The 57671-nt window shown below is 35.1% G+C and carries 44 protein-coding genes and 3 pseudogenes (1 of these 47 only partly in view); 9 read left to right on the top strand and 38 right to left on the bottom strand.

Annotated features, from left to right (window positions below; translation table 11 throughout):
- Positions 1-489: 489 nt before the first annotated feature.
- The 8 genes and pseudogenes from KI343_RS10165 to KI343_RS10130 form a co-directional block, all read right to left on the bottom strand.
- Positions 490-1953, bottom strand: a complete 1464-nt coding sequence (locus KI343_RS10165) for a glycoside hydrolase family 32 protein (protein WP_212926308.1) — start codon at positions 1951-1953, stop codon at positions 490-492.
- Between the two features lie 12 nt (positions 1954-1965).
- The gene (locus KI343_RS10160) at positions 1966-3366 is read right to left on the bottom strand and encodes a sucrose-specific PTS transporter subunit IIBC (protein ID WP_212926307.1); all 1401 of its coding nucleotides are present in this window, start codon (positions 3364-3366) and stop codon (positions 1966-1968) included.
- Between the two features lie 125 nt (positions 3367-3491).
- Complete coding sequence (locus tag KI343_RS10155; protein ID WP_212926306.1) at positions 3492-4481, bottom strand: LacI family DNA-binding transcriptional regulator; 990 nt, start codon at positions 4479-4481, stop codon at positions 3492-3494.
- Between the two features lie 717 nt (positions 4482-5198).
- Complete coding sequence (locus KI343_RS10150; RefSeq protein WP_244856881.1) at positions 5199-6281, bottom strand: RelA/SpoT domain-containing protein; 1083 nt, start codon at positions 6279-6281, stop codon at positions 5199-5201.
- 211 nt (positions 6282-6492) lie between these two features.
- A complete protein-coding gene (locus KI343_RS10145) occupies positions 6493-7068 on the bottom strand; it encodes a hypothetical protein (RefSeq protein WP_212926305.1) in 576 nt (191 codons plus the stop codon).
- 567 nt (positions 7069-7635) lie between these two features.
- A complete protein-coding gene (locus tag KI343_RS10140) occupies positions 7636-8331 on the bottom strand; it encodes a hypothetical protein (protein ID WP_212926304.1) in 696 nt (231 codons plus the stop codon).
- A complete protein-coding gene (locus tag KI343_RS10135; RefSeq protein ID WP_212926303.1) occupies positions 8331-9803 on the bottom strand; it encodes an AAA family ATPase in 1473 nt (490 codons plus the stop codon). Before KI343_RS10135 ends, KI343_RS10140 begins: the two co-directional genes overlap by 1 nt.
- A gap of 1088 nt (positions 9804-10891) precedes the next feature.
- Positions 10892-11766, bottom strand: a pseudogene (locus KI343_RS10130) (BglG family transcription antiterminator).
- 263 nt (positions 11767-12029) lie between these two features.
- Here KI343_RS10130 and KI343_RS10125 point away from each other — a divergent pair.
- The 4 genes from KI343_RS10125 (at position 12030) to KI343_RS10110 (ending at position 15421) form a co-directional block, all read left to right on the top strand.
- Positions 12030-12686: a class I SAM-dependent DNA methyltransferase gene (locus KI343_RS10125; protein ID WP_212926302.1), complete on the top strand. Its 657-nt coding sequence runs from the start codon at positions 12030-12032 to the stop codon at positions 12684-12686.
- 46 nt (positions 12687-12732) lie between these two features.
- Positions 12733-13656 (top strand): PLP-dependent cysteine synthase family protein, encoded by a 924-nt coding sequence (locus KI343_RS10120; RefSeq protein WP_212926301.1) that lies wholly within the window; start codon positions 12733-12735, stop codon positions 13654-13656.
- 1 nt (position 13657) lies between these two features.
- Entirely contained in the window at positions 13658-14788 is a 1131-nt protein-coding gene (locus KI343_RS10115) for a bifunctional cystathionine gamma-lyase/homocysteine desulfhydrase (RefSeq protein WP_212926300.1), read from the top strand.
- Between the two features lie 411 nt (positions 14789-15199).
- Positions 15200-15421, top strand: coding sequence for a helix-turn-helix domain-containing protein (locus KI343_RS10110; protein ID WP_244856880.1), 222 nt, complete (start codon positions 15200-15202; stop codon positions 15419-15421).
- Between the two features lie 729 nt (positions 15422-16150).
- On the opposite strand, the gene KI343_RS10105 is transcribed toward KI343_RS10110, so the two are convergent.
- Together KI343_RS10105 and KI343_RS10100 are read right to left on the bottom strand one after the other, a co-directional pair.
- Complete coding sequence (locus KI343_RS10105) at positions 16151-18709, bottom strand: DEAD/DEAH box helicase (protein ID WP_212926299.1); 2559 nt, start codon at positions 18707-18709, stop codon at positions 16151-16153.
- Positions 18709-19617 carry a HamA C-terminal domain-containing protein gene (locus KI343_RS10100; RefSeq protein ID WP_212926298.1) on the bottom strand — a complete coding sequence of 303 codons (909 nt, stop codon included), beginning with the start codon at positions 19615-19617 and terminating at the stop codon, positions 18709-18711. The genes KI343_RS10105 and KI343_RS10100 overlap by 1 nt, the downstream gene beginning before the upstream one ends.
- Before the next feature lie 614 nt (positions 19618-20231).
- Here KI343_RS10100 and KI343_RS10095 point away from each other — a divergent pair.
- The gene (locus tag KI343_RS10095) at positions 20232-20444 is read left to right on the top strand and encodes a hypothetical protein (protein ID WP_212926297.1); all 213 of its coding nucleotides are present in this window, start codon (positions 20232-20234) and stop codon (positions 20442-20444) included.
- Positions 20445-20840: 396 nt separating this feature from the next.
- Here KI343_RS10095 and KI343_RS10090 read toward each other — a convergent pair whose 3' ends face one another.
- The 14 genes from KI343_RS10090 to KI343_RS10025 all read right to left on the bottom strand — a co-directional run bounded on the left by KI343_RS10090 (position 20841) and on the right by KI343_RS10025 (position 35698).
- Positions 20841-22634 (bottom strand): ATP-dependent helicase, encoded by a 1794-nt coding sequence (locus tag KI343_RS10090; protein WP_212926296.1) that lies wholly within the window; start codon positions 22632-22634, stop codon positions 20841-20843.
- Positions 22631-24658, bottom strand: coding sequence for an ATP-dependent nuclease (locus KI343_RS10085; protein ID WP_212926295.1), 2028 nt, complete (start codon positions 24656-24658; stop codon positions 22631-22633). Before KI343_RS10085 ends, KI343_RS10090 begins: the two co-directional genes overlap by 4 nt.
- A 273-nt stretch (positions 24659-24931) precedes the next feature.
- Positions 24932-25285, bottom strand: a complete 354-nt coding sequence (locus KI343_RS20120) for a class II aldolase/adducin family protein (RefSeq protein WP_280530130.1) — start codon at positions 25283-25285, stop codon at positions 24932-24934.
- The gene (locus KI343_RS20360; protein ID WP_212926293.1) at positions 25249-25485 is read right to left on the bottom strand and encodes a class II aldolase/adducin family protein; all 237 of its coding nucleotides are present in this window, start codon (positions 25483-25485) and stop codon (positions 25249-25251) included. The genes KI343_RS20120 and KI343_RS20360 overlap by 37 nt, the downstream gene beginning before the upstream one ends.
- Before the next feature lie 405 nt (positions 25486-25890).
- On the bottom strand, positions 25891-26784 hold the full coding sequence (locus tag KI343_RS10070; protein ID WP_212926292.1) for a fumarylacetoacetate hydrolase family protein: 894 nt from the start codon (positions 26782-26784) through the stop codon (positions 25891-25893).
- A gap of 42 nt (positions 26785-26826) precedes the next feature.
- Entirely contained in the window at positions 26827-27738 is a 912-nt protein-coding gene (locus KI343_RS10065; protein WP_212926291.1) for a fumarylacetoacetate hydrolase family protein, read from the bottom strand.
- 42 nt (positions 27739-27780) lie between these two features.
- Positions 27781-28938, bottom strand: a complete 1158-nt coding sequence (locus KI343_RS10060; protein WP_212926290.1) for a UxaA family hydrolase — start codon at positions 28936-28938, stop codon at positions 27781-27783.
- Positions 28925-29245 carry a UxaA family hydrolase gene (locus tag KI343_RS10055; protein WP_212926289.1) on the bottom strand — a complete coding sequence of 107 codons (321 nt, stop codon included), beginning with the start codon at positions 29243-29245 and terminating at the stop codon, positions 28925-28927. Before KI343_RS10055 ends, KI343_RS10060 begins: the two co-directional genes overlap by 14 nt.
- A gap of 12 nt (positions 29246-29257) precedes the next feature.
- Positions 29258-30379, bottom strand: coding sequence for a UxaA family hydrolase (locus KI343_RS10050; protein ID WP_212926288.1), 1122 nt, complete (start codon positions 30377-30379; stop codon positions 29258-29260).
- A gap of 47 nt (positions 30380-30426) precedes the next feature.
- Positions 30427-31893 carry an alpha-ketoglutaric semialdehyde dehydrogenase GucD gene (gene gucD, locus KI343_RS10045; protein ID WP_212926287.1) on the bottom strand — a complete coding sequence of 489 codons (1467 nt, stop codon included), beginning with the start codon at positions 31891-31893 and terminating at the stop codon, positions 30427-30429.
- A 58-nt stretch (positions 31894-31951) separates the two neighbouring features.
- Positions 31952-32716, bottom strand: coding sequence for an SDR family NAD(P)-dependent oxidoreductase (locus KI343_RS10040; RefSeq protein WP_212926286.1), 765 nt, complete (start codon positions 32714-32716; stop codon positions 31952-31954).
- A 73-nt stretch (positions 32717-32789) separates the two neighbouring features.
- Entirely contained in the window at positions 32790-34070 is a 1281-nt protein-coding gene (locus tag KI343_RS10035) for a TRAP transporter large permease (RefSeq protein ID WP_212926285.1), read from the bottom strand.
- The gene (locus tag KI343_RS10030) at positions 34071-34556 is read right to left on the bottom strand and encodes a TRAP transporter small permease (protein WP_212926284.1); all 486 of its coding nucleotides are present in this window, start codon (positions 34554-34556) and stop codon (positions 34071-34073) included.
- Positions 34557-34669: 113 nt separating this feature from the next.
- Positions 34670-35698, bottom strand: a complete 1029-nt coding sequence (locus tag KI343_RS10025; RefSeq protein ID WP_212926283.1) for a C4-dicarboxylate TRAP transporter substrate-binding protein — start codon at positions 35696-35698, stop codon at positions 34670-34672.
- A gap of 554 nt (positions 35699-36252) precedes the next feature.
- Here KI343_RS10025 and KI343_RS10020 point away from each other — a divergent pair.
- Positions 36253-36567: a helix-turn-helix domain-containing protein gene (locus KI343_RS10020; protein WP_212926282.1), complete on the top strand. Its 315-nt coding sequence runs from the start codon at positions 36253-36255 to the stop codon at positions 36565-36567.
- 107 nt (positions 36568-36674) lie between these two features.
- Here the strand turns inward: KI343_RS10020 and KI343_RS10015 are convergent, their stop codons facing one another.
- From KI343_RS10015 to KI343_RS20470, 12 genes and pseudogenes are all read right to left on the bottom strand, one after another.
- The gene (locus tag KI343_RS10015) at positions 36675-37235 is read right to left on the bottom strand and encodes a hypothetical protein (protein ID WP_212926281.1); all 561 of its coding nucleotides are present in this window, start codon (positions 37233-37235) and stop codon (positions 36675-36677) included.
- A gap of 232 nt (positions 37236-37467) precedes the next feature.
- On the bottom strand, positions 37468-37881 hold the full coding sequence (locus tag KI343_RS10010; protein ID WP_212926280.1) for a VanZ family protein: 414 nt from the start codon (positions 37879-37881) through the stop codon (positions 37468-37470).
- 451 nt (positions 37882-38332) lie between these two features.
- Complete coding sequence (locus tag KI343_RS10005; protein ID WP_212926279.1) at positions 38333-41077, bottom strand: M14 family zinc carboxypeptidase; 2745 nt, start codon at positions 41075-41077, stop codon at positions 38333-38335.
- A gap of 251 nt (positions 41078-41328) precedes the next feature.
- The gene (locus tag KI343_RS10000) at positions 41329-42330 is read right to left on the bottom strand and encodes an ABC transporter ATP-binding protein (RefSeq protein ID WP_212926321.1); all 1002 of its coding nucleotides are present in this window, start codon (positions 42328-42330) and stop codon (positions 41329-41331) included.
- The gene (locus tag KI343_RS09995) at positions 42302-43333 is read right to left on the bottom strand and encodes an ABC transporter ATP-binding protein (RefSeq protein ID WP_212926278.1); all 1032 of its coding nucleotides are present in this window, start codon (positions 43331-43333) and stop codon (positions 42302-42304) included. The genes KI343_RS10000 and KI343_RS09995 overlap by 29 nt, the downstream gene beginning before the upstream one ends.
- 22 nt (positions 43334-43355) lie before the next feature.
- Complete coding sequence (locus KI343_RS09990) at positions 43356-44252, bottom strand: ABC transporter permease (protein ID WP_374705429.1); 897 nt, start codon at positions 44250-44252, stop codon at positions 43356-43358.
- A gap of 2 nt (positions 44253-44254) precedes the next feature.
- A complete protein-coding gene (locus tag KI343_RS09985) occupies positions 44255-45214 on the bottom strand; it encodes an ABC transporter permease (RefSeq protein ID WP_212926277.1) in 960 nt (319 codons plus the stop codon).
- Positions 45215-45353: 139 nt separating this feature from the next.
- Positions 45354-46937 (bottom strand): ABC transporter substrate-binding protein, encoded by a 1584-nt coding sequence (locus tag KI343_RS09980; protein WP_212926276.1) that lies wholly within the window; start codon positions 46935-46937, stop codon positions 45354-45356.
- A 649-nt stretch (positions 46938-47586) separates the two neighbouring features.
- Positions 47587-47820 (bottom strand): annotated as a pseudogene (locus KI343_RS09975) (transposase); the annotation flags it as partial.
- Between the two features lie 308 nt (positions 47821-48128).
- Positions 48129-49481: a UDP-glucose dehydrogenase family protein gene (locus KI343_RS09970; protein WP_212926275.1), complete on the bottom strand. Its 1353-nt coding sequence runs from the start codon at positions 49479-49481 to the stop codon at positions 48129-48131.
- Positions 49482-50606: 1125 nt separating this feature from the next.
- The gene (locus tag KI343_RS20355) at positions 50607-50735 is read right to left on the bottom strand and encodes a hypothetical protein (protein ID WP_280530129.1); all 129 of its coding nucleotides are present in this window, start codon (positions 50733-50735) and stop codon (positions 50607-50609) included.
- Between the two features lie 546 nt (positions 50736-51281).
- The gene (locus KI343_RS20470) at positions 51282-51419 is read right to left on the bottom strand and encodes a hypothetical protein (RefSeq protein WP_306432562.1); all 138 of its coding nucleotides are present in this window, start codon (positions 51417-51419) and stop codon (positions 51282-51284) included.
- A 709-nt stretch (positions 51420-52128) separates the two neighbouring features.
- Between KI343_RS20470 and KI343_RS09960 the strand changes: the two genes are divergently transcribed.
- Together KI343_RS09960 and KI343_RS20590 are read left to right on the top strand one after the other, a co-directional pair.
- Entirely contained in the window at positions 52129-53097 is a 969-nt protein-coding gene (locus KI343_RS09960) for a DUF2817 domain-containing protein (RefSeq protein WP_212926274.1), read from the top strand.
- A gap of 213 nt (positions 53098-53310) precedes the next feature.
- Positions 53311-53508: pseudogene (locus KI343_RS20590) on the top strand (hypothetical protein); the annotation flags it as partial.
- Between the two features lie 287 nt (positions 53509-53795).
- On the opposite strand, the gene KI343_RS09950 reads toward KI343_RS20590, so the two are convergent.
- Positions 53796-54719: a YheC/YheD family protein gene (locus tag KI343_RS09950; protein WP_244856879.1), complete on the bottom strand. Its 924-nt coding sequence runs from the start codon at positions 54717-54719 to the stop codon at positions 53796-53798.
- Between the two features lie 513 nt (positions 54720-55232).
- Between KI343_RS09950 and KI343_RS09945 the strand changes: the two genes are divergently transcribed.
- Positions 55233-55952 (top strand): GntR family transcriptional regulator, encoded by a 720-nt coding sequence (locus KI343_RS09945; protein ID WP_212926272.1) that lies wholly within the window; start codon positions 55233-55235, stop codon positions 55950-55952.
- Positions 55953-56277: 325 nt separating this feature from the next.
- Here the strand turns inward: KI343_RS09945 and tagH are convergent, their stop codons facing one another.
- A protein-coding gene (gene tagH, locus KI343_RS09940; RefSeq protein ID WP_212926271.1) for a teichoic acids export ABC transporter ATP-binding subunit TagH crosses the window boundary here: on the bottom strand, positions 56278-57671 show its 3' portion. 226 nt of this gene lie beyond the right edge of the window; the window shows 1394 of its 1620 coding nt (coding positions 227-1620); the start codon falls outside the window, past its right edge; it ends in the stop codon at positions 56278-56280.

Here is a 57671-nt window from a genome sequence, read left to right as displayed (position 1 = left end):
TTTTACCTTTTCATTGCTGTTGAAATCAAAGGTACAGCCCCCCTTCTCCCTTTCTGTTACATCAGTCAACAGAAGGGCTTTTTTATTGCTGCGAAAATAACTATTCTTATTAAATATCCTTTATCTCCTCTTTTTTCACTTAAAATTTTAGTTTTACTGTCTAATGTGCAATAGAGCGTAGAATACAGAGACCTATTTCTTGTGACCTCCGAAATTACCACCTATCTTTTATCTCTCAAATATATTATACAAGTCCTCTTCACAACTGTTCAAATAATCAATTAAGTTGGATTAAAAATAAGAAAGAAAGAGCCCTCGTGTACAATGTAAGTAATTAAACAAACATTCATTTTACGAGGGATCTCCCATTAGAAAACCAGGCAAACCCCGGTCCTTTTCAATCTATCTAAATTTGAGCACATCCGATAATTACTTCCTATTTTTTCTTAAATAGTTTCCCAAACATATTCAAATCCCTTTTCGAACTTCTTAGTAGTCTATAACCCTCTTTAAATTCCACTTCCTCACATGTAGCATGACACATCCATCTTCGGAAGTGAAACGAACCTGATCTGCTTCTAGCTTATCAAAAACCCTAGAAGTAAACACTTCTTCCCCATTATTGATGAAAATTTCAACAGAAGAGGTATCTTTTAGAATCTGGATACTGTCTAGATTTTCCAATACGCAATGTCTACTTTCAATGCCTTCACTAGAGAATTTCCCTCGCTTCAACGTACACACCTTTGTATTCGCATTATAATGGAAGCTCGTTTTTCCACCAAGCTCTACCGAAAGCACTGTTGCATCGAAATCTTCAACCTCTATTACTAACTCAAACACCTGACTATTTACACGTGGCAGCATTACAGCCTTTTCTCTGACGGCGACATCGGAATATTGGATCTCATCTTCCCGCAATAATTGAAGCTCTGCTATTGGGCGCTGAAGCAGTTTACTGTCCTTCCATTCCAGCTCTCTTGGCACGGTTAAAGCATGAATCCACTCATGCTGTACCGTTGGCTGAATGGTGCCTTCTTCTTCAGCATTACCCATCCAACCAACTAAGATCCGACGCCCCGATGCACCTAATGTCGTTTGTGGCGCATAGAAGTCAAAGCCCCGGTCCAATTCAACAAACGCATCATGTTGAAATGAAACAGTTTCATAATCAACCTTCCCAGAAATATACCCCGATTGGAAAGTATTATTGAATTGGAATCCTTCCGGCGGTAAACCTTGTGGACATGCGAGCAAAATATCCTTTCCGCCTAACTCAAATAAGTCAGGGCACTCCCACATATAACCGAAGTCCACTAGACCATGACGACCACTTCCAGCTAGAGTACCTTGAAAGCTCCAATTTTCAAGATCAGTTGACATGTACAAGACTACCTCACCCTGCATTCCCTCTGTCTGTGCTCCCAGCACCATATACCACCGACCATTTTTCTCAAACACCTTCGGATCTCGAAAATGCGCTGTGTAGCCGGTTGGCACATGAATAACTGGCCCCCTTTTTTCAAAATGAATGCCATCCTTTGAAACAGCTAGACATTGATAGGATTCCCGATCCCCTTGTTCATTCTTTACATTCCCGGTATAGAATACATATAATGTTTCCCTGAAAACGACCGCGCTCCCAGAATAACAACCATTCTTGTCATACCACTGATCAGGTGCTAGTGCAATTTGTGCTTCCTTCCAATGGACCAAATCCTCTGAAATGACATGCCCCCAAAATTTTGCTCCATGTTCTGTCTGAAAAGGATTCCACTGATAAAACATATGGTACTGTCCCTTGTAGAAAACAAATCCATTTGGGTCATTTAACAAACCAACCGGTGGCATAATATGAAAGTGCAGCCGGTAAGGATCCCGAGCGACTATCTCTTTCCTATCAACTACTTTTTTTAATGCACGCTTTTTTAATTCATTTGCTGACTGTCTCATAAACATCTCCTATTACGCATGTTCTCCTTGTGTGTCTTTGTCCGAATAGCCGAACATCCACGTTAAAGCAAAAGCAACTGCAATCGCTACGAGGTTTACTAAAATGTAAAGCAAGAGTTGATTGTCCAAGTATAAAAGCGTACCTGGAATAACCGTAATCGCCATACCTGATCCTGCAAGCTTAAGAATAGCTGCAAGGAAACCACCAGCAGCTCCGCCAATTAGTCCCATTAAAAATGGCTTTCCGTAACGTAAATTGACTCCAAATATAGCTGGTTCCGTAATCCCTAAAAATGCAGATAGGGATGAAGGCATTGCTAACGCCTTTAATTTCTTACGCTTTGTTTTCAAACCAACCGCTAATGCCGCTCCGCCTTGTGCTGCCACAGCCGAAGTAATAATAGCGTTATACGGATTTTTTCCAAGGTCTCCTAGCAATTGAATTTCCAACATGTTAAAAATATGATGAACACCAGTAATTACAATAATCTGATTAAAGAATCCAAGCAGAATTCCTGCTAACCCAAACGGTAATCCCAATACAAACAGTGCAGCATCTAAAATATACGATTCAACAGTATGAAAGATTGGTCCAATGATGAATAAGGACGCAATACTCATAACTAATAAAGTAAGAAATGGCGTGACAATTAAATCAAATGTTTCTGGTACACGTTTACGTATTGCTTTTTCTAATTTTGCACCTATAATACCAGCGATAAACGCAGGAAGTACGGCACCTTGATAGCCAACAACAGGGATGAAACCAAAGAACGTTAATGGTTCCGCACCAGTCGCAACACCCCATGCATTCGGTAAAGCAGGACTAACAAGCATTAAACCCAGTACAACGCCAATAATGGGTGTCCCGCCAAATACACGGAAGGTCGACCAAGCAATTAATGCCGGCAGAAAAATAAACGCTGTATCCGTTAAAATCTCCGTATACAATAGGAAGTTAGCGGATATATCATCTACAGTCAATCCGAAAAGACCCAAAATCTCCTCCTGCATGATGAGACCGCGAAGCCCCATAAATAAACCTGTCGCGACAAGAACCGGAATGATTGGCACAAACACATCGCCAAAAGTACGAATGGCCCGCTGCAGTCTATTCCCTTTCTTAACTGCTTCCTTTGGTTGCTCCGACTTTGTAGACGTTTTCAAATCAAACTTTGATACTTCTTCGTAAATTCGATTCACGGTACCAGTTCCAAAAATAACCTGATATTGTCCAGAATTGAAAAAAGCACCCTTTACTTTGTCAATTTCCTCTACACTTTCTTTATCAACTTTTTCTTCATCTCGAATAATGAATCGCATTCGCGTTGCACAATGCGTAACCGACTCAATATTCTCCAAACCTCCTACAGACGCAATTAGCTCTTCTGCTATTTTCTTATTATCAGACACTATCTATTCACTCTCCTTTATTGATTGTGGTATCGATTCCACATTAATTATAAAATAAAACTGACATTACAAAAGTATATATGGAATCGATCTCACACTACTCGGTATGAAATCGGTTTCCATTTTTATTGTACACTCTCACGAATAATTAGTCTATAGTTCATCACTATTCTTTCCTGGAATGGTTTAGAGTTAATGCAGGCTAAAATTTGCTTTGCACCTTCCTCACCAGCTTTTTCATTCTGATAATCGACTGTCGTTAAAGGTGGTTCCAAATACTGCGACATTTCCGATGCCCCAATCCCCGCAATGGCCATATCGGTTGGAATGTCCATTCCTTGTTCCTTTAAATAACTCATCGCCCCAATTGCTAATCGATCCGTAACAGCAATGGTGGCAGTCGGCTTGTTCACTGCATGATTTAAAATTTGTTTCATCGCTTCATATCCTGATTCAATATCAAAAATTCCCTTTTGCACCCAAGCCTTATCGACAGACAATCCCTGTGCAGCCATTTCATCCAAATAACCCTGCTTCCGAAAATGCCCCACTGACCGATCAGATTCATCCACACCAATAAAGGCAATTTTTTCATGACCTTTTTGAATAAAGAGTCTCGTTAATTCTTTTGTTGCACGATAATCATTATAGGTAACATGTATGACACCCTCTGCTTCCTGCCCAATCATGACTAATGGGGTATTAATTTCTTTTATCTTTTCCATCAGCTTATCATCCGTATTTGTAGCAATTAAAACAATTCCATCTACTTGGCGCACCTTCAATAAATCTAGAAACTCAAGTTCTTTTTCTTTATCATGATCCGTGTTTGCCAAAAGAATTTGGTAGCCATGCTTAGAGAGCTCTCGTCCTAATCCAGTCACAATCCTACTTGGTGTTTCCGTTTGGATTGTCGGCAAAATAACCCCAATAACCTTCGTCTTCTTTGTTCGGAGTGATTTTGCATGTTCACTTGGAACATAGCCAGTCTCCTTAACCACCCGTTCCACACGTTTCCTTGCATCCTCACTTACATAACCAGAATCATTCAACACTCTGGAAACCGTGGATCTCGAAACATTCGCCATTTCTGCAATATCCTTAATCGTTATCACATCATATCCTCCTAAGAGAGATATAACTTAATCCCTCTGTCAATCTTTTTTCTTCCTCAGACTGCGGAGCATGCAGACAGTCCAAAGCTATTTTATTATACCATGATTAACGGGTGCGAAATAGGGATGGGGCGCTTGAATTATGGGGAAAATCATCAAAAAATTAATCGTAAAAGATAAAAATAGATGAAAGCACACCTGCCTTTTATAAGTATGAGGTGTGCTATATATAAGAATTGGTTCTCTTAGTTAATTGAAGCAATGAATACTGATTAATTTCATTATCATCTTCGACAACTAGTATGTTTATATGCTATTCCATTTATTTTCTCCCTTTCCTAAAGCAACTTGTCCAGTAAGAATTAAAAAAAACGAGCACCATGTTTCAATAGCCGCATGGTAATTGGGATAATCACTTAATTTCCTTTAAAACTCCAATTATAATTTGACTGCGATTTTTTATATTACAAAAGAATTTTGGGAAATCCCCACCCCTATAGAGTGGTAGGAATCATCCTTTTGGCATATTCCTACAACAACTATACACGTTTATTTAATAACTTATTTACGATATAGTTGCACTCTGATGTGTCCAAATCTAAGTGAATTTTGTAACATATTTTATTTAGTATTCTACCCGTTCCAACTGAAAAGCCCCATGCTTTTCCACTTTATTTTCAACTTTAATCGTTTTTAGAACCTACAGACTCAATTTTATTACTCACCTTGTTTTTCCTCTTTATAGTTACTATCTACTATATTAGCGCTATCAGCGCCTATCTTAGTAATTCCATCCGTACCAAGACTCGTTATTCTCTTATTCCAGTCATTACCCATCGTTAAAATTCGATCTGTATTAGGGCTGGTTATCCCCTTATCCCAATCACTACTTATGTTTCTCACCCTATCATTAATGGCATAAATTGTATCTCCAATATTATTGATCCAGTTAGTATCCACTTTAATTTTATCTATACCTTCAAACAATGATTCTTTCTCACTCCTCTGAATATTCAACTCATCAATTTTATTTTCTAATTTTTTGAGTTCTTCATCTTTAGCACTTAACGATTCTTGCATTTTATTCCACTCTTCTTTAATTGTCTTTACCGCGGAAGACATCTCATCAGCACTACCTGCTAATCTGTTTAACATTAACAAATTTAATGTTAATACCTCGGGGACATTATTATTAGGGTAACTTAATAAATGGTCTATCTCCCCATATCCTTCTTCAAATATCGTTCTAACTTGTATTTCTGCCGTTAATAATTCATTAGTGGGTGAAAACTCAATTAAATAATGAACGGACCTATATCCAGTTTCTCGATAGTTAATAGGTATTTTTAGGTCTTCATAGATACCACGATTATCACCTTCACGAATATTCACTTGAAATTCTTTTATTGACCAAGTCTGATTAATATAATTATGTATATCTTTCCAATCCTCTTTGAATATATGTATAACTCTAATACCTATTAAATCCGTTATCTCACTTCGATAATTATCTATTGTAAATTGAAATTCATCGCCTTTCTGTTGCTGCCTATCTGGTGTTTTTCTTATCAATTTTGCAATTAAATGTTCTGGATCCTTAATTCTTGACCTTACAGTGTGTACCCTTGATTGTTTTCTTAAAAGATCAGCTAATAAATTGGAATATACCTCTAATTGTTCTCTTCTAGCAGTAAAATCCTTATAAATCGCCTCCATTTCAGACCAATTTATTTGATACTTTTCTATTAGACCAACATCAAGATTATACTTTTTCATAAAATCATCTTTCCCGATTCGCAAATAATCACCCCTACCTAAATAATTGAAAATGCTAACTAAAATTTCATCACCCTTATACGTGCTCCTTATTTACAATTTATCAAAATTTTACATAAAAGAACAGAAAATCAATTTAATTTAATAAACTAAGCCTTTGTATCGAGCAAGACGATCAAGCTCTTATTCGATAACTGTCCCCGATTGAAGAAGACTCGCATTTGAGAGTGTTTCATTAATCTTTACTGCCATCGAAAATTATCAACTTCTCTCTAAATGTATCAATTTTGGGAATAGCAAAGGGTAAAACAAATTTAGCTTTCTTATATTTTACCAGAAGTGAAATTCTCTGCTGATAACTCTCAAAATTCCTTTCCCCCTGCCTTTTTATTAGGTCATATATATTCGTATCATCAAATATTTTTCTGTTATCGGTTGAGATGATACCCTTTACCTCCACAGCAATTTGTTCACCAGGAAGAAAAGTTCTGTTTTCACAGTATCTTTTAAAACTATCCTCGAGGTGTATATATTCTTGACGCAATTTTGCATCTGAGGGAGTTTCACCTATTTCATGAAAAGCATATTGTTCAGACCTTGTATAAATATCATAAGTCGAGCGTATTTTCACAGAAGAAACAAAAGCAGGAACCTCACCGTAGTTTTTTAAATAAATGAAACCTTCTTTCATTTGGTCTTTTCGGCTAGGGGAGTAATGAGCAAATAATTGAGGTCTAAATTTATCATTTCGATTTAAATAAACTAATATAAAAGCAAAAGTAGAAATCATAAACGAAAGAAAAGAAATCACAATTCCTATTTCCGTGAAATAATCAGTGATAATATCCATTAATAAAACCTCACTTTTCTCTGATTAATTACCCAAATCTTTCTTTTCAAGCTGAAAATTTACGTAATCAAATGTATCTTTAAAGTAAACTTTAGTAGATTCCATAGGGCTATCATTATGTCCAAGTAAATTATTTTAAACTCACACATTAAAGGTTTAGAACGTATGAATAAGTGTTTTTAGAAACTATGTAACATTCATAATGCATTATGCTCCACTAATATGTACGTTTGATTACAATTAAAGTTTCAGAAACCCCTCAATATCTTGAAACTGAGTTTTCCTAATAATTATCTTCATAATACTTTATTTCACAATCTGGACCGTTAATTAAAGATTAATAACTTAATTATTTAATTATAGAGAAAAATATTCCCATAGAAATACAAAGAAACCAATACATGCTCATGTATTCCTATTAGACACAAAAATAACCCCCCGTTTAGCTTCCTAAATTGAATCTCGACGGAGGCGCTTCTATACTAATCTCTCAATTTATTACATCCCTCATTAAAACTCGTCATATCTTCAAAAATAAAAATTTACCTTTTCTTCATAAAGTTTTTTATCTGATTGGTGCAATAGTTTTACTGACCGCATATTAATCTCAAGCGGGTCTCCATACTTCGCTTCTCCTTCTAGCAAATCTACCTTTTTTTGTTTCCATGGCTTTACTCTCTGACCTAGCCTTGACTTTTTTCCAACCGTACTCTTCTGGTTTGAGGCATTTACATCAAAGGCGTAAGCTAGTGTACAATTAATTGTTTCTATTTTGGGAATTCCCGCTATATTTGCGATTGTTATTGCTATTAATATCCCGGCCTCTAACTGTTTCTTCGCAGATCCCTTAACCTTCCCCTTCCTCCATCTTCCCTCCCAATTTGTATCTGATATAGTATCTTTTAATTCATAAACATCGATGGAAGCAGAACCGTTTTCTTTTATCCGGATAAAAATACCATCACAGCATTTTTTTGATTCCATTAGTCTCACACTATGCTCATTTTCTTTATCTTTGGCATACTGAATAATTTGCTGCACTTTACTATCTGTATTCTCGATTTTTAAAACATCTGTATGACTCGGTCTTTCACCATATTCAATATGCGGTTCTTTCTCTTCAATTTCTTCTTTAAGTTCAAAAAGGTCAAACCTAGAAGAATGTTGTTCATATAAATCTATATATTCCCCATCAATTCTAGATAGATTAAAACTCAGAACCATTACTTATCCCTCCATGAGTCTACTATCTCTTGAATGATTTCTGTTTCATCATACAAAGAATCCAGTAAATCATTGAAGGTTTTAATATCATATCCGTATTCTCCAAATTCTAAGTGACTAATACTCGTCTTATCATTTTGTCTCACGAATTGATATAGAGAGACATCTTTCATATCAATTATCTCATCTTCCTTTATTATATCTTTCTGTTCACTATTTAATTGATTAAAATTTTCTTGTGTATATTTCTGAGATAACAACAATAGATTATTAATTTGTTGAGCCACACTATCACTATGTGTGGTAATCCAAATATATTTTCCTTTATTAATTAATTTGAAAAATAACTTAACTAATTTTAGTTGTTTCGTTGGATGCAAATGTGTTTCAACTTCTTCTACAATCCATCCAGGGCGGTCATTTTTATCACTTAAAAATAAGTAAAACGGAGCAGTTTCAGCAATAAGAGATGATGTTAAATGCATCGGCAGCTGTGTTTGCTTATCAGAAGAAGGTACATACATCATTCGGTTATCATTGTTTTTTATAATCTTACCTTCAGTTAGTGAACGGGAAATATACGATAATTCATTCTTATATCTATTCTTTTCTTCAGGCATTTCCTCATAATTTAATAAAGAAAGCATAAAATCGGTAACAGCTTTCGTAATGGTTAACCCAGGTATAGTGTTTTTATCTATCATATCTTCACTAAAATCAAACGACAATTGATGATCCATTGTTATTTTTTCGCGTATATTACTACTAAGCAGTGATCGGTATACTTGCATAAAAGCAGCTCTTGATGCAGGAAAATACACGGGAGATGCGTTTTCATAAAACCCATCAAATTCCTCAAATATCGCAAAGAGTATTACATTTTCCACGATGTTTGAAACTGCATATTTTTCCGCCTTTAAGGGATAATTCCAAGTAATTATTCTATTTTCATCTACGAACAGCTCTATTCGAACTCTCTTTTCTTTATTCTTTTCAGCTTCACTTTCTGTTTTATCCTCTTGGAATTGCTCTATTAACGCATCCATATTAGAATAGCTTATTTTTATATGAGGAAAATTATCTTTAATTAACTGTAAATGGCCCACAGATATATCTCTAGAATTAAATACATTATTTAAAATAACACTTTTATTTGTATTCAATGACTCATTAAAATACTCTAAAGCTTTTTCAAAAAATTCGGGTGGTAATGTGAAATATACTTTTTCAGCATCTGTTTCCTTTAGCTTGCCTTTTTGTTCATCTAATAAAGTTTTAAATTCATTTTTTAATCCATCTATTTCTGAATGATTGATCACATATTTTTTATTATCGATAATCCCCCATATTAATTGAAGCACATAGCTCTTACCAGTATTATTCTCACCGACAAAAATCATGAATTTCGAAACATCAATTTTAGCATTCTCTACACTGCCAAACTTTTGTACTGCAAGTGAAAATAAACTCATTGATATCCTCCTCTCAATGTATCATTCAACAATTATTTTAACTCATTTTAATATATCACAGTAAGTATTTTTAAACGAACTTTACTTTCCCTCGGACATCAAATAAGTATTGCCTCCAGCCACATAAATTATTCATTATACTTTATTATATGCGTTCTTTTCACATTTTTTAACTGTTAAATAAAAACGCCCGGAATGCTTGGAGTGATTATCAGATTCTTTATCGGCACACTGTTAATGATTCTGATTACTGTCAATCACGGTTCCTGATAGTAAGTTTTTTAATTCCATAATAATAACTATATTCATTACCTAAATCAACCTTGTTAATCTGCCGATCACTCACAACCTTCCCCCGATATAAAGGATTTTAATACAAAACGAAAGGTTGGTAAGACAAAATACTGGTTCACCGTTCCTTTGTACATCTTATTTAATTCATACACATTCCTTCTCCCACATATTCTATACAAAACATATATCCCTCTTATCAATATACTGTATTCTGCATTTATGACAGGACAATGATATTTTTTAATTTTCATTAATTAAATTGTAAGCGGAAAATAATATGACGACATTAAAATAGCCCTAAAGGTGGTAAACTTTTCATAAAGAGTCTACATTAGGGCTGTTAAGCATGTTTTATACTTTTTGGAAGGCTTCACCTTAACTTGAACATAATCACTTCATGGAAAATAATCCCCCCATTATTCGGAAGCATAAAAAATATCAGGCTGAGGAAGTTTCACAAATAATCGGTTAAGTATTCCATGATTATTTAGAGTTAGAAAAATTAAGCAATATTTATAGTCCACGCTGGGCGATTGAGATATTTTAAAATGGCTGAAACAGCAAGTTAGAATCAAGCATTTTTATGCTATGACTGGAACAGATTTACAAAATTAAATATATCTTACACTCATCGCCTATTGTTTACCTAACTTGGGCTTAAAGCTCCTCGGAAGCAATTCCTCTTTGGATCACATCTACTCGCTAATCCTAAAATAATCCCTTACTATTATTATTTCTATACTCTCGCTCTTAATCTATCTATAACCTTATCAAACGAAATACGTAAGCCCGCATTACTGCAAAATCCCTACAAACTCTTTATAATTTCTAGCTTGTATCAATCTCTTAACCATCGTGCTATTATCAATTATCTCCCCCAGCATTTCATACATTTCCTGCAAATCTTCCTGGGAATCTTTTTTAACACATAAAAGAAAAATAAATTGCACTGTATTATCCTTCCATTTAATTGGCTTTTCTAAGGTACATATAGTTAGAAAAGTTTTTCCGTTTTGGGTGTTATTGGATGTGGTATCGCAACAAAATTACCATATGAAGTTGGAGCAATCTCCTCTCTTTCATAAACCGCTTCTAAAAAGGTATCGTCTACCAAGCCTTCCTTGATTAATTCATCGTTAAGAAAGCTCAAAACTTCCTCCATCGTTTGATTTTTTTTCCGAAGAAATGTTAATTTCTCATCAAAATAAGTATTTATAGAATGGCTTTTCTCTCCTACAAATTGTCCGATTTTAATTAAATCATTATCTCCTAAAATAGCATTAACCTGAATTACCGGAACCAAGACATCTGAAATTGGAATCGAACTCACAATAAAATCAATATCATTTAAATTATAATCACGTAATTTGTAATATTCCGTTGTGCCGACAACGTCGAGTTCCTTACCAAATTGATTTTTCAATTTATAATAAATTAATTGAGCGGTGCCAAATCCCGAAGCACATACAATTAAACAGCGCTTTGCTTCAGACATCAACTTTCTTCGTTCTATTGCTGCCCCTATATGAAGCGCAATATAGCCAACTTCATTTTCATCTATCTCTACTTCCATCTCTTTACCAATTGTAATACCAGCTGAAATAGCTGCTTCAAATGCCAAAGAATAATTCTTTTTTATCTCTTCCAGCATCGGATTACGAATATTCATTCCATACTTATATCGGTTTACTGCTGGCTTTAGGTGAAGGCTTAACCCAAATTTTGTTAAATTTATGTTTTATGAAACTACCTTTATAGTAACGATAAAGTGCTTACAACCAAACACATTGTTTTTCCTCTATAAAGAGGAAATGCTTTCATATTCTCTCGCTCGGTTCGAAAGTGGAGTGAATAACAAAATAAATTGTAACAATTGCTACTCTCTCCAAATATAATAAAACCAAGTAAAATCATAGAAATAAGGTGTTTAGTGTGAGTGAACAATTTAATGAATTATTCGATGCTTGGGCAGCGAGCTATGATGATACAGTTTATGGAGGAGATTTAGAATATCGGGAGGTATTTAGAAATTATGAAATGATCCTTCGTAAAATTAGTGATTGTGCACATGGCCATGTGATTGAATTTGGTGTAGGAACAGGTAATTTAACAAAAAAACTCCTTGAAAATAAATTAGAGGTTGTTGGCATTGAGCCTTCAGAAAATATGAGAAGCATTGCCCGAAAAAAACTTCCAGATGTGAAAATTATGAAGGGTAATTTTCTATCTTTCCCCAGTTTAGATAAAAAAGTAGACACCATTGTGAGCAGCTATGCTTTTCATCACTTAACCGATTGTGAAAAAGAGCAAGCAATAAAGCTCTATAGCAGCATATTAGCAACACGAGGGAAAATTATATTTGGGGACACCATTTTTGAGAATAAAGAAAAGCAAGAAGAAGCCTATCTGCAGGCAAAAAGTAAGGAATATCACCGGTTAGCAAAGGATTTGCAGACAGAATATTATACGACCATACCTCAGATGAAACGAATACTCGACAAGTATGGATTCACAACAAAATTTGAACAAATGAATGATTTTGTCTGGATTATGGAAGCGCAATATGAAGGTAAAACAAAGCTTGCATAATAGAATATCTGGATGAAGGAAGTATGAAGAAGCAGGTGGTAGAAAAATGAATATCATACAGCGACTCAGTCAATTGGTTGGGAACACACCAATGTTTGAAATCACAGCATATGATTTACCAAAAGATGTGAGGCTATTTGCAAAGTTAGAGTTTCAAAGCATTGGCGGAAGCATCAAGGATCGATTAGGATTTTATCTCATTCAAAAAGCAATAGATCAAGGGAAATTACAAGAGGGCGACACAGTGATTGAGCCAACAGCAGGTAATACAGGGATTGGCTTAGCACTTGCAGCGATTCATTATAAATTAAAGGCTGTTTTCATTACTCCCGAAAAGTTCAGCCGGGAAAAACAAATTCTCATGCGTGCGCTAGGAGCTGAGGTAATTAATACACCGACAGAGCTAGGGATGGCATATGCAATTCAAAAGGCAAAACAGCTTGGGAGTGAAAATCCAAGAGCTTATATTCCCAATCAATTTTATAATGAGGATAACCCAAATACCTACTATGACACGCTCGGGCCTGAGATCATGACCGACCTGGATGGCAAAGTTGATATTTTTATCGCAGGTGCTGGTTCCGGCGGGACGTTTACTGGTACAGCACGTTATTTAAAAGAAAAGATTCCCCATGTAAAGACGGTCATTGTAGAACCAGAAGGCTCTATATTGAATGGTGGTGATCCTGGCCCACATAAAACGGAAGGGATAGGGCTGGAATTCATCCCTGATTTCATGGATCGGAGTCTATTTGACAAGGTTTATACCATTACCGATGAACAAGCATTTACTAGATTAGTTGAACTAGCAAAATATGAAGGTCTACTTGTTGGCAGTTCTTCTGGAGTTGCATTAGAAGCTGCTTTAAGAGAAGCCGAAAACGCAAAACCAGGTACAAATATAGTAACTATTTTTCCAGATAGCAGCGAACGTTACCTAAGTACGGGAATTTACGGAGGGGCAGATTAATATGAGAAAGAAGACACAATTAATACATGGTGGAGTTGATATTGATAAAAATGTTGGTGCAATGTCGCCACCAATTTACCAAGCGAGTACATTTAGACAAAATGGTGTCGGCAATTTCACTTACGAATATGCACGGACAGGAAACCCTACACGAGAAGCTTTAGAAACACTGATTGCCGATCTTGAAAAAGGGAAGCGCGGCTTTGCTTTTGCTTCTGGAATGGCGGCGATTGCGGCCGTGATGGATTTATTTCAGGCAGGAGATCATATCCTAGTTACTGATGATGTATACGGTGGAACCTATCGCTACATGACAAAAATATTAAACAATCGGAATATCGATGTGACATTTATAGATTCAAGCGATTTAGAAAAAGTGAAAGAAAATATTCGTCAAGAAACAAAAGCTATTTTCATGGAAACCCCGACAAATCCATTACTTAAAATAACTGACATTCAGGCCTTGGCGGGTATTTCAAAAGAAAATAACTTAAAATTAATTGTGGACAATACATTTAATACACCATACTGGCAATCGCCAATTGAAAATGGAGCAAATATTGTCATCCATAGTGCCACAAAATATTTGGGAGGACATAGTGACCTTGTAGCAGGTTTAATCGTAGTGGACGATGAACAACTAGGAGAAGATATTCATTTTATTCAAAATGCAACCGGCGGAGTTCTTGCTCCCTATGATAGTTGGCTGCTAATTCGTGGAATCCGGACATTAGGTGTTAGAATGGAAGAGATTGAGAGTAACACGGATAAAATTGTTGCATTTCTTGTAAAGCATCCACAAGTAGAAAAGATATACTATCCAGGTTTACCAGCGCATCCAAATCATGATATTCATGTTAAGCAATCTGGTGGTTATGGCGGTATGGTGTCATTTACAGTAGAAAATGAAGAAAAAGCAATGGAAGTTCTAAATAAGGTAAGATACTTTACTCTGGCAGAGAGTCTGGGAGCAGTTGAAAGTCTTATTTCACTTCCGGCAAAAATGACGCATGCTTCCATCCCAAGAGAACGTAGAATAGAGCTTGGAATAGAGGATGGATTGATTCGCCTTTCTGTAGGTTTAGAAGATGTAGAAGATTTGATAGAAGATTTGAAGCAAGCACTGGCATAATTTAATAATGAGGCGACTCTCATCGTATAAGCTGTTTTTTCTGAGTATGAAGGAAAAAACAGCTTTTTTGGATTGCTGTGGCTTGTACGCATTCCATTAGAGCCTATTTCTTAAATTACTTAATTAATAAATATTAATACCCAAGATTTGTAGAGAAGCAAGAACCAAAGAAATCTACAATGCTTTCAGCAATATTCCTTAGTGTTGGTGTGGCTGGAATCTTTATTTTTGTTGTATGTATTCTATGGTGTTATCCTGGTAGAATTGGATTAGGGGTTGATTATATTGCCCCTGTGTCCACTTAACTCAGCTGACAGCAAATGAGGCAATTAAAACTCCCCGTTTCTGGATGCATTGGAGCTTCCCCTAAATATTACTATTGAAATTGCAGTCACCGCTGTGGCATTTCCTATGGTACAAGATATAGCTGGAATGAATTGCAGCAGCTATTCGCAGAGTAACCGAATCATTTCATTAAGAGAGCTTTCCCGACTAACTGACATTCAGCATGCAACATTGAGCGAGCTATCAAACCATAAAAGAGAAAATATTAATTTTTACCATATAGAAAAAATAGCGGAAGCTTTAGGTATTCACGATATTAGGGAAATTATTGATTTAATAGATAAATAGATGAAGATAACCATTTAGTTGGCAATTCGATAAGGTGTATAACTTTAATACATGAGCATATATTCATATTATACAAAAAACTCCCCTGAGGTTCCCCTAATAAAGTCTCAAGAGAGTTTCGGATTTTTTGGGCATTGGATGCTAGATATAATATAATCTGTGAAAAATTACTGTATTATACAACTTTAGTTCAAACGTTTGTTTGAAACCGGTGGCGGATTAACTACTACCTCTAGTTCCTCAAGTTCTTGATTAAAAAATGGATTTAATGAATCGACTCCTTTTGTTGTTGATAATCCCTTCCCCAGTTTACAATTCCGGCACAGTCACTCGGCATCTAAACTTCTCTCGATGCATTTTAACGTTGGGCCTAAATGCATAAACGTAATCTGTATTGCCTCTGGCATAATGCCATTTAAAATTGTTTCACACCAGCTAACAATAACCTCAACTTCAGTCGGTCATATGTTGGAAAAAATTTTTTTGGAAAGGGTAAATGGATTCGCTCGGGCATTTTCTTCTCTTTTTTTGCATTAGTTTATGTTTAGGTATAATTCGGTTTTTGTCCGGTAATGAGTCCGGCGAAAAGCCCTATATCCTTTATTATGTGTATTGTTTTTGTCGTTATTAACAATTAAAACATAATCAAAGGATATTTTTTGGACGTGCCTAATTATTCATTTTATGAACTTAATTAAAATACTAAGTTCAATATTCAGAGTTTATATATCATGTCCATTCTAGTAATTCGGATAATTCATTGAACTCATTTTTAAATCTTTTCTTGTCTATTTCACTTTTTAATTTATAAGAAGCAAATTCTATTATTTCTCCTCCATCAAAGATAAAACAATAAGGATAATTGTCTTTTAAAAATGTAGCTAAATGGCGCGGGAAACCTATATTTTGAATTTCTATTACAAACTTATCAATAGTGCCGTACTCTAAGTAATCAGACCAATTTGCCTTAACTTTAACCCCCCTTTCTTCGAGAAGAAGTATATAATTATTAACATAACTTTTTATTTTAAACCTAATAGCATTTTCAATATCGGAAATAAGATTGTTAATAAGAATATTAATATGTGTAGAGCTTTTTTTATTAAATATCTCTAATTCATTAGCCCTAATGAGAAGCATTTTATTATTTTCATCAAAATATTTTATTGTATTTGAAATAATATATTTTAATGGTTTGGAATTCACCCAGGTATTTATTAATATAGCGTAATAGTTTAATTGGGATCGATTTTTAACTAATGGGTTTGAGCCTTTACTTTCCTCTATATCCCATTCATAATAATCATATATAATATTTAACATTTTTAAGCAACTGTTATAGTCAGTTTTTTCAGGCAATTCATCAACGGATAAACTAGAATGTATCTTATTTTGGATATGAACCTTTATATTTGCGCTTTGAGCAATAATATAATCAGGAACTTTAATATTTGAAGTAACTTTCTCTAAAACAATTTTTGCATCCTTATTCTTTTCTAAAAAACGATTACGAAGAATTGAATCACTTTTTACTATATCATGATACAACAAAATATTTCCATATATATTTATATATTTTATTTTATCTACCGATAGGTTTTTGTTAGTAAATGGTTTTCCAGAAAGAGAATTACTAATATTTTTATATAAATTTCCATCATATTTTTTCATTAATGGAGATTCAACCTTAGTGATTTTTTTGTTTTTTAATATATCTATTTCCTCAGGTTTTTTCCAATATCCTTCCTTATCAAAAATTCTCACACAAAAAATGTTTCCACTTAAATCTTTAGTAAGTCGTCCAGCTCTTCCAGCTAAATTCCAAAAGCTTACCTCATCCATATTACTTTTACCAATTTTTTTACTTAAAATAAAGATATTTTTAGCTGGTAAGTTAACTCCCTCCAAGAGAGTCGAGGTACAAAACAGAAAACGAATCTCTCCGCTTCGAAATAGAGCTTCAATTCTCTCTCTAATTCGTTGTGGAATTTTCCCAAAGTGAAAAGCAACTCTTTTTTTTAAGCAATCAATTAAGAAATACTGATCATGGACAGTTTCTTTTATAAGATTAATAAGTTCTTGCATTTTTTTACTAGGGTGACTTTTTAAATTTGCTGAAAACTCTCTTGCTAAATTAATTGTGTCTTCAATTCTATTACAATAAATTATATTTTGCTTGTCTGCACCTAATTTATTAACTACTTCAGTAAGATTTTCAATTTCACTATTTGCGTAGTTAATACCGTTTAAAGGAATCTCTTGACCATATTCAGAAAACATCACTGCTTTCTCTTTTATACAATCAATAAAAAAGCGATTCTGAGTTACAGGACTTTCAGTTATTGAAGTACTTTCTTCTATACTATTCCCAAATAATTGCAAGAAAACCTCTGTATTTGGTACATTAGGTGATGCAAAATATAATTTTACACTTTTTCTTTTCGCTTGCATTAATGCATGATATAAAAGAGGTGTCCTTTGATCTTTACTACTTAATAATTTATGAGCTTCGTCAACAAATAAATAATTTATAGACGGATTATTTGAATCTGCAAAATAAGATATTAATCTTTCTGGAGTGAATACAAAAATAAATCTATTATCTTCTTTCCTGTAAAGAAGTGGTACTTTGGGATGAGATATAATCTTATATTTTTCATTCTCAATCTCGGACTTTAATTTTAAACAAACTTGATTGATTAAGGCCCTAGTCGGGACAAGAATTGCTATATTATCTGAAGCATTTCTCTCGTCAATAATATAATTCATAAAAGCTTCAAATATAAAAGACTTACCAAAAGATGTGGAGCCAGAAAAACTATAATGATTGCTATCCTTCATTTTTTCAAATAGATCATATTGAGCATCAGTAAAAATATAATCGGAATTCGGAGCTTGTTGCATTGTACTCTTAAGTATTTTATCAATCTTAATCTCTTCATCATTATTATCTTGACCATCCGAGTCAATGATACTAATAGATGGAAAGTTACCTAATTTAGTCAAAACACTTTCTGCGAAATTCTTAAAGTGATTATCATGCTTATAGTCATCAAGTTCATAAAGAAGGCTAATTATTTTTAAAGCAGTATTTCTAGCTTCAGTTTTTTTTGACCTAGATAATATATCCGCAAACCTCAGGATGTCGTAATATTCTTTCGAGGTAAAGTTTCCAATTTCGCTATTACCAAAGGTAGTTTGGCCATAGATAGTATCTGCTTTATAAATTAATAATTTAAGATAACTATCATTTAGTGCCCTTTCAGTTAATTCTTCAAAAAAATTCATTAGCTTAATAACTCCTTTAAAATTATTTTCCTTGTATCGTCTAGTTTTGAAAAAGGTAACACATAAATATAAAAAGTATGACCATGTAAATCAAATTCATCAATATAATTAGCTATATTCCCTTTTTGTTTCTCTATTGTTTCTTTTATAGATGTTTCAACATGTTCTCTAAAATCGTCATTTTTAAGGCATTTTCGTTCATTTTCAAAATCTACCTCATACCCTATAAAAATCCCAAATGCATCATCTACATTAAACGAGTTTTCGCCTCGACTAGGATATATAATACTACTTAAAAAAGCTTTCTCTTCTTCCGAAAAAGTTTCTCTATCTAAGTTACTAGACATGAGACTTCTTTCAAAAGAAATGCCGCTCTTTTCTTCTCCTTTTGAATTCACTGAGTTCTTAAACTCTGAAATAGATTTAAACGCTTCACGAAGACCTTTAGTAATCGGTTTATGCAGTTTTGATTCTCCGAAAATCAATTGATAGTTATCGTTAGGTAATTTTAAATAATGAAGACCATCAGCTCCATGAACATACATTTCACTTGATGTTTTTAACTCCAATTTAGATAGGATTTTTGGAGCACGCAGGTGTCCTTCTAAAAAGCAAAAAAGCAAAAATTCACCTAACTCTCCAGTGTTTTGTTTCCAGTCCTTAAATTTTGTCCTCGCTTCCTTAGATAATTTCATTCCACCTGTTTTCGCTAAATATTCTTTAGTTTTCCTAGATAAAGCAAAGTCAGCAACTGAATTTAATAATTCATCTACAGTGGTACTATAATCAAATTGATTTGCATTAATGGGAAAAATGAATACTTGCATTGTATTATCAACAGGAAACTCTAATGTTAATAATTGCCTCATTACTTTAGTAATAATCAAAGAGTTATCGTTAATATCCATTACTATCCTCCTAAAATCCCTCATTATTACCTTTCATATTACTATATTATCACTATATTAGACAATCATAATTTTGGGATTTTTTAGAAAGAAATATTCCTTATTCTGAAACCCACAGTGATATTTATGAAAGTTTTTTAGTTATCCAACTGTCATTATCGGAAATACATTGAGATGTATTTTGGCATGGAAAATCTATAAAGCTGATAATGTGAGATTCCCTTCTGGTTTTATAACTATTTCTGAAAAACAACTAATTGATAAAAAGAAAGTCCTACAGTATTAAATGGTAATCTGTAGGGCTTTTCATTGCCTGGTAAACGAAATTGACGAAGGATGGTAAATTCCTTAGCGTTTATTGGTAAATAACACGGCAAGGTGGTAATTTCCAGTGGCCGTAATCAACTACTCTGGAATAAGCACCTATCAGCCACAGTGATAACTTCTTTCCCACCGTGCCAACTCTTAGTGAGTGCTGGGAGGGGACAGCCTCGCCAGCAGAGACGGATGGCGTTCTTGGCTGGATTATTATCCATTTCAATTCGCCCATCATTCAGGAATGCTTTGAGTCCATTGCTCTGTCCAGTGTGTATCATACCAGGAGGCGCAACTTGTTGATATACGCTATTTGGTCGAGAACTTACAGTATTTACCATACTAGAACTTCCTCTACTGCCTTTATCGCACTAGGATGGTGTGAATCTTATGGACAATTTGTTAATACCTTTGTAAGGAACATCCCGCATGAAAAAAGAGTAGAAGTTTATGCAACACAATATGAAAGTTTTAAAAAATTACACCCTGCTCTGCAGTCAGTGTATATGTAGTGTACTTAGCTTGATATTTTTCAACACCTAGAGCAATGGGGAAACTATTTTCTAAGGAGTAATTATATTCAGACAAAGGTGAAGTCACTATCAAAACGTATAAAATGAGCATAATAGCCCTAATAGTGTTTCTTTACGAAAAGTTTACTCTTTTTAGGGCTATTTGCCATTGCGTCAAATTTATTTCTCGCTTACGATATATAAAGCTGATAAATGAAACTGTGTTTTTTTGTTTGTATATAGCTGAAACGCCTAATTGAAAAGAAAAGCCGTACAGTATTAAATCTGTAAGGCTTTTTCATTGTCTAGTAAACAGATTTGGCGAATGGTGGTAAATTTCGCGGCGTTCACTGGTAAATCACCCATGGCCAGGGTAGTACATTTTAGTGGGCGTAATCATTTATTCTTCCGTTGTAATTCTACTGCTTCCATTAACTCATTCCAAAACATTGATGGCTCCTTAATACGCGTTCCCGTCCTATATGTTATTCTTTCAGATCGTAATAAATAACAAACACGTTTTGCCCTAGTAAGAGACACATAAAAAACACGACGTTCTTCATTTAGTTTATATTCATCATCTACATTTCCGAAAAAAGGAAAATTACCTTCTTCTAGACCTAAAAGTACAATCACTTCAAATTCCAGACCTTTTGAACTATGCCTTGTCGTCAATGTAACTTGATTGTTAGGCTTACCCAACTCTGAAAATCGTTTTACACTGTAATCCTTTAATTCACCAGTCAAAGTTAGATCATAAAAATCTTCCAAAACGGCAATATTCTTATCATCATATTGTTCATTCTGAATGATATTATCTTTTATAGAGAGTTCTTCAAACATATAATGAACCCAATCACTTAGTTGGTTTTGATGTTGTTTACTGCTATTAAGAACAGAATGCAGATTTCTTACTTTTAATAGTTTATCTTTTTCATCTATATAAGAAATTATTTTCAACCAATATTCGAATATATCAGTAAAACTAACTGCTGAACTACCTGTTACCCATGAAGCACAATCTTTTAGCCAGATTATAACCTGATTTTTCAAAAAGCCCTGTTTTGCAAAGTAATTAGGAATATTTGCATTATCCATTGCCCTACTAAGGTCTTCCAATTCACCCCATGTTTTGCTCAGTATACATATTTCTTCAAACGGAATATTTTTACCTATACACTCTGGAATGATATTGTTAATTATATATTTATATTGATCAGACATTTCATTTTTACATGTGATAAATCGAATGTCTGCTTTTTCACCTTGCCTAGTTCCAGCTCTATATTCCCTGTCGTCAAGGTTAAGCGCTATAGAAGACAAATCTATAATTTCTTGATTACTTCGATAATTGGTTTTAAGTTCAATTGATCTTATATTTTCTTTTTCAAAAAGCTCTTTTAAATAAGCTGGATTCCCACCTTGGAAACTATAGATTGATTGATCAGGATCACCAACAATAAAAAATTTTATATTAGTTTTTGCTAGTAATGTTAGAACCATTTCATGCAATGGTTTACCTAAATCCTGGTATTCATCAATTAATATCCATGGATACTTTGCTTCTAAACATCTTCTAACATAATCTTGTTCTTCTATGAGTTCTGTTGCAACTTTGACAATTTCAATAAAGTCAACTTTCCCTAATTCTTTCAATCTTTGTTCATATTCTAGCGCAACTTTCTTTGCTTGCTCATTGGAGTCTATAGCAACTTTACTTTGATTTCCAATCAACATGTTTCTTTCATTATCCATATCTTCCAATTTTACTTGGCTTCGATCGATAGAATAGTTTCCTAATATACTTTGAAAAAGCTCTCCCTTTTCCGAAATAATACTTAATGGTAATGAAATATTTTTATTATATAGCTTAGCAAATGGGATTATTATTTCTGATATACAAAACGAGTGCACCGTACTAAGCATAATATTCTTCCTCTTTTGATATCCCATTTTGTTTAATCTACTCGTAAATTCACTTACAGCTTCATTACTAAAAGTAATGCACGCTAGACCTCTTGGTTCTTTTATCTTTTCTTTTAGTAAATTCATTATTTTTACTGTTAAAACTGTTGTTTTTCCGCTCCCGGGACCCGCTTTTACAACTGTACTCTTATTAGATAGGAAAGCATCATATTGTTCTTTGTCAATCTTTATTTGATTTAATTTTTTTGTGTATAAATCTGTCATTGTTCATCATCAACTTTAAAATATATTCTTTTAATAGCAGCTTCTATATATTCTGGGATATTATTTTTATTGCATTCAGCAGATAATGCTTGAGCAAATCTACCTTTTCCAATCTTAGAATAGTTACTTTCAATTTTTTTTAAACAGGCTGCAAAATCACCTTTTTGCAAAGAATCTTTAAATTTCTTCTTTTGACCATCCCCACCAGCTGTTAAATCATCAAAAATTTGTGTCCATACATCTATAGACTTTTTTTCAACTGAAACTTCCATCATATCAACTTCTAATGTATGCATTCCAATAAAGACATCTGATTCTCTGTAAAACTTACCTTCCTCATTTATATCATCTGGTATATTATCATTACAAATTTCTCCTAAGTTTATCATTAAATCCTTTGTTCTTTCTAATCCCTCATATCCATATCCTAATTCATTGTGTTTTTCATTAAACATTTCATGGAAAATCTTTTTTTGGCTTAGTTTTCCATTTTTATTTTTTACCATTTTATTATAATAGTAATCGCCGTCAGTAATTACCACATGCGGGATCCCTAAGGTTTTTAAATATTTAACATAAGGGTAGAAATTAGTAGAATTAATATTACAACAAATTATACCTTTATTATCTAATTGATATCCTAATGAATCCGCAAACTTAGGTATTAAATACTCCTCCGCTACACCTTCAACTAAAATTACACCTTTTCCAAAATAAATTTCTCCTTTTTTTACATCAATATACCTTTCCAAATCTTTTTGATCCCTGTCATCTAATTCTAAAGATGCCGTGGCCTTTATTGAGGTACTTCCTTCAGTCAATCGAAGATGTACTATTGAATTCAAAGGAGCTACGGATGTTATGTAGGGAGAATGAGTTGTCATCAAAACTGAAGTATTACTTCTCATTACATCTTTATAAATTATTCTCTGAAGTGCTGGGTGCAAGTGAGATTCTGGTTCTTCTATAGCTAAAATCGTTAAACCTTTATTTGAAGAGAGTTGATCTTCCATAAAGCTATATAATCTTTCGTAGTCTTCTACAGATATATCATTATTTAAATGGTATTTACTGCTTTCATTCTGAGTATAACAAGTTTTTAGTACGTCACTGTTCCCCTCATGCAGTAATCTATCATACGTATCCTCCTGTAAAATAGGCGGAATTGTTTTGTCTTCTAATGACAACAATACTAATGATATGTAAAGAATATTTGTTAATCCTAAAGATGTATCACTAGTTGGACGCTTATTATTACCCAGCATTATTTTTAAAGAGTTTAAAATACGGTTGGGGTCTAGATCCATCGTTTCTAAAGATAACTTTGTATCAGGTACTTGTTGACCAATAATGTTGGAATATCTATTATTAATACTTTCAGTTAGATGTTTTAATTCATCTATAGTCAGAACTTCCTCACTTGTTTTCTTTAACCCCTTCGAGATTTGCTCTAATTCTTCTTGTTTTATATCATATTCCTTAATTAACTGATTAATTGGTGACTTTCTTTTATTTCTCAGCTCCGCTTCAACATCTCGTATCGGAGGAATAACTTTTATATTCAAAAAACGTCGGTGGTAATGGGTAAATTGTATTTCCTCGCTATTACCTTGAAGGATTTTATACTGGTAAGTGTAAGTACCATCATTATTTAAAGTAGCGTAATATCTATATGTCAAACGTATTGTACAGGGATTATCCTCTATAGTACCATCACTTAAAATAGATAATAAATTTTTATTATGATCAAATCCCCTAATATCAATTGAAATCTCAATTTCCTCCCCATTTTCCATAGGAGAGTCTAACCCCTCATAAAAATCTGTTTCTATCAAATTTCTATCATCATCAGATAGTTTGGGATCAAGTATAAGCTGTATTGCCCTTAAAAAGTTTGTTTTGCCAATATTATTCTCTCCTATAATTACTTGTTTATGACTTAAATTTACTTCCTCTTCGTTGAAATTCCTAAAGTTTTTAATCCTAACTTTAGATATATAAGGTCCATTTACGTTAATTCCCATAGTATCATCCCTTCTTAAATTTATTTCAATAAAGTATACATTTCGACAAAAAGCAGAAATTCCTTCTATTTGAGTTGTCAATTGTTAGATTTTCTAGTGATTTAGCACCAAAAGGAACGCTTGTTCCTTTTACTTTATCATATCTGCTTGAACTAATTCAATTAATTTTTTAATGGTTTATCTCTGCTTATTGCATACCGTCCTGTAACAACAAAAAAAGCTACCCACCCTAGCTAAAAACACCCTAGAATGAATAGCTCCCACCAAACCAACCTACTTCGCCCTCTTCTTATCCCCCGAATTCTCCAAAAAGTCCCGCGCCATTCCATCCGACAACACACTTAACGCTATACCCGAACCCTTTGCCATAACCATCATCCTACAAGTAAACTCTAACGTCTCCAATCGCATCACAGCTTCTTCAACACTATCATCAAAAACGATAACCCCATGATTTTTCAAAAACAAAACATTCGCTTCCTTCGCTGCTTCCTCAACTCCTCCCCCTAAAGCTGTACTGCTCGGATGGAAATATGCTACTTCCTCTGTTTTCTTCAAATAATACTTCGATTCAATAAATAATTTTAATTCTATCGTTTGTTCCGAACAAGCAATGAAGGTGACCAAAAAGAAGATGCATGAATAATGACATTTGCATCGGACCGGTTCCTATATATTGCACGATGCATCGGTATTTCCTTAGAAGGTTTATTTGTCCCTTCCCATTCTTGCGTTTCTATATCCACAAGAACAAAGTCACCTTCTGACAGTTCTCCCATATTCGTACCTGAACCCGTTATAATCATTTGATCTTCGGTTATTTTCAAAAACTTTTATTACTAAGCCATAAATAAAGCATTAGAACAAGCAAGATTTATAAAGAAAGAAGCAGAGCTGATTATTTTGTCCAAGGATAATGAGCTCTGCTCCAAATGATTATACGGATAGTACATGGGGATGGATTAACTATTTAGTACGGCTAACAATCTACAAAGAGAACAGCTAAGATCAGCCTGGCAAAATTAAACGACCTTTTATTGATTTAACAAGTGAGGAAACTCAAACAGATTTTCTATTATATTAATAAAATCCATTGCCCACAAAAAGAGGGAGCCCCCCCTCTTTGCAAGCAAATTCACCTTTAAATAGTAGGCAAACGATATTATGCTTTACAAATAAGGGAGCTCTCAAGCTCCCTTAAATGGTTTTTATAGATTGATTTAAACACTTACCTATTCTTTAATAAATCTATTCGTTAATGCACCCAATTTCTCTATTTCAACAGTCACTTGATCACCAGGCTTTAAAAAATTCTGATTTTCTTTTGGCAAGCCAAGGACAACCCCTTCAGGAGTACCTGTTAAAATTAAATCACCGGGTTCTAGTGTCATATGCTGTGAAATATAGCTAACAATTTCATCACATTGAAATATCATATCTGATGTATTTGATTTTTGTCGAACCTCCCCGTTTACGGTTGTAGTTAAATCCAGATCATGTGGGTTTCCCACCTCATCAGAAGTTACCAAATAAGGTCCTACTGGACAGAAATCGTCACATGATTTTCCAAGTAACCATTGGTTTGTTGTAAACTGCAAATCTCGAGCAGAAAGATCGTTTGCTGTACAGTAGCCAAAAACGTGATCATATGCCTCATCTTTGGATATATACTTTGCCCTCTTTCCAATTACAATTCCCAATTCCACTTCATAATCTAATTGTTCTGTCATCTTCGGAACTTTTATATCACATAAATGTCCTGTTAATGTATTATTGTATTTATTAAATAAAATAGGAGTTTCAGGATATGCTGCATTGGTTTCGTCAGCATGCTTTCGGTAATTTAAACCAATACAAATTATTTTACTTGGATCAGTAACACAAGGACCCCATTTCAACTCTTTATCATGAAGCATATAAGAAAGGTTAGAACTAGTGTCAAGGGTGTTGATATAATCCTTTAAAATAGATATTGTTTCATCTCCCCCATAAATAACATCCATTACATCTGTTGGAACGTTTGGCATAGAATTAGTAGCCAGTGCCGAAGCTATATCTATTATTCCATCTTCCACTTTAACACCCAGTGATAGATTTTTATCTTTTATAAATGTAACTAATTTCATAGTATTTTCCTCCAAAAAGGTTTATTATTACGGCGATGGCGATTAATTAATTACATGACTTTCCTTTGAGATTATTTTTTTAATAGGGTTAGTTAATACACCAATTTCCGGAACCTCAATTTCGATGCGATCACCATCTTTAAGCGTAAATTCATTAGGCGGCACTATAGATGTACCTGTTAATAAAACTGTCCCATCAAAAATTAGATTATCTCTTATTAAGAAAGAAATAAGTTCTTCATACGTGCGTTTCAATTGATTCGTATTTGCACTGTCCTCTACGATCTTCATTCCGTTACGATAGATACGCAATCTGATTTCTAAATTATAAGGATTCTGTAACGATTCTGCCAATACGATTGCTGGTCCAAATGAGCACGAGTTTTTCCAAATCTTTGCCTGAGGCAGATATAACGGATTTTCTCCTTCAATATCCCTCGAACTCATGTCGTTTCCTATCGTATAACCTAAAATTTTACCTTCTTTATTTATTACAACGGCAACTTCCGGTTCTGGAATTTGCCATTCCGAATCACTTCTAATATTCAAATGTTTATTAGGGTCAATTGTTCTTGCCTCTGTTGACTTCATAAAAAGTTCAGGACGTTCGGCATCATAAACTTTATCATAAAATGTTTGCGGACTATCAATAATTCCATTAGACGCTTCATAATTTCTTGCTTGACGACTTTTGAAATAGGTCACTCCGGAAGCCCATACTTCAGGAGCAGCAACAGGGGTTAATAGGTTCAATTCATCATATATAAATACTTCTGTTGTTCCAGTTTCCTTAATTAATTGTTCAACGAGCTTCAAAGGAGTACATTTCTTGTTTTCCGCATCGTTTACTAACTCCATAAAATCAGAATAAGGTAAAGGTATCACCTGCTCTTGACTAGTTAATGCCCCTAAAGTTGGCTTTTCATTATTTTTTAAGAAACGAATAATTTTCAATTAGAAACCTCCCTATATTTTCATTCCATTTTATAATTCAACTTACTGCGTTTCCGCTAATCTCCATATACTGAATTCTTGGTTATTATACTTTTCAGAAGCCGTAACTTCACCATTCGCTACCTGCATAACTTTCGAATAAATTTCTTCTCCAATTTGGTCAATCGTATAATTTTGATCTATTATCTTACCAGCATTGACATCTATATGTTCAGGCATATTTTTATATAATTTAGGATTCGTTCCAATTTTAATTACTGGGGCGATTGGGGAACCGGTGGGAGAACCCTTTCCAGTGGAAAATAAAACAATTTGTGCTCCTCCCGCCACTAGCCCTACAACAGATTCAACATCATAACCCGGCGTATCCATAAATACAAATCCTTTTTTTGTTGGCGAATAGGCGTAATCAATTACCTCCATTAACGTAGAATTGCCTCCCTTTTTAATACACCCAAGGGACTTTTCTTCTAATGTTGTTAGCCCGCCTGTTTTGTTACCAGGTGAAGGATTTGCAGCTTTAATATTCTCTCCTACAGCTTTTGCTCTTTGTTCATACCTTCTCACTATTTCCAAAAACCTGTCAGCCACTTCTGAATTAACCGCCCGATTTGCCAAAATATGTTCTGCACCAACCGCTTCCGTTGTCTCAGCTAAAATACTAGTTCCACCATCTGCAACGATTGAATCCGAAAAGACTCCAATTGAAGGGTTAGCAGTTATCCCCGACCACGCATCTGATCCACCACACTCCAGTCCAATTATTAATTCGGAAACATCAGCTTTTTCCGTTTTTTGTTTCTTACTTTGCTCCAATGCATTTTCCAGCCAAGTTCTACCTTCGTCCAAGCATTCAATAATCGATTTATCCTTATCAAATAGAATAGAGTGAACATGATGACCATCTTTTTTTAACGTTTCGACAATTTCATCAGCAGGATCATTTGACCCCATTCCTAAAAATAATGCGGCACTAACATTTGCATGTCCTGCTGTTCCTGCTAACGTTTTGATTGTTTGGGCACTGTCCTCGGGATATTGCGATTGACCTGCTTGATGAACAACTGGAATGACACCTGGAACGAGATTAGCTAATTTTTTAGTAAGTCCCGCTAACTCACCTACTGTATTGATAACAATAATATGATTTCGAACACCGATGCTCCCATTGGCTCTACGATAACCTTTAAATGTTTTCAAAGTTGATCTCCTCCTTCCGAAAACGCTTATCCTTTTCAGTTAACCCCCGTACATTGGACACATGAACGTGATCACCTATTGCTATATCCGCTGTTGCAATTCCCATACATTCTCCATATTTAATAACCTCTTCACCTTTAGGAATGAAGACTAGTGCTACTTTATGTCCGTAGGGTATCGTTGTCGACGCATTCACGTTTTTCATCTCATCTTGAACAGATATAAGTTGTCCAAATCTTACGGTTTCAAGTACTACCGCAACATTATCCCTCTTATCTAACTGAAGGGCATTGAATTTTTTATTCATCGGTTCCCCTCCCTAATAGGTAGTTCCTAAGTGTGGTATGGAAAACTCACCTAACTCTAGCATCTCAAGCTGTGTTTGTTTTCCTGAACATACCTTCAATAGTTCTTCTATAATCCTTTCACTCTCTTCTTGGATATTACTTCCTTTAAGTGTATAATCAATGAGTTCATTGTATGAGCTCATCTCATTTTTAGGTGTTATCGTTAAACAAGGCAAAGCAATTGAACCTGTTAACACGCCTCTATTGCTTACAATTAATACAATATTACAACCACTTGATGCCATTTTTGATAGAGATTCTACAACATTACTAGAAACGTTTATCATATGAAGGCCATTTTCCTTTGGAATCTCTCCATAATCTAGGACACTATTTATCGTACTTGTTCCTGTCATTTTCAATTCAAGCATAGCTAGTTTTGTTTCTTCTTCAGTAAATTCAGTATCCTCATCTACTAGAGCAGGATTCCCCCAACGCATCCGCTGTAACCCCATGCTAAATCTTATAGCTTTTTCCTTCTCGGTTGCATCAATCATCCGTTCGGATAATAAATGTCCAGCAGGTTCTAGTGTTTTAGAAAGTCCCATAATTACTTTTGCATTATTTTCAATTAGTCTATCAATCACGCTTCCTATTATTGGACCAATTTTCTCCAAGGAATCCTCATCTGCATCAACGTTTAAAATTCCTACCGTTAGCGATGATAAGGAGAGTATTGTTCTTTCCTGTTCTGTTGCTTCTTTAGCCCACGTTTCAGCAATCGAAATCCCTTTTTGAATTGTATTTGTACCCCCGGCAAGTTGCTGAATACCAATACCTTTTATTGGTTTTGTTTTAGGGGCATGCTTTAATAGCCCACTTACTTGATTTGTTTCACAACCTAATCCAACAAGCAATGCAGAATGAATATTTGGGTTTGAAGACACACCAACAAGCATATTTCTTGTTAGCGTGAAATCATTACCAAGTTGGGCACAACCATTAGCATGAACAATCGGAATAGCCCCACTTACCTTTTCAGAAATTTCACGTACAACGGCACTAGAACATATCACGGAAGAAACAATAGCAACGTAGTTTCTTGTTCCTGCTGTTCCATCCTCCCGCTTAAACCCCTCAAAAGAATAATTCATTTATAAACACCTCCAATTTAAATTAACTTGATTACATCTAAACGTGTCTATCCTTTTACAAATACTGTTTTTATATTTGTGTAAAATTCAATCGCTGCTCTTCCTTGTTCTCTGGAATGGGAACTAGACTGTTTCATCCCTCCAAATGGAGCTTGCAATTCAACTCCTGCGCTTTCTGCATTTACTCTTACCAATCCTGCATCCATATCATCAATAAAGGAAAGCATATTGCTAATATTTGTTGTGAATATAGATGCACTTAATCCATATTCTGAATCATTGGCTAGCTCCAATGCTTCTTCAACAGAGTTCACTTTCATCAAAGCCAACACCGGTCCAAATATTTCCTCTTTCGCTATCGTCATATCAGAGGTAACACCTTCAAATACGGTAGGCTCGATAAAGTACCCTTTTAACGCTTTACTTCTAACTTTATCGCCCCCATATAAAAGTTTAGCTCCTTCCTCTTTTCCTTTTTCAATATAAGAAACTACTGTATCTAGCTGTGATTGACTCACGGAAGGACCCATCCAAGTAGACGACTCAACACCATCCCCTACAGTAATTTCAGCTACCTTAGCAAGTAATCTTTCTTTGAACTTCTGATAAATATCCTTTTGAACAATCACCCTACTTGTTGCTGTACACTTTTGCCCAGTTGATTTTAGACCTCCACTAATGGTTGCTTCTACTGCTAAATCTAAGTCAGCATCATTTGCAACGATTACTGGATTTTTGCCACCCATTTCTAGTTGATATTTTATTCCTCTAGTCACTGCTATTTGTGCCAATTGCTTGCCGACTTGATTCGATCCTGTAAAAGTAATTCCGTTTACCTCAGGGTGATTTGCTATTTCTAGACCTATCACCGAGCCTGAACCAGTCACCATGTTAACAACACCTTCTGGAATCCCTGCTTCATGGAGGCATTCAATAACTTTTGCACAAGTAATGGCAGCTTCACTAGCTGGTTTAATAACAACCGTATTTCCATAAATAAGAGCTGGAGCCATTTTCCACAATGGAATGGCAACCGGGAAATTCCATGGTGTAATAACACCTACTACTCCCAGCGGGGCTCTAGTTGTAAACATAAGTGCATCTTTATCCGTAGACGGAATTACGTCTCCTTCAGATCGAAGTCCTTCTCCAGCATAGTAGCGCAATATCGCTACTCCTCGAGCTGTTTCACCTTTAGCTTCAGGAAGTGTTTTCCCCATCTCTTTCGTCATTGTCAAAGCAACCTCATCAAGACGCTCCTCTAAAATTGATGCAGCCTTTTGCAAATAATTGCCCCGTTCATCACCTGATAATTTTCTCCATGCTTTTTTTGCATCACTTGCAGAGTTTACTGCTTTGTTAAGGTCATTTTCAGAAGACATTTGGTAAAGTCCAACTACTTCTTCTGTGTTTGCTGGATTTTTACTTTTACCGGTTTCCTCTATTTCAGAAGCAACCCAATCTCCGTTAATATAATTTAAGTATGTTTTTAATTTCACATCAATTTTAGTCATGTATATTCCTCCTATTTTTTAGTAGAATCATAAATCTAGTATTCCATTTATCAATACATTACTTTCCATTAACTACCCCTCCGTCAACATACATAGAGGATCCCATCATGAATTTTGATTCATCTGACGCCAAATAGAGTGCTGCATAAGCAACATCTATTGGTTTTCCAAGATCACCACCTAACTGACGTTTTTTAATAGAAGCTATGGTTTCCTCTGGACTTGTGGACTTCGATATATAATCTTCCACAAAAGGAGTGTAAATTGTTCCCGGCATTAAAGCATTTACGCGCATATTATATTTGGCATAATCAACTTGCATAGACTTTGTTAATGACAAAATTGCACCTTTAGATGCAGCATAGGAAGCACGATTAGCTAATCCTATCTCAGCAATACAAGAAGACATATTAATAATAGAGCCCGATTGTTGTTCCATCATATAAGGAATCACATATTTTGAAACTAAAAATACCCCATATACATTTACATTTAATACCCGCTCCCATTCCTCTGATTCTATTTCGTGAAGTTGTCCAATCCCACTAATTCCAGCGTTATTGAAAAGAATATCAATCCTTCCGAATCTTTTAGTAACTTCATAAACGAGGTACTTTACATCTTCCGTTTTCGTTATATTTCCTTGGATAAAAATTGCTTTTCCATTATTTAAATGAATCTCATCTATTGTTTGCTGACCAGACTTTTCATCCAAATCGTTTATAACAACTGTCGCACCTTCTTTCGCAAACAATACAGCTGTTTCTTTTCCAATGCCTGATCCCGCCCCAGTAATAATGGCAACTTTATCTTTTAATCTCATTACCTCTCCCCCCTCCATTATTTTTACTTAATTACGTAAATTCAGTAATTTGACTATAGGAAAACATGTATGATTAAAAATTAATAGGTAAAAACATAGATAAGCCTGGGATAAATGCTACTAACAACGCGACGACTATTAGTAAAATTAAAAATGGTAGACTAGCAACAACAAAATCCTCGATCTTTGTTTTGGTTATTGAACATGTTGTATACATAACAGTTCCTAGTGGTGGTGTTAATGTTCCAATACTTATACAAACGATAAAGAATATCCCAAAATGGACTGGGTCTATCCCATATTGGTTAAGCATCGGCATAAATAATGGGGTTAATATTATAATGGAAACATTCCCCTCAATAAACATTCCAATAATTAATAGGAATATGAGAACAACAAGAAAAAAAGTTATTGGTGAAGATACGTACTCAGCCATAACAGTAGCCATTCTCTGTGGTACTTGCTCCAGCGTTAACACCCAAGCAAATGCCGACCCTGCTGCAATAATGATTAATACCGAAGCAGCTGTATGTGTCGTTTCAACAAGAGCACTAATCAGCTGTGATAATTTCATTTCCCGATAAACAATTAAACCCAAAAACAAGGCATAGAAAATCGCTATAGCACCAGCCTCTGTTGCACTAAAAATCCCGAAGCGAATACCACCTATAATAATTACCGGCAATAACAGAGCAAGAAGTGCATCTTTTAATGTTAAAAGAAACTCTCTCAGTGATGTTTTCTCTGTATTTTCTGTTTCTAATTTATGTTTCTTTGCATAAAAGTGAACGTAAATCATGAAGCTAATACAGAGTACAAATCCAGGTATAATTCCTGCTAAGAACATACTTCCAATAGAGACATTTCCAATAAAGCCATATAGGATTAACGCAATACCCGGTGGGATAATCGGTGTAATTAAAGCTGTACCTGCCGTTAAAGCTGTAGAAAAAGCACGGGTATAGCCTCTTTTCTCCATTTCTGGTACTAAAATTTTTGATTGCATCGCTGCATCTGCAATATTTGAACCAGAAAGTCCACCCATTAATGTACTAAGAACCACATTAACTTGTGCTAGTGACCCAGGAAGACGTTTTGTAATCAGTTGCGCAAATCTAAGCATTCTACTAGTTATCCCCGTGTAGTTCATTAAAATGCCTGCTGTAATAAAGAAGATAATGGCAAGCAACGGAACTGACTCCAGCCCACCAATCATTCTTTGGACTAAAATTTCAGCTGAATAACTATCAATAAACAGAACATAAACAACCGAACTTATAATTAAAGCGAAGGCAATTGGAACATTCAGTAAAAATAATCCGAGTAGGATTACCAATGCGATAGTTAAGGCCATCTAATCCTCCTCTCTTCCACTTCCAAATTCAGCACGTAAAGATAAAACTATTTGTTTTGTAAAGTGAATAGCCGTAATTGCACCGCCAATTGGAACAGCTATGTTAATCAGTTGATAACTTATACCTAGAATTGGCGTTAATTTACCTGTTGTCATTATAGTTAATTGGAATCCAAGATAAATAAAAACATATAAGAGCACAAAATAAACAGCGGTACCTCGGATGATTTCACTTAAAATCCGGAAAGGCCTAGGCAACTTTTTTACAAAAAAATCCACACCCACATGCCCATCACGCTTCATTGCTGAACTTATACCTATAAATACAAACCATATGAATAATCCAAGTGCCACTTCCGTAGTCCATGCAATCGGAGCATTAAATACATATCGCAACAGTACATTTATTCCAGTGAGTAGGATTACTCCGACAAGAGCAACTGTCGACATTACGTCATCGATTGCATTAAGTCCACTTTTGATCATCCCCTTCACTCCTCACAATAAAATTTTTCTAGTTTTACATGAAACTTTTAGGGCAAGTAAATGTATCATTTTCTATATAAATCACCTGTCCCAAAACTCTATTTACTAAATAACTAATGGTTTTTTAATAATTCTTGAATTTCATCATATAGGCCTGGTGTCCACTCAGAGAATTCGTCATATACACTTTCTGCTTTTTCCTTAAATGGTTCTGTATCAACCTCGTGTATTTGTACTCCTGCTGATTCAAATTCTTTTAATATCTCCTCATTTTCTTTCTCTAAGACATCTCTTGCATATTCGGATGCATCTTCACCTGTATCTCTTAAAATTTGAACTAATTCATCAGGCAACGTTTCAATATAATCAGTCCCTGCAATCCAGGAAGTAACAAACTTTTGATGGCCTGTTAAAGAGAGATGTTTAGAAACTTCATGCGCTTTAGTCCCTTCAAGAACTGCAAGTGGGTTTTCAGCTCCATCCACAAGACCTTGTTGAAGAGCAGTATATAATTCTCCAAGTGGATATGAAGTTGCAGAAGCTCCCATAGAATTAAATGTTTTAACTGACACTTGATTATCAGGAACACGAATAGCCATTCCTTTTAGATCCTCCAGAGACGTTACTTTTTTATTTGTAAGAAGGTGACGTTCTCCGTAAACTGTCGTAGCATTAATAATTTCAATATTCTCCTCACGCAAATCTTCTCTAATTCCTTCAAACCATTCAGTTTCTGTTAAATATAATAGCTCATCAAAATCTTCAGCTAGGTAAGGAGCCGTTAAAATGCCTGCATCCGGTACGTAATCCATTAAAAAATCATAGCCAGTCATAACAATAACGTTATTACCCATCATCGCTTGTTCAACAACATCTTTTTCCGCACCTAACTGAGAGTTAGGATAAAGTATTAACTCTAATTTTCCATCACTTTTTTCTTCAGCAAGTTCTTTCCATTTAGATGCTAATTTACCAATAGGTTCATCATCCTGATTCCCGAAAGCAATATTAATTTTATATGTTCCGTCTGTTTCATCATCCCCAACAGATGTCGAAGAAGCTGTATGATTTTCTGAAGAACATGCAACTATTAAAAATAATAAAGGTATTCCAATAATGGAAAATACTAAGCTTCTCTTCATTTTTTAATCTCCCTTGTTTTTGATTTGGTTGGTTATTAGAATTAATTTTGGTATCGATGTATTAACACTTATTAGTTAACGTTTAATCACCAAATACTGATATCCACCCAATAAAATCCTTAACAAAATACATTTAAGCCGCAACAACAGAAAGGGCTTACATTTTCAAACTCTTATATCAACACCTCCTTTATCTTTAACATGCAATTCCATTAACTGTTTCTTACACATACCGAAATTTCCATTTTCACAATCCTCACAATGAGGACAAATAATTTGAGGTATAACTGGAACCAAATCATTTTTAGATACAGAAGTATTTCTCTCATACTATTAAGTAGTAGTTTGTTATCTATCTTGAATATAAATTTTATTCACCTCTTCCACCCTTAACATTTTATGATTTAGAAAAATCCTATTAATCTGCATTTTATGACATATAGGTCTAAAAGTCAACTAATTTTATACCTATTTGTTCTAAAAGGTGTTTATTTCTCCACTTTTCAATAAATCAAGCTAAACTAGAATTAGTAATCTACGTAAAGGAGTCAATTATGATAGATAGTAATAAAATTGGCAATCAACTAAGGGCGCTTAGAAAAGCTAAAGATTTCACAACCCAAGATCTAGCTGATAAAGTAAACGTTTCGCAATCGTATATTAGTCGATTTGAAAATGGTCACTCGATTCCTGATATAGACCTGTTGGAGAAAATGTTGACGGCTCTAGGCACTGATCTTTCATCCTTTTTTTCCGCGGAACTTGAAGATATGCCAAAAGATTTAATTCAATTAATAGATACTGTTAAAACATTGAGCCCAAAAGCGCGAGTAAAGCTGAACGAGTTTTTACAATTAATGAAGGAATAAAAAAACGAAAAGACCGCCCTAAATTTTAGAGCGGTCCTCTTTTGATTGTAATGTTATATCATCTAAAATTGGATTATTTTGTATTAATAGACATAATTTAAGCAGCACTAGTGAAAATGCATATATAACGTCCCTTCAATATCGGATACATAAGCGACCTTTGTAGCAACTACCTCTGACATATTTAAGAAATAAGCATACACTTCATCAAAATATAATTGATCCCTACCAGTTGAATTTGTCTTTAATATTAATAATGCATTGCCACTATTATTTTTTGCTTTTGCTATATCAACTAACTCTTCTACTCTGAGCCGGTTGCGGACATTCATGATTCCTATAACGTTTACTGGCTTATCTTCACGTTCATTAAAGAGTTTTTCTAAGGTTTCCTCATCTTTTTTGTAAAGATTCTCTCTTTCCAAATGCAAAATAAGACCATACCAGTATCCGTCCTCATAATAGCCCCACCATGATAAATCCATTGGTCTCCTGGTGCTACTGCTCGTATCTTCAGTAAATGGATGATAGCCTAACATGGAGCCTAATCTGGAGAAATATTCTATCTCCGTCATTGTAAATGAATGTTTCCCGTGTTCTACCGTAAGATTAAACGTATGATAATTTCTTACATAGCCATCAAATAATTTCATAAGGTTTAATTGCATGTTCTACCACGTCCTTTCCTAGCAACTCCTCTTTCACTAGATTTTTTCGTCTCTACAACTGGAGCATAGCTTGATGGTAGTTCTCCAGAGAAATACCGAGTTTCAAAATGCATCCATAAACCACAACAAACGTGCGTACTAGACCCTTCGTATTATATTTGTGACATAACAAAAGACACCTATTGAGATGTCTTTTCCTTCTTTCTTTTAACTATTTCTATCTTTAACTAGCTCACTCTTTAATTCGCATTTTCACCGCCATGAACAAGGATGCCCCAATTAGCGTACCTATGGTATTTAAAATCACATCGTCAATATCTGTCCATCTATACGGATAGATTATTTGTGCACATTCGATAAATATTGAACAGATCGTACCAATTACTGTTGCTTTTAGGACTGTGCCTACCCTTGGATATTTCATAAGCAGCATAAACCCAAATGGGACAAACAGAATGATGTTCCCAATAATATTTTTTAAACTATCAAATAAGGATTGGTGTAGTATTATATCGGTAAGTTTATAGAATGGAATAATATTATAGTTATGTCCTACACCTATTTCCATTGAATATGGAACCAAGGTAAAGCATATTATCCATAGAATAGATAACAAAAATAAAACATTTACTATGCGTTTTGACATCGTTTAATCTCCCTAAATAAATCATTGTAGATTAATATTATCATAAGGAATACATCCATAATAATATTTTCAACTATTATCACTAAAGACGTGCGTTAGTTGAACATTAATTATTGTTATCATACCAAATAGGGAGTATCGAGCACTTCTCAGAAAACATCATATCACCACAAACATGAGTCGGAAAGGTAACTGTTATGAATGTTCTATACAAATACACGGGGATATCGATTTACCATTTTCACTTGACGGTTCCATCGTAAGCGTAAAATAGTCTACACCTATCAAAAGGTATGGACTATTGTTATGATTTATTTAGATTTATTGGTCACCGACATTCCTTGGGAAGTGTCGGTGACCAAGGTAAGAGGTGAGCTAATTTTTCTTTATCTGACGTATCCATTTTTGACCGTATAGTTGGATTCACCTAGACTTACAGCATTAATTTCATCTACGAGGGTTTAAAGATATCCTCAGGTGCGCGCGGTGCCGGCTCTCCACCAACCCCTACGCCAAAGTAGGCCCAATCATTTACTCGGGTATCGCTAACATGAGAAAATCCGACATAGCCACGGTCATGGGATTCGTCAACGACCTCTACCTGCCATTCTTCTGGCTCTGCTTCCCCAAATGGCCATACTTTACCACGTAACATATTTCCTTCACGCTGTAATACTGCCTGATACCACGTATCTTCCTCAACTGTAAATGGCACCTTTTTATTTTTTAGGGTTGTAAACCCACTGTTTAGATTGCGGTTTATCCTTACTGTACCAGCAGTTCTTAAATCCAAATAATAACTATTCTCACTTCCAGAATTTCCTGAGATATGAAGTGGAAGCTGAAACAGTGTTGTTCCATTACCAAAAGCCTTTACCAATCCGGCAACTTCTACATCTCCTCGAATTTCACCAACTAAGTCCCAAGCCAACGCTGAACGACCACCCGCTTCAACATCATGCTCTAATCTTATCGGGTTTTCCCGAACTGTCCAATTGCTGTCATTCCAAAAGCGAGTCCAATCACTTGGTGTTTCTCCAACATTATTCTTTGAAAAATCAGTCTCAAATTGGGCTGGTGCACTTTTCAAGCCAGCATAGGCTTGGTTTAAGGCGCTAAGTACTTGATCTACTTCTTCTTGCGTTGCTTCCGAATTAGCTAAAATCTCCTCTGCTTCACTAAGAGACTTCACCAGTAATCCCCAGCTTTCCACTGTGAAATTCGACTCACTCAACCCTTCAGCATTAATTTCATTGACACGATATTGAGGTAATGATTTATCAATCTCGGGTAGTATATTCTCTGGAACACGTGGTGCTGATGCTCCCGCAGTCCCCACACTAAAATAGGCCCAGTCGTTTACCATCCCCGTTGTAACGTGTCCTACACCAATTTTACCGATATTTATGAAACGATCTTCTGCAGTAATTTGCCAATTCTCCGGTTCGTCCTCACCGTAAGGCCATACCTTTCCGCGCAACAAATCCCCTTCTCGCTGAAAGACGACCTGATACCAGTTGTTCTCTTTGACCTCAAATGGTAATTCTACTGTTTCAAGTACTAGAAATCTACTATCAAAATTCCTGTTAATCCGAATGTGATTTGGAATAGATGCTGATCCTTGTCCGAGGATATCTAGATAATAGCTCGTTTCATGCCCTTTTTCTTCAGATGCAAGTAGCTGCACTTGAAACATTGCGCTATTGCCACCATTTGCTCGTACTAAAGCAGATACTTCAACATCCCCACGTATATCTCCAACTTTGTCCCAAGCCAATACCCGACGTCCACCATTTTCTGTTACAGCGTGCTGCAATCGTGAAGGGTTATCCATGACAGTCCAACCGCTTTCACGCCATAACGGAGACCAGTCATCTGGTGGACTACCCACTTCATCCTCACTAAAGTCTGTACTAAATTGGAGCGGTTCAGGTAATGCAGGGGGGGCGATACTACCCGGATCAATGGCAGGATCATATAAAGCTATTCCTTCTACTAATCGATAGTCTGAACGCTCATCCATAATGAAAGGAATTACCGTCATCATTGGTTGAGCCATGGAAATGAATACACCGTTTTCACTCACCTGTTCCGTATCTAATGAAAATAATTCAATTTGAGTACGAATCTCTTCTGCTTGCTCATTATTCAATAGATACCCATATGGGGGTGGATCTAAAATATCTGATTTAGAAGGATCATCACCCGCACTCCCATTAAGGTAATATGGCTCTGATTGATTTCTACCAGCCTCTTCTTTTTGAACCCGAGCTTCTTCAACCACTTCTCCAATTTCAACAAATCGTTCTTGGTAAAAGCGGAAGACCGATTCTACAGCAGCCATTTGCCCTTCTACTCGAGTTGCAAAATCATCTACCCAAGTTGTTTCTACTAATATTCCTAGACCATGTCTTAAACCGATTATATTTCTTACTGTACGTGGTGCTCCAGTACCTGGATATGGACCAGTTGTTAATCCAGCTTCTTCAATATCTGGTACCATAAAATCTGTAATTAATTCGTCATTCAACGCTAGAATCCCATCATAGACGTTCAAGCTTGTCGGTCCTAGCAACGAAACATTCGGCCCTTCAATTCGTTCATGTGCATCAAGCGTTAAATCTGGTTGATATTGGTTAAGTACGCTGGCAATAATTTGTCCTTCTGGAGTCTTCAATTCAAGCTGATCTCGGTTGAGGTCGACTCCCTCTGAACTTATCCGGCGATCAGCTTCTCTCCCATCTGGATTGACGGTCGGTATAATCAGCACCGTTGACTTACTTAACATCTCTAATATTTCTGGGTCCTCAGTAAATGCTAAATCCCGCATTACTTTCAATGCCATCTCACGACCTGATGGTTCATTTCCATGCTGTGTTCCCATAATTAATATACTACGCCCTGTTTCTATGCTCTCATCTGAAGGTGGGCTGGGATAGGCGATTTTTGCCAAATGCAATGGTCTACCCTCGACAGATTCACCAATTTGTTTGTACGTTATCCTCTCCGATAATTTGTCAAGCTCCTGTAGAAACAGCTGTTCCTCTTCAAATGTTGTCCATCTTTCTCCATTGGTTTCTTCAAATCCTGTTGTAGGTAAATCCCCCTCTGCGGACCCCTGCATAGGAAGAAGATGATAAATTAGAGGTAATACAAATACGAACACCAATAACTTTTTCCGATGTAGGTTTTTCATAACAACCTCCTCAACAAAATTCCTTTTTTATACTTACTATTAGTATGCATTCAAAAAGGAGGATAAGGATCGGGAAGTTCGAGGCGGTGTAGCTTTGAGTAACGAACTTGTACAGGATGTACCGACTTCTATGTCGTCCACAAGATACGGACAGTCTTAGTAGAAGTTCCGCTTTCCCGATGTGCCGCTTCACCGGACTTTTTGAACAACCTAGATTAATCTTATTAATCTATAATTCTATAATTTCCGCCTTAATTATCTACCACCTTCGCATAATCATTTTCTTCTGTATAAAGATGACAGGATACAAGATGCCCTTGCCCAACTTCCCTAGTTTCAGGAACACTTTTTTTACATACATCCATTACAAAGGGGCATCGTGTATGGAACGGACAACCAGCTGGCGGATTAAGAGGGGATGGAATTTCTCCTCTCAGTTGGATTTTCTCCCTCTCAATTTGCGGATCCGGTATAGGAATAGCTGATAATAATGCTTTCGTGTATGGATGCTTTGGTGTTTCAAATAATGCATCGGTCGGGGCACTTTCTACGATTTTCCCTAGGTACATAACTCCGATTCTATCTCCGATGTGTCGAACAACGCTTAGATCATGTGAGATAAATAAATAGGTTAGTTGAAGATCTTGTTGTATTTCTAGTAATAAATTCAGAATCTGTGATTGAGTGGAGACGTCTAATGCTGATACAGGCTCATCACAAATGATCAATTCTGGATTCATTGACAAAGCTCGCGCCAAGCCAATACGCTGCCTCTGTCCTCCTGAAAATTCATATGGAAATCGATAATATTGATCACGCTGGAGTCCTACTCTTTCTAACAGATTCATCACTTTCTCTGTCCGTTCCTTGCTAGTACCGATTTTATGAATTTTTAAAGGTTCTTCTAAAATAGACCCAATTCTTTTTCTTGGATTTAAAGAAGAAAACGGATCCTGAAAAACCATTTGCATATCCTTACGAACGGTATGAAGTTCCTTTTTGTCATACTGAAAAATATCTTCACCTTGAAACCTAACTTCTCCGTCTGTTGGTTCGGTTAATCGAAGTATGGTTCTTCCAACTGTGCTTTTTCCACATCCGGATTCACCGACAAGGCAGAATGTCTCTCCTTCATTTAATGTAAATGTTACATCATCAACTGCTTTAACGGTCACTTGAGAAATGCCTATGGAATTTCGAACAGGAAAGTATTTTTTTAAATGCTTAACTTCCAAAAAAGCTTTCTTTTCCATCTTCAAAATGGATCTCCTCCTTTTCCATTATTTTTTTGTAGTGCCAACATTTCACTTTATGACCGTTTTCAAGTTCATAAACAGGAGGCTCCTCTGTTTGACAGTTTTCTTCGGCAAATGGGCATCTGGAAGCAAATCGGCAGCCTTTTGGGACATTTTGAAGAGAAGGAACTTTTCCTTTAATGACATACAATTCTTTCTTCCTTTCTCCATCAATATGAGGGATAGACTGAATTAATCCTCTTGTATATGGGTGTAAAGGTCTTTGAAACAAGTCCTTAACATTTGCTTCCTCAACAATTTGACCAAGGTACATCACAACAACACGCGTACAAATTTCTGCCACCACACCTAAATCATGGGTTATAAACATAACCCCCATGTTATATTGCTCTTTTAGTTCTTGTATAAGATCTAAAATTTGTGCTTGAATAGTTACATCCAATGCCGTAGTTGGCTCATCTGCAATCAGCAAATTTGGTCTACAAGCCAGTGCTTGCGCAATCATGACTCTCTGTCTCATCCCTCCTGATAATTCATGGGGATATTCATCCACTCTTTCTTCAGGTGAAGGAATACCTGTTAATCGCAACATTTCAATTGCTTTTTCTCTTGCTTGTCTTTTCGTAAGTTCTTGGTGTAACATAAGAGTTTCCGTTATTTGACTTCCAACGGTATACACTGGATTTAGTGAACTCATCGCATCTTGGAAAATCATTGAAATCTCATTTCCTCTTATTTTTCGCATCTCCTTTTTGGAAAGAGAAAGTAAGTTTCTATCATTATAATGAACCTCTCCTTCATACCTAACGCTATTTTTTTCATCATGAAGCCTTAGAATAGACTCAGATGTTACACTTTTTCCACACCCAGATTCTCCTACAACTCCCAAAGTTTCTCCCTTATCAATATGAAATGAGATATTATCAACAGCAGTTACTTCCCCTGTTTCGGTTCTAAAATAGATTTTTAAATTATTTATTTCTAGTAATCGCTCTGCCATTCCAATTATTCCTCCTCTCTTATTACTTGCCCTTCTTCGAATGAGGATCCAATATATCCCTTAACCCATCACCAAACATATTTAATCCTAATGTAATTAAAATAATTGCTATCCCTGGAAATACGGTCATCCACCATGCAGTTGTAATGACGTTTTTGCCATCATATAAAATATTTCCTAGACTTGGATTTGGAGCTGGTATCCCTGCCCCCAAGAAACTCAACATCGCCTCGTTGATAATAGCCATTGCAAAAATGAATGTTGCTTGAACGATTAAGGGGGAAATCATGTTTGGCGCAATATGTCCCCAAATGATCCTCATGGATCTTGCACCGATTGACCTTAAGGCTTCAATATATGTCTGTTCTTTTATCGTTAGTGTGGAAGATCTTACAACCCGTGCAACCAGTGGCGTATAGACAATGCTTAACGCAATTACAACGTTTTCTGTTCTCGGCCCCAATACAGCCATAATAGCAATGGCTAACAAAATACTTGGAAATGCCATCAACCCGTCATTGATACGCATCAGTACGTGATCTAATCCAGAGTAATATGCCGAATACAAACCGATGATGATACCTAATAAAGCAGTGACAAATGTAACGGAAAAACCTACAATCATAGATTCCTGAATTCCATATATAACTCTGCTAAATAAATCTCTTCCTAAATTATCGGTACCAAATAAATGCTCAGCACTTGGCGCTTGCAGCCGCTCTAAAGGTTCGGCCTGTAATGGATCATGGGCTGTTATAAAAGGAGCAGTAACTGTGATTATCATTGCAATCAACAGAATTAAAAAACCAGTCATCGCCAATTTATTTCTCAGCATACGTCGAATCGCTAATTTCCGTTGTGCCGCCTTCATTTCCTTTTGTAAACTTTGAAAATTTGTCTCTTTTACTATTTGTTCCAAGGTTACCCCTCCTTTTTCCGGCCAAGTCTAACCCTAGGATCCACTACACCGTAGAGCAAGTCGATTATTAGATTAATAAATACATAAGCTACTGCAATTAATAATACGGTTCCTTGAATGACAGGAAAATCTCTTCTTTCAACCGAGTTTACAATTAATTGACCTAATCCAGGAATATTAAAAACAAATTCAATGACGACAGCGCCGGCAATCAAACTAGAGAATGTTTGGCCAATAATCTCAAGGATAACAACAAAGGCATTTCTTAAAGCATGTTTATAAATAACGGTCTGTTCCTTGAGTCCTTTAGAACGTGCAGTTTTAATATAAGAATTAGGCAAGACTTCAAGCATGGACGAGCGTGTCATCCGAACAAGTAATGCAGCTTGTGCAAGGCTTAACGCAATTGCTGGAAGGATTAGCGATTTGATGTGCGTCCAAAGGCCACTATTTAGCGGTTCAAAACCTGCTACAGGGAACCATTGAAGCTGAACGGAAAAAATAAGGATAAAAAATAAGCCTAGTAGAAAACTTGGTACCGATATCCCAAGCAAAGAAAAGCCCATAAGTGATTGATCGATAAGAGATCCTCTACGAACAGCTGCGAATATTCCAATTGGGATAGCTATCAGAACTGCTATAATTTGCGCTAGGATGGTTAAGGAAAGAGTAGGGATAAAGTATGTTGAAAACACACTTAGAACGGAATCGTGAGCATAGATTGATTCCCCTAAATCTCCAGTAATTGTATTACCAATCCACGTAAAAAACTGTTCATGAATCGGTCGATCATGCCCTAATTCCGTTTTTAATGCTTCAATATCTCCTTGACTCGCATTCGGCCCCAAAATAACTGAGGCTGGTTCACCAGGTGATAGATGAACAATAAAAAAAACAGCTACTGCCACAACTAAAATAACCGGAACAACAGAAAGTAAGCGCTCTATAATATAACTTGTCACTACATGTCCTCCCTTTTATTAGTAATCGAACAATATAGGAATTATTAGGTAGAATACTGTAAAAAGACTCTTCTATTCTACAAGTAAATCTAAGAGCCTTTTTACACAACATAATGCGTAATTTATATATCAGCTAACTTTACTGCTTTTCAATATTCCAAAGAACCATACTATAATCGACTTCGAACCCCTCAATATTGCTCTGCATTGCAATTAATGGTTTGTGATGCCCGAACAAAATAAACGGTAAATAATCCCACACTTCCGCTTGTAATTCACTAAATAACTGGCTTGCTTCTTCTTGTGATTCACTTTGTTGAATTTCTTCTACTAAGCGATCAATTTCAGCACTTTCAGACCATCCAGCATACTCATTCTTAGAATGCAGATAAACAGCATCAGTCGGAAGCGGTTCAAAGTTAAATCCTGAAATAAATATATCCCACGCACCCGGGTCTTCACGATGTTCAAGCAATGTTGCCCAATCATAGACTTCTAAATTGATATTCATCCCAATATCTTCAAGCTGACTTTGTATCACTAAAGCAGCCTGGTAGTGAGCAGGGTATTCTCTAGATGCTAAAATAGTAACTTCCTCGCCATTATAGCCAAATTCCTCCAAAAGTTTTTTCGCTTTTTCAGGATCTTTTTGGTTATATTGATCACTTCCTGCATCGGAATACCATAATTCTTGATCAGGAGTTACAATGGAGTGATTTGCAACATAATACTCTTCACTTACATATGCTGCTGTTAATATTTCCTCCATGTTTAATGTTGCATTTACCGCTTTACGGGCTGTATTATCCGCAAAAATTCCTTCTCGTTTATTAAAGAACAAACCTTGAAATCCAAATGGTTCCACAAAAGTTTTTATTGATGAATCAGACTTCATTTGTTCTGCATTATCATAAGATAGTCGCATTGCAATATCATATTCTCCTGTCTGAAGTCCTGAGAATCGAATTGTTTCATCGGTAACAATATCAATATAGATATCATCCACAGATGCTTTCTTAGTGCCAGACAGTCCATCAGACGGGGTGTCCAATGCAACATAATCCTCATATTTTTTTAAGTGCAATGATTGCGTATCCACCCACTCTTCAACCATATACGGACCTGTTCCAATATACTCGGTAACTCCATCGGCAGTTGCACTTTCAATTACCTCTTTCGGCATAATTGCTGCAAATTGTTGTGGATTAGATAATGTATTAATAATCAACGGATTAGGTTCAGCTAACTGTAGGATGACTTCATAATCTCCATTAGCTTCAAAGGAAGCATCTCCCAAATGCCCTCTTCCAAGAACGGAAATCTCTTGCCAACGTTTCATAGAAGCAACGACATCTTCCGCCCTCATTTCATCCCCATTATGGAAAGTAACACCCTGGCGTAGTGTGATTGTTATTGTTTTCCCATCCTCGCTAACCATGTGGGATTCGGCAAGCATGGGCTGCGGATTGTATTTGGAATCGATTGCAAATAATGGCTCAAAAATCTGTGTAGCAAAATCAAATGTACCCGTTGCAGTAGACATATGTGGATCTAGGGTAGGAGGGATAGTATCATAAGCGATTCTTATTTCTGTTTTTCCTTTACCTTCCGCTCCCTCCGTCGCTTCATTATCGTTAGTAGCATCAGTATCTGAACAAGCAACTAAACTAACTGCTGAAATTACCAATATAAAGATAATAAATAATATTTTTTTTACTTTCATTACTTTCAAATCCCCCTTATAAAATGGATTTTTAAATAAATCGTTCTGTCACATTAATATGTGCTGTACCTCCCTACATATATAAATTTTTTCCAATGTCATAGCTAAAGCTGTATGATATTGTATTTTTAAGGCCACAGTTACTATTAACTTATCGTTATACATTATGACTTCCATACCAGTTGATTTATAGTATATTATCTTTAGTATATTCTAGGTATAAGCTGATTTAGAATATATTTTTTAAATTCTGATATTTGCAAATATAATAATTGGGATATAAAAATTTTATAATACACTTCATCACAATTAAACAAATTTATTGAGGTAATGTTAAAGAGAGTTTAAAAATTGAATAGGCGTGCCATTACCGCAACGCCTCTCACATAACTAACAAGTAGGAACGTTCGCATGTTGCCTTCCATATCAATTTGCCCATGCTGACAAGAGCGCATAAAAATTTACAAAAGAAAAAACTCTCCCAAGATTCCTCACGTGAAATCTTAAGAGAATTTCTATTAAACTGTTATTTCGTTTGATAAATAATTTTCTAAACTTAACAACTGCTATTTAATTTAGAATCGATAGTCATACCATTCCCGATGATAGTCAATCGATTATCGCCAGACAAAGGTAATTTATTGGCATTGGCTTCGATTTTTCGGCCAGAGAATACCGACTGGGTATAAGCACATAAAATAATTTTCATCATCATACGTGGATGATAGGCGGGACAGCCTGTTTGGCGGATAAATCCGGTGAAAGCTTCTTCTGGAATCTGTTCAATAAATTCATGAACGGTATAAGCTATATCATTTTCTTGTAATTTCATCTCGAAATCTAATGGCAAAACAACTTGATTTACGTTATAATATTTAAACATAAGGATACCTCGATTCTGTTTTTGTAGTGGTACTTTAACTTTATCAGAAGGTATCCTTTTTTTGTACATTTATTTTATTTTTTAATCAAATTAAAAAAGTGACTTCCTACTTATCTTTGTAGAAAGTCACTTTTCTGTTTTTACTGGGTTTTGTCCCAGCCTCATTTTTAGTATCATTAACCATTCCCGACATTAATATCGGGGAAAACTTATTTATTCTGGAATTCAGCATGAATAGCTATAGGTATCAGCAAAGTATCGATTTACATACATTAAATTATATAATTGTTATTATATATACTTTAGACCTACCGTAAAACAAGCTGTTTTTTTATACTTTTTTTAGCAGGCCTACCAATAGAATGATATTCCACTCCATTATTAGCCATTTCCTGAACATCATATATATTTCTACCATCAAACACTAATGGAGTCTGCATTAATTCTTTATATTGCTTTGGAGTAACTGCTTTAATTTCTCCCCACTCAGTGAAGATGAAGCATGCATTTGCTCCTTCTAGACCATCTTCTGGACTGTGCACATAAGTGATGTTCCCCTGTCCATACCTTCCCTCTGAATAAAACTGCTTAAAGTTATCCACCCCAATTGGATCATATGCATAAATATCTGCCCCTTGTTCTAAAAGCAACGGTATATTTGCAAGTGATGGAGCTTCACGAAGGTCATCTGTGCCTGGTTTGAAAGTTAAGCCAAGTACTGCTACTTTGATGCCATCGAATTTTGTTATTCGTTGTTTCGCTTTTTCATAAAGTTTCAATTTTTGTTCAGAATTTATCTCAATTGTTGCTTGCATTGTTCGAAGGTTATACCCATACTGCCTTGCAAGAAACTCTAAAGCACTAGTATCTTTAGGGAAACAAGATCCTCCATAACCAATACCAGCATTTAAAAACTTGCTACCGATACGCTCATCATAACTCATTCCTTTAGCAACATCTTGAATATCCGCTCCAACCAGTTCACAAAGGTTTGCAATATCATTCATGTAAGAAATTTTTAAAGCAAGAAAGTCATTGGAAGCATATTTAATCATTTCCGCAGTACGACGGTTAACAGATACAATCGGAAGCTTAAATGGTGTATAAATTTCTGTTAAAAGGTTTTCCGCCCACTCACTCTCCGTACCAATAACGATACGAGATGCCTCCAACGTATCTTTTACCGCTGAGCCTTGTGCTAGGAATTCAGGGTTAGATGCTACCTCTACTCTTACATCATTAACAAGCATATCTTTAACCAGTTCCTCTATTTTATCATTAGTACCGATTGGTACTGTTGATTTGATTACCACTAAGCAATCTCTAGCAACAGACTCAGCAATTTCTCTTACAACAGTCTCTACATATTGCAAGTTAGCTGATCCATCTTCTTTCTCTGGCGTACCAACACCAATAAATACCGCATCAGCTTCTTTGTACGCAACTTGATAGTCTGTGGTAAAATGCAGTCTGCCAGCTTCAATATTTTTGCACATCAATTCTTCCAATCCAGCTTCATAGATTGGAGAAATTCCTTCTCGCATGGTTTTTACTTTTTGTTCATCTATATCAACACATGTTACGTTATGTCCGTTTTCTGCCATGCATACGCCAGTTACGAGACCGACGTAGCCTGTACCGGCTACTGCTAGTTTTTTCATACTAAAATTATTCCCTCCAAAAGAATTGTCATGTGAATCCTAACTAAATCTATTTATCCTTTTCTTCTCTAATTCTACATTAAATTGTTAAAGAATTGTGTAAGAATGATACCAAGGTAATTGAGAATTACAATTAGATACAGATTCATAAGCCAGAACCTCAATCTATCCAAAATAAAAATCAATTTGCTAAATCAAATATTAATAATAGGATTTCTATTCATACAAAAATTTTCTATAATCGTTCAGTTAATTTCTAGAAGTTAGTAGTAGGTATGTAGTAGATGCTAAATAATAGTAAGTGCAGACTTACCTATCATCCGGCAAAGCAAGAAATTTTCTAAAGGATTTCTTTTTCTATGGTTAAGTGAAAACGCAGGTAGAAATTGTGCTTCTAAATTCCAATACTAGTAAACTGGAAATATAAAATTTAAATGGGAAGTATTTCTCCTGCGGGAAAAGCTTCTTAATTCTTTAAACCGTAATTTGTAAACTTCCGTAAACCTTTCTTCATTGTTGTCTGCGGTTTAAACCTGACAATCTGCTGAAGTTGATTGGTAGACGCGCAACTAGCTACAAGACCACTTGGTTTTTATAGGTTCAAATTTTTTATTGAACGCTACTTCTCTTCTTAATAATTTACCGATGATTTTTCTAATGTTTCAATGAATGTCATTAGTTCTTCTAGGGTTTTATTTCCATTGTTGTTTTACCTCTCCGTTATCTCCTATCAGAGCATGACTAATTAAACGTTCAATACCTTCTACAATTTTATAAGTGAAATCACAATATAGATCGTTCTTAAAGTCACCATTATTGAAGATTTGAATTTGCGCATTATTAAAGAATTTGTTTGCAAATCCGAATAAGCCATGCCTGGTCTATCCATTGAACCATAAACTAAAAAAGCGTAAGCCTGTTGCAGAAATGCCTTATAAATAGCTAGATAAGCGCCATTAATTCATTTGATTTCTTGATAGATGTATAAAATCAAATAATCCACTGAATGATGTCGGCACATGCTTCTAAGATATTGAAGAAGCCGATTACTTTGCATATGTACATCTGGATATTCAACGGAATATCGTACGCCTGCTTGAGGAGCAAGGTTTATAATTGACCTTTTTAAATAAGCTCTAACGTTCGAATTCCTTGTTCTACTGCTTGGCTTGGCCATGGGAATGCTATCTTCTCAGATTTTGCCCCATCATCAATGGCCGGTAAAATATGCGTGTGAATATATCTATCATTCATAGAACCCCATCACATTATATAGAACGAGACTTCATTACTGAATATTTTTTGTCACTTAATGAGAAAAAGGTTGCCTATTCAGGTCAGAAATTTCAACGCGATAAATAACTCATTCAGAACTATTATATCCCATTCATTATTTGCTCACAACAATAGTTTTAGAAACCATGGTTTCCCTCATCAAATTGTCCTATAACAAGTGTAAAAGAATTTAATAAATAGAAACCTTATTAAAAGCTTTCTTATTTTGTTAGATGCCATAATAATAATAATTTACTTTCTTCTTATCCTCATCTATCCTTTAAGATAGCGCCGAGTACATTGGCATGCACAGATTCCAGTACTACCAATGCTTTTTTGCTGCTTCATTTTCTGTTTTCTTTACTTCGTACAACCAAAATAGCTCCATCTACACAATTAAATAAAACTTATGTTGTGCATCTGTCATAGCTAATACTGACAGCGTATTGAAAATAACCATATCATACTGCTGTTTTGCATATTCAACAAGGGTTTGCATTCTACTAACCCATAGGAAATCAAATGTTAGTTGGTAATATCGGAAGATCCCACAGCCTCTTCCAAACTCGTTTCCTCTACTAAATTACTGCTCAACTCAAGAAAGTTATCTAACTGGAAAGTATAATGAATGATTGGTTTACGTAAATCCACATCTACCAGCAATACTTTTTTCCCTTGCTATTCATAACCAACTGCTAAATTTACGGCAGTTATCGATTTCCCTTCCGCTATCCCCGCAGATGTAAGAAGAATCGTCTTATCCCTTTATCAACAAATGCAAATTACAAATTTGTTCTAAGCGTACGATATTGCTCAGAAATGGGTGAGGGCGGATTTAAATTGGTAAATGTCCGATTTTATTTTTATCCTTAAACTTTTTTCCGTGCCAGTCGAATCACTCCTTCCTGCATATTCCGTTTGGCATAGATTCGCAGAGGATTGGTTTGTACATCCTTCTCGTCAATATGGGAGATAATCAAGTACAGGCACTTCCAAGTTTTTTGTCATATCCTGCTTTATTTTAATGGTATTGGCTAAATACTATAGTGAAAATGCAAATCCTACACCAAGCATTGCCCCAGCACAAGTCCAATCACACAATATTCAACGTTGGATTCCGAGCAACTGATGATGGATTCTCTGATAATTCAGCCTTTGTGGTAATTAATCCTGGAAAAGTCCTAATGGTTTACTTTTCAAATTTTACAGAACTGTAGTCGAAGCAAGACTGGGTAGAGTACGATAAAATAGGTGAAATTGTTTTTTTCTACCCCCCTTGCAAAATTGCAGAAATGTTAAAGAAAGTTAATATTGAGGTATACCTAATGAATGATACAATAGGTATCGTAAAATAACGTTTGGAGTGACAATAGTGCATAAGAATAAATTAATAGTTGGCTTAAGTATTTTATTAGTTTTCATTCTAGTCATTTACATTAACCCTCTTGAGAATGAAAAAAACGTTGATAATGAGGTTATTCATACTATCAAAGTTCCATATGGTTTTTCTGGAGATTTAAAGTATAAGGATTACAGTGAAGTTGAAGAAGAAATTCATCAGTTTGATCATGTAACCGAAATAGGAAAGGACGAAAGTGGCAACTATGATATGCACATGATTGAATTGGGCAACAGGGAAAAACCTTCAATTCTTATCACTGCGGGAATGCATGGTTCAGAATGGCAAGGTACATTATATAGCCTACAGTTTATGGAAGATTTACGAGATGGTACGTTTCCTGATGAGGAATTTAGAGAAAGATTATTAAGCGAGTATCATATTATCTATATTCCTGTCGTTAATCCATATGGGTTTGATAGAGCAATTCCTTATCAGTTAAACTCAGGTCGCTATAATTCAAATGGGGAAGATCTAAACAGAGACTTTTACAATTTTACTCAGGCAGAATCACAAAATGTCAAAGTGGTCATGGATATTTTCAAACCTTTTGCATATTTAGATATCCATATGATGCAAAGCCAATATAGCGCAAACGGAGGAAATAATATTGTACTAGGAAATGGGCAAAAACAAACTGATAAATATTTTGATTATATAGCAGAATCTATTCGTTCTTATGCAGATCAGCCCCTTACAAAATGGGGTGCACCAGCCTATGAAAATCCGATTAATCCTGGATTATCTAGAACCTATATGAGAAATCAAACTAATCCGTATACCCCATATACACTTTCATATATTTTCGAATTAGCGAAACAAGTTGACAGGGATACGGGATTTGACGCTCCATTAAGTGATCAACAAATAATTGATTACGGAATGGCCGGATTATACTTATTTCTATATACCTCCGCCATGTACTTTGAAGATGAAAATTAAATACCTTTCTTTGTGAAATAGCCGGGATGCACGGTCTGCCTACTATAAATGGTTGAACAGAATGCCTTCTGAACGTGAACTACAAAATCAGGGAATTATAAAGAAAAAGGTAACCTTTCATGAAAAAGTGGAAGCATTTATGAATATCGCTGAATGAAAATATATAAATCGTCGATTTGAAGAAAATTTTAATTAGAAACTCAATCAGAAACGTTCGAAGAACTAAGAACAGCTATAGACGAGTACATTCAATTTTACAATCATTATAGATATCAAGAAAAACTAACCACATCCCTTTGGAATATAGGGCTGTGGTCTTTTAAATCATTTTTATTATTTACACTATCTAGCAGTTCAGTTTCCCTATTGTTGTCATTTCTTATTTATTTCACCATGTCGAAAGGAAACTAAACTAATTAATAGAGATACATGCATGATTTTAGAAAATAAAAAAGAAACGTAACACAAATTTTTTGGAAGACTGTTTTTTTCATTCCATAAAATTTTCTTTAATATAATGTAGATTCAGCAGTCATCATGGATTGATTTCAACTAAAAATGCATACTAATAAAAGCGCAAAATAATCTTAGCACTTTAGTACGGTCCGGGACAGACACCGGACTCAATAAAACACTACACTATCATTTAGGACGAGGAGCAATCTCCTTTGGCTCTCGGTGCTTCTACTACGCAAAATTTATTTTACTTTTGTTTCGATAAGATGTTGATAATATCCACATCTTAATAAGGTAACTTCGGCTTTTATTGAGTTTGTTGCTGGTGCGCTGTTTGCTTCAAAGATGTATAGTTCTCCATCTTTATCAATTCCAATGTCGACACCAAGTGTCATAAGATTTGTTTTCCTAATGGTCTCCATCTTGTACGGGAATGATTTCCCAAAACTTTTCAACTTTTCATGAATGGCTGTCCAATTTGGGAAGTTAGCCTTTAGGAATGGGACCACATCAGCTATCCCGCCGCCCTGGTTCACGTTTGAAATTACCTTTTGACCTATCCCAATCCGGACATATATTCTCGCAATTTGCCATTTTCCGTTTCTATCTTTCTCCGTGTGGATGCGACAATCAAATGGATCGTCATTCTTGGTTCTGGAATAGACAAATTTTTGTGCTATGTGCTTCGCGTCTTTTATTTCATCCTCGTACAACGTTTCCAACTCAGAGGAATCCATTGTCTTTTCGGTTGTTTTAAAGCCTACGGAATAATTATCTTTATTCTTTTTAATACGATAAACACCCTGTCCTCTTTGGCTATATACGGGCTTCACCACAATTTCCTTATGCTCCTGCAGAAACATTTCGATATCACTAAAGGCCTCGATGGGCTTAGTAGGAATAACATACCTTGAATATACTTCATCCTTTAACAGGATTTCCTGCAGTTCTTCTTTTGAAATTCTGTTCAATCCATTATCAGTCAAAACGGCCTTACTTCTTAAATACTTAGTTACATTTGAAAATTTGAAACAGAAAGGTGAGATGTCAATAAGTTTCGGTATTCCTGTCTCAACACTAACCCATTTATCTCCAATAAAGCTTTTCGCGTTTATTTTATCGTTTTCCATATCGATGTCGTTTGGATGGAAATAAATGATATCCATTCCATCGAATTTCCCTATTTTCGCTGCAAGTTCAGCCATAATAGTAGGCTGTAAATTATTTCTCATAAACCCCACTAACATATAAATACCTCACTTTGTTTTTATAACGGTATGCTAGGTATTATATCATATTTTTTGCTTGAAAGCAGGAAAAATTATTCGCTTTTTGTTTGCCCCGGTTCGATTATTACCCTCTATATCTCTACTCTGACATCGTAATTTGATGAATAGGTAATTGTATGTGGTTTTTAGTACTTAGTCAAGACGATTAACCTGATCCTTGAGTGTGTTTCTTTACTTATTGAGAGATGATAGACCGATACAAGAATAAATAAATACCTATTTCGTTCAATAGGCTAGCAAGACATCATATGAAAGATACTAAGCATCGTTATTAAATTGTTCGTAAATATCCTTCAGATTTCTTTTCACATTGTACTTATAGCATCTTCAATCTATTTATGTTAATGTAATAAATAATTAATATTAAAAAAGTAAAGGTGATATCCATAAATGCCATTAGACTATAATAATTCAATTCCTCTATATGTTCAGTTGAAAGAAAGAATTGAAAAAAACATATTAAATGGAAAATACGAAGATAAAATCCCGAGTGAACGTGAAGTGATGGATGAATTTTATGTTAGTCGTAGTACTGTACGGCAGGCTATTAATGAATTAGTAAATGATGGAGTATTAGAAAAACGACCGGGTAAAGGAACTTTTATTTCATTAAAACCGATAAATGATTGGCTAGGTAGTCTGAGCAGCACTTCTGAAACAATTAAAAGAATGGGAATGGAACCAGGTGCAAAATTAATTAAAGCAGAACAAATTACGCTTCCTTCTCATCTCCAAAAAATAATAGGCTCGCCTCATGCATTCCATTTCAAACGAATTCGATTTGCTAATCAAACACCTATTGGAATTGAAAATAATTACTATTCTTTAGAATTAGGTGAAAAGATTAACAAATTTGATTTGAATAATATCACTTTATACGATCTATTAGAATTAAAACTAGGCATTCACACAAAACAAGCTGAACAAAATATCAGAGCAGGAAAGGTATCTAATGAGGATGCTGTATTGTTAAATGTCCCAAGAAATACAGCCATATTAGAAGTAGACCGTAAACTAGTTGATATTAACGATAGATTTGTAGAATTTGAACAAGCATTCTACCGGGCTGATATGTATTCATTTAAAATTAATTTAGCGAGAAATAATTAACGTACCTTTTAAAAGAAGGAGGAACCAGGCAAATACGCTAGTTGCTCCTTTGGTTTTAATTAATAGCCCTATCTACCATTCCCACAATATACTCCTATGTAACTGAGCAATGTGTATATCTGTATGTTGATATAACATTCCAGACTCAACCACTTCCCATTCTCATTTAAAGTAGTGTCCCATCTACATTGAATAGAAAATCTACACCAATATAATCAGCATTAAAAAAAGATGATATTCTTGTAAAAAGCCTCCCTTCATTTCCGGATAAGTTATAAAGTGTCATGAGAAATAAGAATAACCAAATACACTTAAGTGTATTTGGTTATTCTAGCCTTAATTTTATTTCCATCACATGATTTTCTATATCCACAACTAAATCATATTCCGATAAAGCAACATAGAACATACTTTCATCCTTCGAAACAAGGCTAGCTTCGGAATATAACTTATCAATTAAATAATCATCCACATTAATGTTTTCTATAATCATCCTATCAGAAGTTTTATCGGAATTAAATGTAAATACAAGATCATCATATCCGTATTTTAGAAATTGAAATCCGTTTATCTCCCCTTCCTCCGTCAGTCCACCTAATTCAGCTTTAACTATATTATAATCAACACCTAAGTAAGCCAAAAAGAACTCATATGATGTCTCTAGTAATGGCGAGATTACCTGTTTTAAATCGTAAATAGTATAATCCGTAATGACAGGTTCATATTCTTCAAGAGATACGTTCTCTGTTTTCACAAAACCTTCTTGTCCTTTATACTCCACTTTGTAGGCATCCTCTATTTTCTCTAATACCTCAACACCTGTTGCAAAGTTCATAACTGTTATTTTCTCTTCCATTTCTACATCTGAAAATAATTTTGCATTAGGGGAAATTATAGTCCCAATATGATTAATCTCCTTAACTTCTACTTCCGAATCATTTTTTCCTTCTTCTTGCATTCTTCTGTCCTCATTATCATCTAGCAACCTATTATAATAAGCTAGTGGTGATTCATCCATAAACATAAAGAATGCACTAATAACAGTAATTAAGAAAAGAATTGATATTTGTAGGAAGAAGCCAATATTCCTTTTATTATTTCTTATTTGTCTTCTACTTCCTGTTTGATCTATCATTCTTAAATCTTTATCAACTATTGACCGTCTTTTATCTATTTCATGTTTATATTGTTTTTTTTCTACCTTGGATAATTTATTAAACCATTTAACATATGCATTGTAATGATTTATTACTTCAGCTGCGTCCCCAAACTCTTTTATCTCTCCACCATCAAGCCATAATACACGGTCGGAAATGGAGCGTATTTGAGCAGTTGAATGGCTAATAAAGAAAATCGTCTTTTCTTCTGCTTTAAATTCTGCAATTTTTTCCAAACATTTTTTATAAAATGTCTTATCCCCTACAGATAAGGCTTCATCTATAATAAGGATATCCGGATTGATATGAGTAGATATAGCAAACCCTAATCTTGACTTCATCCCACTAGAGTAATTTTTTACTGGTTGATAAACAAAGTCCCCTATTTCTGCAAATTCGATAATTTGAGGCTTTATTCTTTCTATTTCTTTCTTATTCAACCCCAACATTAGACATTTTAATTCAATGTTCTCTAAACCCGTTAACTCTTTTTTAAGACCAGCGTTGATAGCTATTAGTGAAACTTCACCGTTTACTTCCATATTCCCTGATGTTGGTGGAT

Source organism: Oceanobacillus sp. J11TS1, assembly GCF_018333215.1.
Classification (GTDB): Bacteria; Bacillota; Bacilli; order Bacillales; family Amphibacillaceae; genus Oceanobacillus.
Note: the sequence above shows the minus strand (reverse complement) of the source record. Positions and strands in the feature narration are given on the sequence as shown.

What these genes read in the sequence shown, in the direction of transcription:
- KI343_RS10165 (WP_212926308.1), bottom strand. Translation starts at nt 1,953, where the DNA reads ATGAGACAGTCAGCAAATGAATTAAAAAAGCGTGCATTAAAAAAAGTA.
- KI343_RS10140 (WP_212926304.1), bottom strand. Translation starts at nt 8,331, where the DNA reads ATGGTTCTGAGTTTTAATCTATCTAGAATTGATGGGGAATATATAGAT.
- KI343_RS10135 (WP_212926303.1), bottom strand. Translation starts at nt 9,803, where the DNA reads ATGAGTTTATTTTCACTTGCAGTACAAAAGTTTGGCAGTGTAGAGAAT.
- KI343_RS10120 (WP_212926301.1), top strand. Translation starts at nt 12,733, where the DNA reads ATGAATATCATACAGCGACTCAGTCAATTGGTTGGGAACACACCAATG.
- KI343_RS10115 (WP_212926300.1), top strand. Translation starts at nt 13,658, where the DNA reads ATGAGAAAGAAGACACAATTAATACATGGTGGAGTTGATATTGATAAA.
- KI343_RS10110 (WP_244856880.1), top strand. Translation starts at nt 15,200, where the DNA reads ATGGTACAAGATATAGCTGGAATGAATTGCAGCAGCTATTCGCAGAGT.
- KI343_RS10105 (WP_212926299.1), bottom strand. Translation starts at nt 18,709, where the DNA reads ATGAATTTTTTTGAAGAATTAACTGAAAGGGCACTAAATGATAGTTAT.
- KI343_RS10100 (WP_212926298.1), bottom strand. Translation starts at nt 19,617, where the DNA reads ATGGATATTAACGATAACTCTTTGATTATTACTAAAGTAATGAGGCAA.
- KI343_RS10090 (WP_212926296.1), bottom strand. Translation starts at nt 22,634, where the DNA reads ATGACAGATTTATACACAAAAAAATTAAATCAAATAAAGATTGACAAA.
- KI343_RS10085 (WP_212926295.1), bottom strand. Translation starts at nt 24,658, where the DNA reads ATGGGAATTAACGTAAATGGACCTTATATATCTAAAGTTAGGATTAAA.
- KI343_RS10070 (WP_212926292.1), bottom strand. Translation starts at nt 26,784, where the DNA reads ATGAAATTAGTTACATTTATAAAAGATAAAAATCTATCACTGGGTGTT.
- KI343_RS10055 (WP_212926289.1), bottom strand. Translation starts at nt 29,245, where the DNA reads ATGAATAAAAAATTCAATGCCCTTCAGTTAGATAAGAGGGATAATGTT.
- KI343_RS10050 (WP_212926288.1), bottom strand. Translation starts at nt 30,379, where the DNA reads ATGAATTATTCTTTTGAGGGGTTTAAGCGGGAGGATGGAACAGCAGGA.
- gucD (WP_212926287.1), bottom strand. Translation starts at nt 31,893, where the DNA reads ATGACTAAAATTGATGTGAAATTAAAAACATACTTAAATTATATTAAC.
- KI343_RS10040 (WP_212926286.1), bottom strand. Translation starts at nt 32,716, where the DNA reads ATGAGATTAAAAGATAAAGTTGCCATTATTACTGGGGCGGGATCAGGC.
- KI343_RS10035 (WP_212926285.1), bottom strand. Translation starts at nt 34,070, where the DNA reads ATGGCCTTAACTATCGCATTGGTAATCCTACTCGGATTATTTTTACTG.
- KI343_RS10030 (WP_212926284.1), bottom strand. Translation starts at nt 34,556, where the DNA reads ATGATCAAAAGTGGACTTAATGCAATCGATGACGTAATGTCGACAGTT.
- KI343_RS10025 (WP_212926283.1), bottom strand. Translation starts at nt 35,698, where the DNA reads ATGAAGAGAAGCTTAGTATTTTCCATTATTGGAATACCTTTATTATTT.
- KI343_RS10020 (WP_212926282.1), top strand. Translation starts at nt 36,253, where the DNA reads ATGATAGATAGTAATAAAATTGGCAATCAACTAAGGGCGCTTAGAAAA.
- KI343_RS10015 (WP_212926281.1), bottom strand. Translation starts at nt 37,235, where the DNA reads ATGCAATTAAACCTTATGAAATTATTTGATGGCTATGTAAGAAATTAT.
- KI343_RS10010 (WP_212926280.1), bottom strand. Translation starts at nt 37,881, where the DNA reads ATGTCAAAACGCATAGTAAATGTTTTATTTTTGTTATCTATTCTATGG.
- KI343_RS10005 (WP_212926279.1), bottom strand. Translation starts at nt 41,077, where the DNA reads ATGAAAAACCTACATCGGAAAAAGTTATTGGTGTTCGTATTTGTATTA.
- KI343_RS10000 (WP_212926321.1), bottom strand. Translation starts at nt 42,330, where the DNA reads ATGGAAAAGAAAGCTTTTTTGGAAGTTAAGCATTTAAAAAAATACTTT.
- KI343_RS09995 (WP_212926278.1), bottom strand. Translation starts at nt 43,333, where the DNA reads ATGGCAGAGCGATTACTAGAAATAAATAATTTAAAAATCTATTTTAGA.
- KI343_RS09980 (WP_212926276.1), bottom strand. Translation starts at nt 46,937, where the DNA reads ATGAAAGTAAAAAAAATATTATTTATTATCTTTATATTGGTAATTTCA.
- KI343_RS09970 (WP_212926275.1), bottom strand. Translation starts at nt 49,481, where the DNA reads ATGAAAAAACTAGCAGTAGCCGGTACAGGCTACGTCGGTCTCGTAACT.
- KI343_RS20355 (WP_280530129.1), bottom strand. Translation starts at nt 50,735, where the DNA reads ATGAATGATAGATATATTCACACGCATATTTTACCGGCCATTGATGAT.
- KI343_RS09950 (WP_244856879.1), bottom strand. Translation starts at nt 54,719, where the DNA reads ATGGATATCATTTATTTCCATCCAAACGACATCGATATGGAAAACGAT.
- KI343_RS09945 (WP_212926272.1), top strand. Translation starts at nt 55,233, where the DNA reads ATGCCATTAGACTATAATAATTCAATTCCTCTATATGTTCAGTTGAAA.